Source organism: Bacteroidetes Order II. bacterium (assembly GCA_016788705.1).
In the GTDB taxonomy this organism is placed as follows: domain Bacteria; phylum Bacteroidota; class Rhodothermia; order Rhodothermales; family UBA2364; genus UBA2364.
Genome location: JAEUSQ010000015.1, coordinates 1 through 57671, shown reverse-complemented (window position 1 = coordinate 57671; position 57671 = coordinate 1). Strand labels below are relative to the sequence as shown.

The following is a 57671-nucleotide window of genomic DNA, read 5'->3' as shown; positions in this document are numbered from 1 at the left end:
CATCCGATCCTGTCTGACAGGCTGCGACGAAAAAAAACATCCCCAACACCAAGAAGGGGAGCAGTACCCAAGAAATGTGAGTGGTAAAACGATTCATAGTGCGCAATTGAATGATCCAATAATTTAGGATTTTCGGATGCGTCATACAAATTTTTATGACCGATGCCATAATTTCTAAAGCCCGATCTTGTTGCCGTGTTCAACTCGTTCACCAAATAGGGCTTGCTGATAATAAATCGCATCGTCATTAATAATCTTATCGTTATTTTAAGCTGTTATATAACGGTTCCGGTATTGCCGAAGGCAGGGCGATTCAGCACTACTGTTGATTTGAAAAACTAATGTTCGGTTTAGTACAATAGTTTCACAGAAGTACGTCATCCCCGCTTTTGGCAATACCTTGTTATGGGCAGTTTTTTGCCCGTTAACTTTGTTCTGTATAATTTTTGAAGTTATTTAAAATCGCTTGCCAACCTTGTTGTTGCATTTCAACTGGATTTTGCGTTTCGGGGTCAAAAGTTACATTAACTGTGGTCTGCCCGTTTTGCTCTTTGAACACGACTGAAGCTTGTCGCCCACCAAATTCATAGGCAAAACTTTCACCATTGTGTATTTCTGTATAAACGGCTTCAAAGTCAAAGCCAAAACTTCCGTCTTTGGCTTCCATTCTTGCTTTGTAAACACCTCCAACTTTCATATCATTCGTAGCAGTCGGACAATGCCAGCTTGGGTCGGCAAAATTCCAATTTACAATGTGTTTCGGGTTTGTGTAACAGTCCCAAACTTTCTTTGCGTATGCATTTATGGTTGTCGTTACCGTTATTTTATTGTCCATAATTAAGTTATTTAAGTTCCGATAGAATCAGTTTTTTCATTTTAAAAGTGTTCGTCAATGCTTTTTCTTTTACTGCAGGGTCTTCACTATTAATAAGTTCAACATATTCAACAGGAACTACTTGCCACGATAAACCATACTTGTCTTTGCACCAACCACAAACACCTTCTTCGCCTCCATTAGTTGTCAAAGCCTTCCAAAAATAATCGGTTTCGGCTTGGTCTTCGGTATTGATTACGAAAGAAACAGCTTCATTAAATGTAAATAATGGTCCTGCTGCAAGAATGGAAAATTCTACTCCTGCAATTTCCATTATTGCGGTGTCAAATTCTTGTCCTCCAAATTCAGGCGGATTTTTAAATTTCTGATAGTCTTTCAATTTACCGTCTTTGAAAATAGATAGGTAATAATCTGCTACTGCTTTTGCGTCTTTTTCAACCCAAAGGCAAGGTGTAATTTTTTGTTGAACTTTCATATCAATTATTTTTTACTGTTTGTTTTGTTTGTGTAGTGTCTCGGTAAAATTGCCACTAACTCATGAATACAAAAAGTACGACAAATTTATTATTCTTTTTGAAGATTCAGCCTATCAAATGGACCACTCCCGCCTACAGCTTTGGGGAATGGCCTAAATTAAATAAAAATAAGTAAATAAAAAAAGATTGCGGTTGTATCTAAAGGAGTTTTAGGTTGAATCAACAACTACCAAGATGCAGCAATCCTTCTCCGACAAAATACGTCAATTCGTTTTTGGCATCAAGTTCCCGCTTCGCTTTCCGGCATTAAAGACCTTTTCCGATATGTTGAGCGCCAAGACGCCTTAGCCAAATTCCGGTTGTAGTTGATGCATGGTCTTTCTCCGAAAAAGGCGAATATGTGGATAGATCAAATGCCGGTAGGCAAGACAAAAGTGCTTCCGAAAGTCCGGTTTAGGAAACGTTGGGGGATTGAAGCGTTTTTCCAAAGCATCAAAAAGCGTGATATGGACGTAGCATCGTCTCGACTTAGCTTGGATTGGTTTTGTACCCTGCTCGACGTTGTTTTTGTTGCGGCAGCGCTACTGATGCACGTTGGGCACTGGCTACACCCCCATCATAAGGCCATTCGTTTGAAACCCCATAAAGACCGGAACGACAAAATCATCAATACCTCCAAACGAAAAAGTTTTCTCCGGCATGGTTTCGATATGCTCCAGTCCGCTGTCCAAAGACCAAAAGCAAACAAACTCCCACAATAATGGATGATGGAAACCTTCTTCAAGAACGATCCAAAATGGCTTATACACTTGTTTTTTATTCGCTTATAAAAGTGTAGGGGGAGTGGCCTTAGATATACTCATGTAAGTAATCTGACACTTGAAAAAATAAAAAGCCTATTTGATAGGCTGAATCTTAAAAAAGTACGACGAAACTTTCATATATTGACCAGTCATGCCTCATCCTAAAAGACGACACGACCGACAATAAACAAACAGAAAAGCGAACGAAAAATGCCAACACTTCGAAAAATTAAAAGAGCTGTTTCCCTTTCCACCAGCCGACACAAAACAGCACATTTAATTTTGGCCCCAACGCACCCAAGCCCACTCACCACCCGAGACAAATAGTTGACTGCACAGAATGGTTTCTAAATTATTGTTCGTACATTTGCGAACAATAAAACGATAAAAGATGCCAAAAATTATTAAAAACGAGTATTTTACCAAATAGCAAGAACAGACCGCAAGATTTGCAAAAGCACTAGGACACCCTGTTCGCATTGCAATTTTGGAATTACTCAATTCTCAGGCATGTTGTTTTCACGGAGATATGGCTGAAGAACTTCCAATCGCCAAATCCACACTTTCTCAACATTTAAAGGAATTAAAAGACGGAGTATTGATTTAGGGTGATATTACACCACCTACAACGAAATACTGCATCAATAGAGAAAATTTAAAACTTGCTAAATCGTTGCCGAACAAGGTTTTTGAATAATTTTTTCAAAATAGTGTTCGTAATATTGCGAACTACGAATTAATATTCGTAAGTTTGCGAACTGAATAAATAAAAAACCAAAAATATGACACAGATAAAAGTATTAGGACCAGGTTGCCCAAAGTGCAAAACCACCTACAGCAATGTGCTTGAAGCACTCAAACATACCAGCATTTAAGCCAATGTAGAAAAGGTAGAAGACATAGAAGAAATGATGAAGTACAATGTGCTCACCACGCCAGTATTGATGATTGATGACCAAATCAAAATCAAAGGCAGGGTTGCACAAGTGAACGAAATTATTGAACTCTTGAAGAAATAAACCAATGGAAAATCAAAATTTAGTAAAAGAAATTTGCCCAACGACTACTCAAGAATGGGTGAAAAGCGGAGCGTTATTGGTTGATGTCCGTGAAAAAGATGAAGTAAGAGAATTGGCTTATGATGTGCCTAATATTATTAATATTCCGCTAAGTGAATTTGAAGAACGCTTTAATGAAATCCCCAAGGATAAAGATGTGGTAATGGTTTGCAAAGGTGGTGGCAGAAGTTTAAGAGCGGCAGGTTTTTTAGTAAATCACGGTTATGATAAAGTTGTGAATATGCAACACGGTATTGCTCGTTGGGTGCAAAAGGACTTTCCGATTAAAGGGAATACATCTATAGTTTCAGGCAGTGATTCTTGTTGTTCAACTTCGGGTTGTTGCTAAAAGTTAATTATGTTTGATTGGATACAACATTTCGCTGACTGGCTCATTTACTCCGTTTTTGGTTTAGGTACAGAAACCCGTTTGGGAACGTCACTTAATTTCTTTGTGTACGACTCATTGAAAATTCTCATTCTGTTGTTTTTGATTGTGTTTTTAATGGGCATTGTGAATGCTTATTTACCCATTGAAAAACTCAAGAATTTTCTAAATAGAAAAAAATTGTATGGCTTAGAATATTTGTTTGCTTCCATATTTGGAGCCATAACACCTTTTTGCTCTTGTTCTTCCGTACCCTTATTCATCGGTTTTGTACAAAGTGGTATCCCTTTAGGAGTAACTTTTGCTTTTCTGATTACTTCGCCTTTGGTGAATGAAGTAGCCATTGCAATGTTTATTGGAATGTTTGGGATAAAAGCAACCATCATTTACGCAGCATCAGGTATTTTATTGGGTACGTTTGGCGGTTGGTTTTTGGGCAAACTCGACCTTGTACCTTTGCTTTCTGATTGGGTTAAGAAAATTTTGGAAAACAAAATGCAACAAGGCGAATATGAAGAAGAAAAATTGACTTTTCGCCAACGATTACCTGAAATTACTCGTGGTGCTTGGGATATCGTAAAAGGTGTTGTTTTGTATGTGATAATCGGTATTGGTATTGGAGCGGCAATGCACGGTTATGTTCCCGAAAACTTTTTTGGGCAATATTTAGGTGGTGGACAATGGTGGACAGTTCCGCTTGCCGTAATTGTTGCAGTGCCTATGTATGCCAATGCCGCAGGAATTGTCCCTGTGATTCAAGTTTTTGTTACTAAAGGTGTCCCACTTGGAACTGGAATTGCTTTTATGATGGCAACCGTTGGATTGTCAATACCAGAAGCCACACTACTTAAAAAAGTAATGACAATGAAATTGATAGCAATCTACTTTGGGGTGGTTACATTATTCATCATCCTTTCAGGATTCTTATTTAACATCTTATTATGAAAAACAAAACGGAAATATTGCTTGAACTTTGGATAGAATCCCGAACATGATTTACCAATCAGTTAGATAATTTATCCGAAATAGATTTACAAAAGAAACTTGGCACTTCGCCCAATTTGGTTGGTTTTTTAACTCGCCACATTGGTGATGTAGTGTTGCTTTTTGCCAAAAATGTATTTGGCGACAGTTCAATAAAAGTAACGGCAAAAACAGTCATCTAAAAACGAGATACAGGCGAATGGACAGATTTGGAAGGCTTAAAAAACTATGTAGCTGAATCTTTTGAAAAACTGAAATCAATAGTGGAGAAGCAATCAGACGAAGATTGGGAAAGCTCCATCACTACAAAACAATTTGGAACAAAAACCAAAGCAGAAGCCTTTGGCAGAATTGTTTCACATACGGCTTACCACGCAGGTCAATTGGCAATTATTAATAAATACGAAACCATTTAAAATTTAAATACAATGAAATCAAATAAGTTTATTCTATCATTTGCAACACTAGTGATGTTGCTTTTTACCACTTGTAACAGCGAAGCACAAAACACCAAGTAATCTTCTATTGCGAAATCTGACGCTAAAATTGAAGTCATTCAATTTCACTCTGAACATCGTTGTATGACTTGCAACAAGATAATTTTTTTTGTGAATAAGAAAAAGAGAGGGTGCACTCAAATTTACAATACACATGCAACCTATAGGTTTCCAAATTAATATTGAAAGTATGGATGGCTGCTTGTGGAAACTTATGATATACACCTATTTTTTTAACGACTAAAATGAAATTAGTTGAAGAGCTTCAATTATTCTTTTGAATTCTTCACAGACTTCGGAAGGAGCCCTAATAGTTGTTATAGTAACTGTTCCATAAGGCAATTGTTCCTTAATTGTAATCTTACAAGGAGCCAAGGCGGAACACGTAATACTGCTCAAAGTAACCACCTTTGAATTAAGGGATATATTCATGGGTGCATTTTCTATGCCATAGGAAATAGCATAATTATATTTAGCAGTATTTGGAAGTGGTTTGGCATTAATACTTGAATAAGTTGTTAACATTAATACTGCATTTTCTTAAGTTTCGCGCTTTTTCTTAATCAACCCATCCAATTATGACTTGCTAAAGTAAACACTCTAACAAACATTCAATTAGACAAAACAATAGATAAAACAATAGATAAAAGTCTGCTTCTATGCAGTTTATTTGGATTGCAACCTAAGTTGGACCGGCCCAACCCCATACTTGCGTTTGATCGCCTTTCCAAAGGCATCTTGGTTTTGGAAGCCAAGTGCTAAGGCAATCTCACCAATGCTACAAGACGTTTCGCACAGCAAGAATGCCCCAACAGCCATTGTATGTTCTGAACAGAATTCTTTTGGTTTCATCCCAACCCATTTTGCGAATAAGCGGGAAAAGTTTTGGTCTTGGAAACCACATTCGGCCTTGGCTTCACTGATTCGGTATCCATTAAAAAGATTTCGTAATAATAGGAGGTAGAATTCTTTAATCTTGGCTGGGCATTCAATCGGGAGAATTTGTTGTAAAAGAAGAGCAAGATATCCTTCAATAACAGCATGTAAAAGTTCTTCTTCTTCAAGAATGCTAAGCTTAGATTTGTTTAAGCCTTCTTTTATTGTCAAGTTGAGGCTTGAGGCTTGAGGCTTGAGGCTTGAGGCTTGAGGCTTGAGGCTTGTCATTCTTCATTGATCTATGTCTTTGTAAATATATGTTTTACGGGCAAGGGCAAGTACTATTCTACAATATATGTAGTATGCACTATCTTAAAGAGAGGATAGTGTTTTTACCGTTCACTTTTTTATATCAAACACTTATCTTGTTTTATTCACTTTCTGTTATATAATACATTTAATACCTATATTTACCCATATTAAATAAAGACAATTATTAAATATTCATAAATTAGAGTTTGGTTTTATACTTATCTATAGAGTACCCGCTTTAGGTAAAATAAAACTGAACGGGTAAATCCAGGGTTGTTTTATTGCTTATCAGAGCCTTGTAACACTTCCGATTCATGGAAAAAAGTGCCTGTTTGCTTATGTTGGGCTAAATTTTTTAGGGCTTGTGCCACTTTTTTAGCCTCAATTGCGCGATACCGTCGTAGCGGTCCCACCATGATCCAACTTGTCCAGTAGGCGAAGTGTGTTGCAAAGGCTTCTCCGGGACGGTGCTCTGCACGGTTTCCGAGTAGCAAAGAAGGGCGTAATATGTGCAGTATAGGATAGCCTATTTTTGATAATTTTTGCTCTACTTCTCCTTTCATGCGATTGTAAAAGATACGCGATTTTGGATCTGCCCCCGTTGAAGTAACAATCAGGAATTGCCGTGCGCCGTGTGCCAAGGCTTGTTGTGCCAATTGGACGGGGTAGTCCACTTCCACGCGGTATTGCGCCGCTTGCGTGCCTGCCGCCTTGATGGTGGTTCCAATACAACAAAACACCTCGTCTGTGGGCGTTTGAAAGTCCAATTGCTCAAAGTTTATGATTTGCTCCTTTAATTTGGGGTGGATTTGGCCGGAAGGTTTCCGCACCAATAAAATCACACGACTATACTGATCGTCAGCCAGCAACAAATCCACCAAGTGGCGGCCAACTAAGCCCGTTCCGCCCATGACAACAGCTGTTTTCATATAAAAATGATTTTTAGTTTTTCTTTAAGGCTACAAAACTCCATAAAGAATATTTTTCGACATCAATATTTTTACAATGACGTATAAGTATTATCGTATTATTTTTTCTTTTTATAAGATGTCTTTGATGTAAAGTGAGCGGCATCTTTTGTGTTTTTTTTGATTAGAGTTTCCATCAAAAACCTTAAGTATTTATGTCTGGATGTGTATATACTTCGCAAGATGTCATGCACATAATTAATAAAATATGCACGCCTGATAGTTCCATAAAATTACACCTTAATTGGCATTTGCAATTAACTCAAACACAGGTACATTTACCCAAAATTGCTCTCCATTTTCCCGTTCCATCCGATATGCCCCCTCCATTTTACCTTTAAGGGTTTCGAGGATGCAGAAACTATTGTAGGCATGGGTTTCTCCGGGTTCGATAACGGGTTGTTGTCCTACCACGCCTTCGCCCTCCACGAAATCTATCCGGTTATTGCCGTGATCTATCCGCCATTTCCGGCTGAGCAGTTGAACGGTGGCCGTGCTATGATTCGTCACCTCGATAAAGTAAGCAAATACAAATCGGCGGCTAAAGAAGTCGGATCGGCCATCCAGATAGAGGGGACGTACCGTGACCGTTATGGCTTGGGTTGTTTCGGCGTACTTGATCATGGGTTCAAAATATTGGATCTATGAGACATTTTAAGGACAAATACTTGGTGACACAGCAAAAGCCGCCGCCGAAGTGGGTTAAAGAACCGCTCTTCTTGGAATTATCCCCAAAGATTTTATTAGAATATATAACGGACCTTGAAAAAAAATAACAGTTCCGTACTTTAATCTTTTACAAAACCATTATGGAGGATGTTGTACGTCCCACAGGGTCCTCCGAATCCATCATCGTAGTTGTCTTGTATGGAAGTAGCAATACAGAAACCCGTAACATCGCTCGACGAAGTAACCATTCTTTTTGCCGGAGATTCTGGCGACGGGATGCAACTCACGGGCACGCAATTTACCCTCGCCACAGCGCTTGCGCTCAATGATTTGGCCACTCTTCCGGATTTTCCCGCCGAAATTCGCGCACCACAAGGGACTACCTACGGGGTCTCGGCCTTCCAGATCCATTTTGGCTCTAAAGACATCCATACCCCTGGAGACGAGGTAAATCTTTTGGTAGCCATGAACCCCGCTGCATTAAAAGTAAACCTGCATCGGGTTCGTAAGGGCGGCACGTTGCTGGTAAACAGCAATGCTTTTGGTAAACGGGATTTAGACTTGGCGAAATATACTGAAAATCCACTTGAAAACAGTTCATTGGATGGATTTCAGGTGATTAAAGTTCCTTTCACCACCTTGACGTATGAAGCCCTTAAGCCCTATGGACTGGACAAGAAGACGATGGATCGAACCAAAAACATGTTTGCTTTAGGGTTATGTTTATGGATGTATTCACGTCCGATCGAACCGATTCAAAAACTGATTGCCCAGAAGTTTTCGAAAAAGCCTCAGATTGTTGAAATTAACACAACCGTTTTACAAAAAGGTTGGAATTATGGCGAGACCACCGAGGCCATTGCCGTTCGATATATCGTCAAGCCTTCCACGCAACTTCCCAAAGGGACTTATCGCTCCATTCACGGCAATGAAGCCATTGCCCTTGGTCTTGCGGCTGTTGCAGACTGTGGCGATCTTGACGTGCTCTATGCCTCATACCCAATCACGCCGGCCTCCGACATTCTGCACCAAGTTTCTGGTTTGAAGCATTTTGGCATCAAGACCATACAGGCGGAAGATGAAATTGCGGCGGTGGGGGCTGCAATCGGTGCCAGTTTTGGTGGGGTACTGGGTGTAACAGGTACTTCGGGTCCAGGGTTGGCCCTCAAAATGGAGGCCATTGGGTTGGCCGTTATGACCGAGTTACCACTTGTGGTGATCAATGTTCAGCGGGGCGGCCCCTCTACGGGTTTGCCCACGAAAACGGAACAGGCAGATTTATTGCAGGCGATGTATGGCCGGAATGGAGAAGCCCCCGTTTGTGTTTTGGCTGCTTCTACGCCCGGCGACTGTTTTTATATGACTTACGAAGCCTGTCGGATTGCCTCTAAATACATGACGCCCGTGATTTTGCTCACCGATGGCTATCTGGCGAATGGGGCAGAACCGTGGTTAATTCCCCAAGTAGAAACCCTTCGTCCGTTTGCGTCTCCTTTTGCCACTACGCCCAACGCCACGGTGAACGACCAATCGGTCTTTCATCCTTACGTCCGAGACCCTGAAACCCTTGCCCGTCCTTGGGCCAAGCCCGGAACGCCCGGATTAGAGCACCGCATTGGCGGTATCGAAAAGGCAGACGGTGTGGGGAACGTAAGTTATGATCCCGACAACCACCACTTTATGGTAAAAAGGCGGGCCGAAAAGGTGCAGCGCATCCAACAGGAAATTCCGACTACCGAAATTTTTGGAGACGCCACCGGCGAACTCTTGGTTGTGGGTTGGGGCGGAACCCGTGGTGCCATCGAAGCAGCGGTGAGCAACTTGCGCGAAAAAGGGCTTCGTGTTTCGGCGATTCACTTGCGGCACTTAAACCCTTTACCCCCCGACCTATCCGACATTTTTAAGGGTTTCCGCCAGTATTTGGTGCCGGAGTTGAACAACGGGCAGTTGGTACGGATTTTACGGGATCAGTATCTCCTGAATTTTATACCATACGACAAAATTCAAGGCCAGCCCTTTAAATCCTCCGAAATTGAAGGAAAAATTTTAGAAATGGTGTCCTCATGAGTCCTTCTATTCGCAATATTGCCCACCAAGCCGGCATTGCATTGCTCATCATAGGCGTGCTTGCAGTCATTATGTGGCCGCAGCACTATGGCATGGGCTTGGTAATTTGGGGCATGGGCGTAGTGGCCATGTTATTGGGCCATAAAACCTGGGGCAGCAAGACAACACTGATCGCCCTTTCCATAGCGGTTTATTTTGCGTATCAGGTTATCTTTTTTGTTAACAACAAAACAGAGCCAGAAACGTTTCTCCTGCCGCAAGACTTTAAGGGCGAAGTGCGTGTGTTGTATAGCCAATTTCGGGGTAAGCCAGAACAAAAAGAAGAAAAACGCATTATTCATCGGATAGATAGCACGGGTGTTTTGTTTTCTCAATTTAAATTCGTTCCGGGATTTGTGGATTGGCAGTTTTATTATGAAGGCAAAGACGGAAACAGAACCCCCATCTATTATAAGGCGTCCAAAGACGAACGCCTGCCGGAAGGCGCGGTTGGCATCCATGACTTAGATGCCGAGGTGTTCCATAAAGAACCCTCGATGCACTTTTTTGTTGGAACCGAAGCCGATTTCAAAAACCGCTCGCCCAAATTGCGTGCCCGCTTAGATTCTTTGGTTCTTTTACAGTTAAACGCAATAACCCGACGATAAAGTCTTTATAAACAAGTACCTATGCAAAAAAATGGTAACATGCCCACCCTTTCGGAAAAACCCGCTGTGGGTCGAATGTTCGGTGGCGATGGGGCAAATGCGGAGGCCAAACTAACCGCCAGCAGTTTTAAGACGGATCAGGATATTCGGTGGTGCCCAGGCTGTGGTGACTACTCTATCTTGGCACAAACCCAGCGCATCATGCCAGACCTTGGCATACCGCGTGAAAAAACAGTCTTTTTGTCGGGAATTGGTTGCTCCAGTCGGTTTCCGTATTACATGAACACCTATGGCTTCCATTCCATACACGGACGTGCGCCCGCCTTTGCAACAGGCCTTAAAACAGCACGGCCAGAGTTGGATGTCTGGCTGATTACCGGCGATGGCGACGCCCTCTCTATCGGTGGCAACCACCTTATTCACCTTTTGCGCCGCAACCTTAATATTCAGGTTTTGCTTTTTAATAACCAGATTTATGGACTCACCAAAGGCCAATACAGCCCGACCTCCGAACAAGGAAAGGTAACCAAATCCACGCCATATGGCTCCTTAGACCATCCGTTTAACCCTTCGGCGGTAGCGCTTGGCGCCGACGGCACCTTTGTGGCCCGTTCGCTAGACCGAGACCCTAAGCACATGCAGGCGATGTTGAAGCGCGCCCATGCCCATACGGGTACTTCATTGGTTGAGGTTTATCAAAATTGTAATATTTTTAATGACGGAGCTTTTTTCGAGTTTACCGAATCTGCCTCTAAGCCTTTCCGGTCGCTCTTTGTGGAACACGGCAAACCCCTGCTGTTCGATAATGGCAAAAAGGGGATCCGTTTAGAAGGCTTAAAACCCAAGGTGGTCTCTTTGGAAGAAGGGGGGGTTTCTGCAGACGACTGTATTGTTTATGATGAAACCAGCCGTGAACTGGCCACGATGATCACACGGATGTTCGACGCAACCATGCCCCGGCCTTTTGGGGTATTTTATGTGGAGAACCGTCCTACCTATGACCAGCAGGTGGCGGAACAAATGGAAGAAGTCCTTCAAAAGCGTGGAAAAGGCCGTTTGGCTTCCTTGCTCAACAGCGGGGATACGTGGGAAGTCCAATAAGCCGCGCCTTGATGCAACACTTAAAGAGGCGGCCTTCATCGGGACCGCCTCTTTTGATCTTATCAAGAACAAAACGCTTCTATAACGTGGTGTTTTTATGTTCGTAACATCTTGTTAATCCAATACGTACCTGTGGCATCCTATTTTGCCCAATCTTCTATAAATGCCAACCCCAAACCGATGAATTCCCCCTCGCTTCCCTTATCTGGTACCACCCGAAACGACGCAGGTTTCTCGTATCAAGTCGCCAATATCGTATCGTACACCTTGAATCCACTCACGTTATCGCCGATAGGCGCGGCGTTATGGTCCCTACATTTCGGCGGACCCAAGAGCCAGGTTTGGGCGGTAACCGGAATTACGACGTTCTTTTTTTGTGTGATTCCCCTGCTATATCTGATCTGGATGGTTAAAACCGGGCGAACATCCTCGGTTGAAGTTCGGGAGCGCGAAGCGCGAAATACGCCGATGATCTTCGGCATGTTCGGTGCTGTCTTAGGCGGTTGGGCCTTGATCCAATTCACTAATTTACATCCGGCATTTGCTGTTGCATTGGTAGCGATGCAAGTGGCCAATACCCTCTTGATGCTCACCATCACCCAATGGTGGAAAATTTCCCTCCACATGACCGGAATGTCGGGTTTTGTGGCTTCACAGTTCTACATTACCCAACAAATTTGGGGACTTCCCACACTCGATATTGTCACGCCCCTATGGGTTTGGCCGCTTTTCCTGACGATCCCCCTTCTTATGTGGTCGCGCGTACGAGTGGGTGCGCATACCCCAATGCAGGTAGTGGCTGGTGCCGGATTATCCTTTCCGACCACTTATGCGGTTCTTCATCTCGTATTTGGCTGGATGTATAACCTTGTTTTTTAAAGATTAGGACATTGGATATTGCCCCTATAAACCCCACTGCTAACCGTCTTGCTACCATTGATGTGGGAACCAATACCGTTTTGTTACTGGTAGCCGATGTCTGGCCCGATGGTCGGGTAACAACGGTTTATGAAGAACAGCGTTTTGCCCGTTTGGGCGAAGGCGTAGATGCAAGTCGCACCCTATTGCCAGTAGCCATGAAGCGCGTTCGTGACGCATTACTGGCCTATAAATCCATTGGAGATGTACTTGGGGTGCAGGCTATTCGCGTAGGCGGCACTTCTGCCTGTCGCGACGCCGTTAATCAGGCGGTACTTCGGGACTATCTTCTTAAAGAAACGGGCCTATACATAGAAGTACTAACGGGAGATGAGGAGGCCATACTGGCCTTTCAAGGCGCTACCTCGTTTACCGATCAAGTGGCAGGGGCAGTATTGGTAATGGATATTGGCGGGGGCTCTACCGAATTGGTTTTGGGAGATGCCACTTCCGGCGAACTTCACTTTCGCCATAGCTTCGATGTAGGTTCGGTACGGATGCGAGAACGTTGTTTCCACCAGATTCCGCCCTCGAGCAAAGAACTCGAAACCGCAGACCAGTGGCTTTCGGCCTGCTGGCACACGCTCCCTTTCTCGGTTAATGCTGAACAGCCCACGTTTATACTGGCCAGTGGTGCAGGCATGGCCCTCGGCTTGATGGAAGCGGGGGCATTGGCTTTTGATCGGAAATACATGACCCGCAAGATTTTAGGCCACCAAGTGGTTTCTGCGTGGTTTGAACGCCTCTTACACACCGCGCCCGAATCGCTCCTTGCCCTTAACCCCGCCGTGATGCATGGACGATCGGATGTCTTTGTGGCCAGTATTCAAATTTTACACCACTTTATGCAGTATTTCGGCCTACCTGAAGTGTATATTTCCGGTGGAGAGTGGCGGCACGGCTGGCTACGCAAGTGGGGACAATCGCTATTCTCGGAACCGGAGCGCCCAAGTACCGTTTAAAAAACTCCAGTTGACTTGCTGCCTCATCAGGTGCATGTAAGCAACGGGATGATGATGATCCAACGGAAAAGGGGGCAAGCGGTCGGGCTTTTCCCTTTTTTCGCTTCTATTTATCACCTAAGCGCTATCATGAATCATCACCACTACCATTGGGTACAAGCCCCCCAACCCGCAACAGCACATACCTTGGTCCTCTTACATGGAACAGGTGGTGACGAAACCCAATTACTCCCATACGGCGCCACTTTTGGCGCTACGGTAAATTTGTTGGGGGTTAGGGGGAACGTCCTTGAGGCTGGAATGCCGCGATATTTTGAACGCATCGCCACAGGCATTCTTAACGAACAGGATTTGACCGATCGGGCAATCGCCCTCCAAACTTTTTTGTATGTTTTAGCGGAAGAAAAAGGTTTTGATCCCCAAAAAATGGTTGCCATGGGATACTCTAACGGTGCCAATATTGCGGGCGGTATGCTCCAACTCTTTCCCGACTTTTGGGCAGGTGTTATTCAATTGCGTCCCATGATCCCATTGGTCAATCAATTGGATTTCCACACCTCGCGACAAACGCCTATATTGGTTTTATCCGGCAAACTGGACCCATTAGAACCACCAGGCGAAACCGAGACTTGGACCCATCGCTTGCACAAAAATGGCTTTAAGGCCGAGCACCACACCCTTCATGCCGGTCATAATATCACGGCATACGACTTAGACTTGGCACTTGATTGGTTTAAACGATATTTTGATACGGTATGAAACCCTTTTTTACTCCCCTGTCCTATTTCTGGCGGCCTGCTCCTAACCCCCAACAGCACAAGACCCTATTGCTTTTGCACCGTACTGGCGGTGACGAGACCGAATTGATCGAGGCCGCTACTGCATTTGAGGCCGAATTTAATTTATTAGGACTGCGTGGACATGTTTCGGAAAATGGGCGACTGCGCTACTTTGCCCGACTCCGCGTGGGCGTTTTCGACGAAGAAGACCTTGCCTTCCGTACCGATGAACTCCGACAAACCGTTCTGGATTTATCCGCCACGCTGGGCTTTGACCTCTCCCAACTGATTGCCGTTGGACGTTCTAATGGTGCCAATGTAGCTGGCGCTTTGCTTCAACGTCATCCCGGATTTCTGGCTGGCGCCATCATGCTAAGACCCTCCGTACCATTTCCGGCCATCACCACATTCCCCCCGCCACGCCCCACACCTGTTTTGGTTTCCTCTGGCTTTTCGGATGCACAAGAACCACCCGGCGAGGCACACCGCTGGGCCAATTTGCTCAGGGATAATGGATTTGCCATAACCCATGCCCGACTCGATGCCGGACATGCTGTCACTCCGTTGGATTGGGACGTGGCTTATGCGTGGTGGAAGAGGACCTTTTTGTGACCTTTCGAGGCCGAAGTGGAGACCGTTGTTTTACCTTATGGGTTTATTGCTTCTCGTTATCCGATCATAAAAAAAGCCGCTTCTTATGCGCGGCTTTGTGAAAAGAATCTTAGACAGGTTTGCAATGCGTGTGCTTAAAATCCATAGATAAAAAAGCCACTTTCGTCAAAACGGGTGTTTACGATATTGTTTGTAAGTGATCCGAAGGTATAGCGAATCTGCATAAAGGTTTGGTACGCAAAGTTGGTGGCGAGTAGTTTGTTCCGAAGCAGAATTTCGTCTTCTCCTACCTCCGGAACAAGGTTTATTTGGTCTCTGATTCGCGAGGCATACCCACCCATCACCAAATTAAGGCCCTTTACCACCCGCCATTCTACATTGCCACCCACACTAAAACGGTTTTTCTTAGGGTCATTTAGTAAATTAGAAGCCGTTACGCTGCCATTGATACTCCCCCAAGGCTGTTGCCATTGCATGATGAGTTTAGAGACCTGCCCCCATGTATTCTCCTGCAACTTGCCAAAAACCGTTTTTTGAAGATACCGAGTGGCGGCAAAGTCTGGTCCAACCTGAAACTTTAACGAGCGCTTGGTGGATTCCGTGTACGGGAAAATGCTATACTCAATACTCGGCGAGACGGAGAATTGCGCGTCGTAGTTATCATAGGTGGAGCGGGTAAATCCGCTGTATAACTTCAGCGACCACAACGGTGCAAGGCTATAAACGGCTCGTCCATACACATTTTGGCTTTCTTGGGTATAGGTTCGGGGTGTATTATTGATCGTCACCTTGTTCACCTGTTTACGGAAATACACGCCAGCCCCTGTTTTCCACCGATCAGTGGTACGGTCTCCATTGGCCGAGACCATCATGGTACGGTCGCTATAAATGGATTGTGCATTTAGGCTCCCACCTCCGGTTAGGCTAAACGTCCACTTATTCCATTTGTCGGACTTTTCGGTTGGCTTTTCGGCGGTATTCTGCTTTGCCGCGTAACCGATCGTCACTTGGTCGAATGTATGGGTTTCCAAGACATAGGGCAATAAACCAACTTTCAGATACCGGACTTGCGTTTGGCGCACCTCGTCTTTCGTGGCCGTACTTTCAGTATTGAACCGAAGCCCGTTTTTTCGACCATCCAGCCGCTTCTGACCAATAAAATCAATCGCCCAAGATTGTCCCCCACTCCCCGTCTGAGCAACGGTAAACAGCACATGCAGGTCGGCGGCGGAGCGATCTATGACATACTGAACGAATGGGATTTCGGTACGAAAATAATCTGAATCGCATGTATTACAATCTAAAAAGACGGTAATGGGTTCGTTTTGAATGGTATTTTGGGCATGGCTCTGCCCATGCAGGCAACACCAGATTGCCAGCCAGAAAAACAATTTTTGCATCTTAATTTAGAAGATTAGGGTGTATGAAGGGTTTTTATAATTACAGGATCATGTGCCGTATAAGGGCCAACATAGAGGTTGTTTTCCCATCTTTGGTCACGGGTAATGAGCCTATATCGGGTATTTTTATGCGGGCGATTTTGGCTTAATTGCGTCGTTGTTGCCTCCATTGCCTCCTTTGTGGCAAATATTTTGTAGTGATATTCGTGTTTAATCAAAGGATCATAAACCGCTTCAATAACCGATAAACGGCTATCTTGTTTGTGCACCATAGAAAAGAGAGAATTAATTTTGGCCTCAAAACCAATTTTATTATTTCCTGCTAAGGGTTTTCCCGTTTCCAATGTTTTCTTTAATGCCGAAAAAAGGTTTTCCAACTCCTGATTTTCAGGCTCTAAACCATAGAGTTGCGCCCGCAAATGGTTTAGTCTAAGACGAGCTTTGTTAGGATAGATGGCTGGATTTACAAATGCCCGGATTTTGGTTTTGAGCAATTCGTAATTTTCGAGGTAGGTATCCTTTTCCGTTTCCAATTTCTCCAGCCGAAGAGACAACTCCGTTTCTCCCTGAAAAGGCGTTTTCACTTCCCTCTGCGGCATTTCCACGGCGACTTCAGGCCCCACGATGCGTTCTTCAAACGGAGCATTTGCATCTATTTCGTCTCCATTGCTCACCAAGCCGCCATGCAATGCGCGATAGCCGCCACTCCATTCCAAGAGGGTCATTTGATAGTAGGTGACTCCATTTAATCGAAGGGGAAACTCGGCATAAACCAAGGTAAGCAAACCCATCATCGCCAAGACCCCGCCCCATTGCAACCGCACCAATCGCTCTTCGGACTCGTGCAAAATGGCATTTACACGGGTTTTAAGCTCTGAAACATGCGCCATACCCAATCCAGCATGTGCTACCTTACCACCCAACATATTACGCGCCAAAGCCACCAATTTTCCGGCATAGTCCGACGGACGGACACCGTTTTGCAAAACCACATCATCACAGGCCCGTTCACGCTCCGTCAACATCTGCCTACGCGCCAGCCAGATCAAGGGGGTTGGCCAATGCAGTGCAGAAAGTACTTGTGCCAATTGGTGGATCGGATAGTCCCACCGACGCACATGCGAAAGCTCGTGAAGGAGCATCATCTCGTGCGAGTCGTCGCCTTCGTCCAACCAAGCGGTGGGGATCATTACCACCGGACGAAAGGCTCCCCATGTCATGGGCGAAAGCACAATGGGGTGATGTAAAAACATAACCGAACGACGAATTTTAAGCTGAACCTTTAGTAAATGCGCTAATTCTAATAGTTCCGGTGACGTGACTAAATGCGCTTCTCGCTTCAGTCGCCTAAGCAAAACCGCTTGACGAAGCATTCCAAACAATAACCCAACTGCGCCCGTAAACCAGATAAAGAGGAGTCCATACTCCATCTTTCCCAAGACTGGGCTGGGTATAAAAGCATTAACGGTCATCGTCTTTTCATCATCGTTTTCACCTCCTTTGTCGTTTAACAGCCGTTCTTCCTGTAACTCTTTTAACGAAGGTGCAGAGATGCCGTAACGGTTTTGGGTGTCAAAGAGGTGAGGCGCTTGCTCCGGCAACGGTGCTTCCAGCATAAAGGTGTACTTGATTTTTGGGGAGGGTATTGGTTTTATCGCAACATAAAATGTAACAACAGCCAAGCCCAATAAGACCACCGACCAAACAAGGTGTCGCCATTTTGCCGAAGCCTTGCGCAACAGACCCGTTAAGACAAAACCGCCAGCCAGTAGGAAAGCACCTTTCAGGAGTATATCAGCCACAAAAGGCAGAAATGGAGTGATTATTTCCATGACAATGACTAAAAAAAGATGGAAATTAACGCCCTTCTTCACGGGCTTTGTTGATCATCGTTTGCAGTTCGTCTAATTCTTGTTCCGATATTTCTTTACGCGAGAGCATCGTGGCTACGGCTTGGGTGGCAGAACCACCAAAAAACGTATTTAAAACCCGCTTCAAGGCCGATTTTCCCGCTTCATTGGTGGGCGTAGCAGGTGAATAGAGGTACTTATTCCCTACTGTTCGGTACTGGATGTGTTGTTTCTCGGCTAAAATGCGCAATAACGTGCGTACCGAGGCATTGCTGGGGGCGTCTTCCATGGCTTCGCGGATTTCCTCGGCAGAGGCTTCTTTCATCCGAAAAAGAATATCCATGATTTGCCGTTCACGACGGCTTAGGGCTTCATTGGTCATAACTTTAGATGTGTTAATTTTTTAACACATCTAAAGTACAATATAGATGGCCAGCTTGTCAAGAGATGGTGTTAATTTTTTAACATAAGCGCCGGAATAGCAAAGGTAGGGTTGTTTACCCGCATATACGCCAATGTACGAACATAGCAATTGGGGTCATCGAGCAAAGCAGCGAGCCAATCGGGAGGAATTTCGGGATGCCGCGCCAATACATAGCGTTCGATCCATGAAAGGGCGTTGCGTTTGTGCGCGAAACGTTCGGGCGCCAAGATGGGGCATTGTACCAAATAGAATACAGAAAAATATGGCTCTTTAGAACGTCCCAGCATGTTCATCACAATCTGGCGCATCACCGGATTGTGATCGGCGAGATCGCGTTCTATGTGGCGCAGGTCGGATAATATTTCTTCCAACACTTCGGGTGGTGTATGGGGATTACGGGCCACCGCACGCTGAATCCGCATTTCCTGGCTTCGGGCCAGTTGAACCAACGCCTCGACGGGTGTATGGGGATGTAGGGCCACCGCTTCCCGAATTGCCACATCGGGGCTTTGGGTAAGTTTTAACAATTCTTCGGGGCTTTCTGAATGAACTAACCCTAACGCTTCTGGAGGTACTCCAGTCTGCCGTTCCCCAAATACGGTTGGTGTATGCTGGTGCTTCACCCGTGAATCTTTTCGGGCAATCAAGCGCACGGTTTCCGACCGATCTGAACGGAGTTTTTCTTTCCACTTCGACGGCAGAAACGGATTTTCGGCAATGGTTGCCCGAACGTATTCTTGTCCATGCTCTGCCATGATGGCAAAAACAAAATCGGGTAGTGGTGAATGACGCAAACAAAGCCGAAACAATTCGCCCTCCCACGTACTTGGTGTAAGTCCTTTCAAAAAAGCCACCACATGGGCATCCGCACGGTCCATCCAATCGGTTTCTGGCTCCGTCAGTTGAAGGATATGCAAAGAAGCAGCCAGTCTTATGTGTGGGTTCCGGTCACGCATCAATTTGTCCAGCACCATCTTGGGTGGGCTTGGGAGTTGGGTGAGTGCGAGTCGGATAAAGGGTCTTCCTTGCGTTGCGAGTAACAATAATTCGTCCCACGCCTTTGGGTGCGTCACTAATTTTAGCGCGGTTTCCGGTTGCATCTCCGCAAATATGCGCGGATTTTCCATCAAGAGCAATGGCAGAACTGGGTTTTCGAGCAAGGCTTCGGGCGCACGATGTCCTAAGCGCCACAGTATTTCCGTAGGCGTATTGGGATTAGACAAAAGGGCAAGGACAAGGTCTTGCGGAGGATTTTGTCCCAATTCCTTCAAAAGGATGGACGGTGTTTCGGGATCGTTTGCAAGGAGGAAAGACATAAGCAAGGTAACGGGACTGAAAAATTGGAGTTAATAAACGGCTTTTTTCAACGATAAGCGGGTTTCTTAAAGGAAATCCACAGAACCCTTTTCATAAACCCAAAAAGCCGGAACCCAAAGAGTCCCGGCTTCAAAGACGTACGATATTGAACAATCCTATTGCCCCAAATTGCTACAGTCCACGGGCTTGGACTCCACCCGACGATTAAAACGACAACCCTTTCCAGGATCGGATTTATTGCAGTTTGGCTGTGCCTCTCCCATTGCGGCCATGCGGAGTCGAGACGGGTCTATCCCTTTAGACACGTAATAGTCATACACTTTTCGTGCGCGGCTTTCGGAAATCCGCAGGGCGTTTGCTGGCGAGGTTGCTTCGTCGGTATAGCCCAAGATTCGTACACAACATGTAGCTGAGCGGTTAAGTTCTGCGATGTTTTCATCAAGCAAAGACCTTGCAGCAGCGTCCAATTCATCTTTGTTATAATTAAAATTGACACTATTTAAAACCGACAGGGTACAGCCCTGAGGGGCTGGAGGTTGCGGTACTTCGGCGGCAGGCGGGTCGTAAACGGGAATTTCACGGGGCTGTGGAATTTCGGGTGGCGTTTGATCGGTAGCCACGCCCAGTCCTCGACTGGGTAATCCGAAGCGAAGTCCACCTGCTATAAAGGAAGTACTGAACGGATGACTGGGGCTTTTCACCAAGAAATTCCAGTGATAGCGGTAGGTTCCTTCCACAAAAACCGACATTTTTTTGGATAGGGCGAAATCCACCCCGAGGCCTGCTACTGGAAAAGAAAAAGCGGAGCGATCTGGCTTATTATTGCCAGCCCCAGGGACTTCGGTGTTTTTCCGGAATCCCTCGAAAGGATCGGCGACAAAGGCCCCAAAGCCCCCAAAAAGATAAGGCAACACCATTCCCCCATTGCGGAGAATCGGGAAAACGGCCTGAGATTCTAACCAAACAACGGGTTTAGCACCAAATGCGTTTTGGGCGTATGAAAATTGGGTATCGCCCGAAAAATTGGATGCACCCACGACGCCCCGAAAATACACGGCATTGGGCCGGATCGGAAAAGAGGCATGGATAGCTGCTCCGGGGTACCACTTGGAGGCGGTTGCCGTATTGACCGCGTTTTCGAGATCAATGCGTCCTTGATACCCATAAACTCCGCCAGAGAGGCCCAAATATGCCTGACTGCCACGGTATGGATTGCTTTGAGCCAAAACCGATGTAGGGAAGCCCATAAATAGCAAAAATGCCGAAATAATGTAAGTCTTAACACGCATGACGATGCTGTTTGAATGTAACGAGTATAGTGCCTGAAGATAGCTCTGGATGATTCTGTACAAAAGTCTTGCCAATCCACGCCAGGCTTGAAAAATAGTTTATTTTAAACTGGCATTGCGGCAAAATAGATACCAAACACGGCATGTGTTGCATCACACCTGCTTCGGTCTTAGCGGTAAGAGAAAAGAAAGTATAAAAGGGTTGCAAATAAGACACATGCAATAATAGCGAAGGCGACTTTCACCCAGCTATACGGTCGCTCGCCTTTCACCTCGCCAGAACGCCCATTGACAACAAACCGATAGACCCGGCCCGAATATCGGTAAGCACTGATCCATAATGGAAGCAAGATGTGTTTAAACGTAATGTTCTGATACTGTGTTTGCGTGCTCGTAACGTCTTGTACATCTCCACCGATGTCCCGACAAATGGTGGCTTCTATGATGGGGTGCATCCTGCGCTTGGCCTGTTCAAACCCTTTCTCCAAAGGAATATGATAGCTTTCTGCCCGAAACCCTTGTAAAAAGGCATCCTGATAAGGGATTAACGCGCTTAGGTCCCAAGGTTCGAGGTTTTCCGTATAATGAACGGGCAGTGCGTCCGAAGCACAGACCAAGACGTCGTCAAACACATTAAAAACCGTTCCTGAGGCCGGATACCAATGAATTTTTTGTACCTGTCTGGCTTCTTGTCGGGTATTGCCATTGCTATCACGCACAGTCACATATTGTGTCTCATAATAGTACTTACCTCGACGACCCGTATAGTGGGTTGTGGTTTGCGTGTCGTAAGTCCAAAAAGGCAAATACACACCATTCAAGTCTTCTTCGTGTCGTGCTGCTTTTTGCAGTTTATTGGGGGCAAACCACAAACTCCCCAGCCAATTACGAAAGGCGCCTAATGCCTCCTTACGGGCCACCTGAAAGGGTAGAACCGCCTCTGGTTTTATTTGTTTTTGCGACTGTGTGGTCTGAACCAATCCTGTGCCGCAAAACGGGCAACTTGAAGAGGATATATTGGGATCGAAGGTGGTTTCTGCTGCACAGGAAGGGCATTTCACTGTCAGCACCTCGACGAGTTGTTCGCCTGCTTGCGCCTGTTCCAAAAAGTCTCGGTAATCGTGTTCTCGAATACCACTGGACGCTATTTCTGGAACTGGATTGAGGTAACCACAATACGGACACTTCAGCGCGGTGGTTCCGGGCTGGAATTTGAGATTGGCGCCACATTGTTCACACCCAAAACCAGACATGTGGATTTATTTGCATCTGTAAAGAAGAATTTGGACAGAACATACACACCTGTACCAGAAATGGCAAGGGTCTGTAAAGAATTCTTTCCATAGCCCGTACCTGCTTGATGATATATGCTAACAGACCAAGATGCCGTGTTTGCAGGGGCATCTACATCATTTAGACCGGTTTCCCCTTGAGGTGGTCTAATTTAGCCGGACACAGACCTAACTTAATATTGTGTCATGAAGAAACAAGAACAACAAGTAAGTCCTGCAAGTGCGAACCGGTTGCGGCGCAAGTATGACAGGACGTTCAAACAAGAAGCAGTGCGGATGCTGCAAAGCGGCAAGGTCGTAAAAGAAGTGGCCGAACTGCTCGGTGTGAGCGAACAGGTGTTGTACAACTGGAAGAGTACCGTTACATCGCCTGCTCCTACAACCCGAAAAGGAGGCATTCGGCACTGGGGTATCTTCGCCCCGACAAGTTTGAGGAACGCTACTTTTCTAACTTAACGCTGTGTCCGTGAAAAGGGGACGATGTCAGTTGCAAAAACCAAAACTTTGCTAACAAACCACTTTTGGTTGGTTGCCGAGGTAATAAACACCAAGAATGAAAAATTTTATAAAGGATGTTAATCTGTGAATGAGGTGTTTTTAGAAAGGTAATCTTGTACAATGCTTGTAGGATCAACAAGTGGGAGCATCAATTTCCCCTTAGGAGCGGTTGCCGATACTTGTATAGCCAGTGCCCGAATGATCCCATAGAGGATGCTAAAGACAGTATGCAGAAACATTTGGTCAAAAGAAGGAATCTGATTATAAGCATCTGGCTCCAATAAAACAAATGTACCCAATACCCTACACTCGAAGTTAGGCATTTCGGAAGCCTCGGATGTTATTTGTACCCCAAAGTGGACTTTTCCTCTGGCTTCTGCATCCGAAAAAGGCTGCAAGTATTCAAGATAGAAACCCACGTGCAAGTTTGTTTCTATTTGCTCATCAAGCGAATAGAGGGGTTGCTCTACAATATATTCTTCTAACTGAATGACACTAATTAGGCGAGGCGATCCATGGGGTAGTCTTTTGTGTATGAGATGAAAAGTGCGGCTTTTGGACACCCAATGTTGTTGGGGCATAAGACAACGTTTGGTGGTGCGCGTCCGACAAATCATGGACGTTTAGAATTGACCGCCAACGTTGCGGATAATCTTGTGCGATGGTTCTGGGCTGATTGGCTGGTGAGTAGGGAAACTCACTTTGGTAGAATGGCATCGTTTTGCTTTCATGTACATACTTAGGAACCACCAAAAGATTCTCGCCCAGTGCGTCCTCGATACGGGCAATGGTTTGCAAGGTCATATTGGTTTTTCCAGCCAAAATACGACTAATGAAAGAAGGGCGTTGCTCCGTATGTGCTGCCAATTCCTTTTGTGTCCAACCTTTCCGTTGTAGGATGTCTTGGATTTGGAGGGCGATGTCTATGCTTTTGCGCATCCAACGTTTGTTCCATGTTGGAATTGTGCTACGGATGGCCTGAACTTTTTTGAGGGTCTCAGTCGTCTTGATCCAAATTGAAGGGCCGATAAGTGATGCGTTGGTTGGTTTGTAGGTCTATAAATCCTGCAACACCAACCTTAATGCTACGCTTTTCGATTATTTCGAGGTCTATGCTTTCCTCAACTATTTTTATGTCTTCGTAGCAAGTGTTTAATTGTGGGTCTTGTTGGATGGTCGGGGTGTTTTTAATGTCCTCGTTACCTGCCACAAAAATCTCGCTTCCGTACAAACAACCATATAACCGTAGCTGCCCTGAATAGAAAAACGCACAAGTAGGCGGGGCATATTTTTCTTTTTTGAAGAACTGGGAAGAAAAAGAACGCTGTTCGCACAGATAAAACAGTGGCTCAATAAGTGCTTCAAACTCTGGCTCCTGCTGGTTCTCATCGTGGTCTAAAAATTTGCCGAACTCAGACAAAGATTCGTTTTCGAAACGGATGGTATAAAAGAGCGTTTCCGCGTCCTTCTGCTATCAGGATCGCTTCGAGGCTGAATTTTTTAGACACATTAATTATTACTACTGGGTTGTATGGGTGTATTAAAAAGTTAACTTATAAGGAAATCACGAGCAAGAGGTCTTGGTATAATTCACCAATGCCTTAGAAGTTGAAAAGGCTATACGGGGCGCTTTTGGTGCGAAAGTTGACCATTCTCGTGGCCGATGAGCACATCGGTGGCCATATGCAGGAACAGGCCGTGATCTAAAATACCCGGCATTTGGAGTAGGGTTTGGTTGAGCATGTCTAATTCAGGCAGCCCCTCCGGAAATATCGCGTCCACCACCCAAAACCCTTGGTCGCTCACCACCGGGCCATCTTTTCGTAGTCCCATGCGCAATTCGGGGAGCGCGCCCATGTTTTCTAATGCCCTTGTTATGGGGCCAAGCGCCATGGGCAGTACCTCTATTGGAAGCGGCATCTTGAGACCCAATTTCTCGACCATTTTGGAGTCATCTACCAAGACCACAAAGCGTTTGGCTTGTGCGGCCACCACTTTTTCGCGGGTATGCGCCGCGCCGCGTCCTTTAATCAGGTTAAACGCCGGATCCACCTCGTCGGCTCCGTCGAAGGCCAAGTCTAAGGTGGCGATTTCGTCTAAACTGATAAGCGGAATGCCCGATTGCCGAGCGAGACGTTCAGCAAAAAAAGAGGTAGGTACACCGCGAATCCGTAAGCCTTCTTCACGAATGCGCTGCCCAAGGGCTTCAATTGCAAAAGCCGTCGTGGAGCCTGTTCCAAGCCCCACGTTCATTCCATCTACTATCAAAGCGGCAGCCGCTTCGCCAGCCCGTTGTTTGGGAGAAATCATGTTTTTTGGTAAATTCGATCAAATACGGCCATTTATTCGTAGCGTAAGGCATCTATGGGCCTCAGATTTGCAGCCTTCCAAGCAGGATAAACGCCAAATATCAAGGCGATGGCCGTGACACCTGCTACTGCGCCAAACGCCCAGCCCCAGGGTACAACAAGTGGCGTCTCCCACATGAGCGATAAAATATTGCCCGTTCCGATGCCCATTAAAATTCCCAATACGCCGCCAATTTGACACAAGAACACCGCTTCATACAAAAATTGACGTAAAATATCGCCTTTTTTGGCCCCAATGGATTTCCGAATGCCAATTTCCCGCGTGCGCTCCGTTACCGAGACCAACATGATATTCATAATGCCAATCCCTGCAGCCAAGAGCGCAATCAAACCAATACCCGCGCCGCCCAAGGTCAGATAAGCCGTAAAACCCGTAAACGTTTCCACCACCGAGTCGTTGGTAATCACTTCAAAGTCATTGTCTTCTTTGGCATCCAAACGGCGAACGGCCCGAAAAATACCAATACTTTCGTCAATGCTTTCAGCCAGAATTTCCACGTTTTTGGCCCGAACAAGAATGTCTATGTTCTGATCTGGATCGCCATATTGCACAAAAAGAGTGGTAATAGGGGCCACAACTAAGTTGTCTTGGCTTTGACCGAAACTCTGTCCTTTTTGCTTGAGTACGCCTATCACCGTCATCCGATGTCCGCCTACCAAAATGTCTTTACCGATCGGGGTTTCTGTTTCGAAGAGCTTGCTTACGACTTCTGTCCCCAAGACTACTACGGGGCGGCCGTATTGTACATCTCCATCGGTTAAAAAACGTCCAGAACCAAGTTCGTAGCTGTTGTTCACTGCCCAGTGTTCATCCGAGCCTTGCAATTGTACGTTAGGATTGGTTTTTCGGTCTTTGTAACGTAATTGAACGGTCGGGAAAAAACCCGCTGCACTTACCGAGGTGGCCAACGTACTCCGGCGGCGTAATTGCAGCATTTGGTCGTAGGTCAGGTTTTTTCGATTCCGAATACGCTCGTCACTCGGCCCAAACTGGACGCCGGGAAACTTCTGAAGGGTAAAGGTAGATGACCCCAAAAAATCTATCGTGGTATTAAAACTGGAGTCTATGGCCGAAACTGCCGTAACCGAGGCAATCACCGAAAAGACACCAATCACCATCCCTAATAACGTGAGGGCAGATCGCAATTTGTTCGCGATGATCGCCCCCCAGGCCATTTTGATAAATTCAAGATTCATAGCTGTGTGGAAAAAATTATTCGTAGCGTAATGCTTCGATCGGGTTGGCGTTAGCAGCAGACCATGCTGGAATAAAACCAAAGATAATGCCTACCAAAACACAAATGCTAAAAGCCAAGACAACCGTCCCCACCGACATTACCGCGGTAAACAGGGTATTAATAAAAGCCGTTACACCGAAGGAGAGGACGATTCCAATAAGCCCACCAAACACACAAATCACCACTGCTTCAAACAAAAATTGGCCCAGAATAGCCCGGTTTGGCGCGCCAATGGCCTTTCGGATGCCAATTTCTTTGGTACGTTCTTTTACGGAGACAAACATGATGTTCATCACACCAATTCCACCAACAAGCAAGGACAAAGCTGTAAGAAAAATCCCAACGGAATAAATGACGGCCTTAATGCCATCAAATTGTTGTCGAAAGGCTTCTTGGCGGTTAATGGCAAAATTATCGGCATCCCCCGGTTTAACTTTGCGGGATGCACGAATAATGCCCGTTAATTCGTCTTGGGCGGCGTCCATCTCGGCCAAATCCACCCGCACTTGTACCTGAAGTCCTTGTTTATTGATGCCAAACACTTTCTTCATCGTGTTATACGGCATCTGAATTTGGGTATCGAACGAAAAAAGCCCTAAGAATTTCCCTTGCTTCGCAAGCACGCCAATTACTTCGCAATGCTGTTGGCTTTCTTTCATTTGTATGCCCATGCCACCCGGCCCCGTTTGCTGGAAAGACTGCGAAATTAATTTGATTTTCTTGCCCAAAGGCTGCTCGTTGGGGAAAAGTGCTTCCAAGACATCAACCCCTAATACACACACATTTCGTGCGGTTCGGTTGTCTTCCTCGGTATAGAAGCGCCCACTGTCTAACTTAATTTGGTTAATCTCGCTATATGCTGGGGTGGAAGCCTGCATAAAAACCCCTTTGATCTGGTTGCTTTTATATTTTACATTAGAAACATAAAAGGCTACCGGGGCAACGGCTTTTGCATAGGAAGAGCGGTTGTGAATGGTCTCGGCAAGTTCCGGCTCTATGTTGGGGCGGTTGATGTATTTCCACCAATCGCCAGGCTGGGCGCCCCATGGAAACCGTTGAACCCGCAATACATCGTTTCCAAGCATAGAAACACTGTTGTCGAACGATCGTTCTATGCCATTGATCACCGTAAACATAGAAGTGACCATCACAATCCCGATAATAATGCCCAAGGTGGTGAGGCCAGAACGCAATTTATTGTTCCGAATGGCCAAGAAAGCAATCCGAAGACCTTCCCACACTTCATTGATGAAACGCATATGATTCAGATTGGGTGATATGGAGGCATAATTTTAAAAAGTACGCCTGCTGATTGGCGAAGTTACGCCACAAAACACATTCAGGCTAAATAGCGGTCATAAATTTTCGTAACTTACCACTTTAAACAACCCTCTTATTTTTGTTTATGGCCAAAACAAGCATACTTCTCGCCTTTTGGGACTTTTTGAAAGTCCGGAAAAAATATTGGTTGGTTCCCATTGTTGTGGTCTTGGTTTTGCTGAGCCTGTTAATCGTTCTGGCGAATGGCTCGGCTTTGGCGCCTTTTATTTATTCGCTGTTTTAAGCAATTTGTGTTGACGACGAACCTTAACCTATTTGCATCATGCACCTCAATATTATTGACATCCTGACCGCAAAACGTGACGGAGCCACCCTGAACGATGAAGCCATCCAGTGGTTGGTGGCGGCATACACGAATGGAGATGTTACGGACTACCAGATGAGCGCTTTTCTGATGGCCGCTTTTATTCGGGGCATGAGCGATGCCGAAACCCAAACCCTCACGCGAGCGATGTTGTATTCCGGCGAAGTGCTTGATTTAAGTGATTTACCGGGCATCAAGGTGGATAAACATTCTACGGGTGGGGTAGGAGACAAAATCTCGTTGCCGCTTGCGCCCATTGTGGCGGCGTGCGGCGTGCCCGTTCCCATGATTTCTGGCCGTGGTTTGGGGCATTCGGGTGGAACCTTAGATAAATTAGAATCCATTCCCGGCTTTAAGGTAAACCTAAGTATCTCGGAATATCGCGAACAATTACAACAAAATGGCTTGGTTTTGATCGGGCAAACGCCAGAAATTGCACCCGCAGACCGCAAACTCTATGCCCTTCGGGATGTAACGGCCACCGTACCGTTTATCCCATTTATTGCCTCTTCTATTATGTCCAAAAAACTGGCAGAGGGGATTGACGCCTTGGTATTGGATGTAAAATGTGGACGGGGTGCTTTTATGCAAACCGAGCCAGAGGCCCAAAAGCTGGCCCAAACATTGGTGGAAATTGGTGAAGCTTTTGGCAAACCAACCGTTGGGTGGATCACCAATATGAATGCACCACTGGGGCAAGCAGTAGGAAACTGGCTGGAAGTGGAAGAGTCCGTTCGGTGTCTGAAAGGGGAAAATGTGCCAGAAGTCATGGAACTGACGTATGCTTTGGCAGGCGAGATGTTGTGTTTGGGTGGCGTAGCCGAAACCCCAGAAGTGGGGCGCGAAATGGCGCAAGAAGTAGTAATAAATGGCAAGGCATTTGATAAATTATTGAAAATTGTTGACGCACAAGGCGGTGATCCGCGTGTATTAGAGGATACCAATACGTATCCTAATCTCGCACCAGCCTATGACATATATGCGTCGGATACCGTTGTGGGCTATGTCCAAGAGGTGGATGCCTTAACCATTGGGAAAACGGCTGTGTTGACAGGCGCAGGGAGGATGAAAAAAGAGGATCCGGTAGATCCAGGTGCTGGTATTTATCTACATTGTAAGCCTGGCAGCGCAGTACATCCCGGAACGCGGTTGGCAACCTTATACACCCACAAAGCAGACGATGTATCGTCGCTACAACATGCCGTAGTCTCGGCCTATCGTTTTGGCGAAGAAATGCCTGCATCGGCCCCTTTGCTCATGCAACGGGTAACAGGAAAACAGGCTGGTTGAAGCGGCTTGGGTAAACACCGTATAAATTTGGCATTTAGGGTAGAATAATCCTTGGGGAATGGTGGCCTGAATGTTTATCTTGCACTTTATTTGAAACTTCATAAGCGTTTTGCGTATCCAAGCCCTAATAAGTGCGTAGGATTGCCTTACGATCAAAACCTCTAAACCGAAATGTATTATGTCCATCTGGAAACGATTTGTCCGTGCAGTTAAATCCCTCTTTGGCGGATTGGTCTCTACCATCGAAGATCCAAAACTAATCCTTGAAGAGAATATTCGGGAACTGAATGATCAGGTTCCGAAGATGAATGAAAATATTGCCACGGTAAAGGCCAATGTGATGTTGCTCCAAAAAGAAGTGGCCAAGTATGAAGCCGAACTGGCCGATTTGACCTCTAAGATAAAGGCGGGCATTCAGGCTAACCGCGAAGATATTGCACAGCAATACGCCATCCGGTACGAACAGGTAAAGGCGTCGCTTGGATCTGCGAAAGAGCAATTACAGTTCGCCGCCGCTGCCTACGACAAAGCGCTTCAGGTGAAAAAAGCCTTTATGCGGGAAAAAGACCGCAAAATTCAGGAGGCCAAAGAAGCACTGCGCGCCCACGAACGGGCCCAATGGCAAGCAAAAGTGGCCGATACCCTCGAACAATTTGAAGTCGGTGGTATTTCTGCCACACACGATGAGATGATCCAAAAGATCAATGAGCAAACCGCAAAGTCGGAAGCTCGTATGGAGATTGCTTTAGACTCCATTGATACGCAAGCCATGAAGATCGAAGAAGATGCCCAAAGCATCCGTGCCTCCGAGATTGTGAACCAATTTAAATTGGAAATGGGTGTTGGTGGCGGTGCTCCTGCCGGGCAACGCAAGAGCTTGTTGGATATTCCAGACGAAACAGGTTCTTCAGGCGGTTCGTCCGCAAGTCGTACACGCGAGGGCGTATAAAGGCCATACTTTTTTTGACGCTTAGACCCTGAATCAGGATGGATCCCAAAGAATATGAACGCATCAAGGCCGAGGAAAAACAGCATTTGTTACAACTCCGGGCACTGAAGCAAAAATTAGCCGAGGCCGAGCGCAAAAAAACCATACTGGGTGCCGTGCAAGGGACTGCTTTGCCAGACAGTGTGGCGGCAACCCACGAAGAAATGGTGGAGCGGCTGAACCGAGAATCCATACGGACTGAAGTGAAGATGGAAATGGCGTTGGAAAGTGCTGGTTTGGACCTTTCAACACCCGTTCCTCAGGTGAGCGAGGAGGACGCACAGAAAGCACGTGCGGCCGATTTGATCCGGCAGATGAAACTTGAAATGGGAGGAATGCCCTTAGACGCCCCGCCCCGCAGTGCTTCGGATACCCCTGCAGAGGGGGATAAGTCCATAGGACGACCCAGATCAGCCGAAAAGGAGTCGGAAGTGGGTGAGCATCCGGAAGAAGCACGGAGTGTTGGTCGGAAACGCGGGATTTAGTGCCGATTCACTATTATAACACGAGGCAGATAACCTTTGTCTCACGAACCACATGTACCGAGGTACAATGAGCAACGATTCGCATATTAACTTTCAGAAAGAAGCATTTTTGATGCCTTGGAACCTCACTTTCCTCATCTCTGCGATGGCGATGGTGCTAGGAACGATGATCATCGCACCGGGGGAAGCAGGAGAATTCTTGCGTAACATGATCTTGCTGTCCACTTTTGGTGCCGAACTGATGTATTTGGGGATAATGCCTAAGGATAAGCGGTTCCAGCGTGCGGTTCGCTCGCGGGTAAATGCCGAAATGTCTAAACAAGCCAATACGCCGACGGAACGACTGAAGCAACTGAGCAGAAACAGTTTGGAGCGGTATGTCCGGCTTAAAAAATATCGGGACGATATTGCCAGTAACTATAAAAAACTAAGTACGGCGTCTCAATCGCTTTTGGATAGTCATTTGCGAAAAATTGAAGGTCTGATGGATTCATACCTGACAATGCTTCACACGAAAGAGCGGTACAACATGCTTCAATCGGATAACCGTGAATTGGAGATTGCCCGTGCCATCGAGGATTTGCGTCGGGATATGGAGGATGATCCGCCCAAAGTTCGTTCTGTGAAACAGCGACGCCTTACTATTCTGGAAAAAAGTTTAGAGGAACGTAAACGACTGAAGGAAAACAAAGAAATTCTGGATGCACAGATGGCCACCATCGAAGATGTAATCCGGTTTATTCACGAGCAGTCGCTTTCTATGAAAGATCCGGAAGGCATCACGTTTCAACTGGATACGCTTTTGAACGAGGTAGAGGAGACCCAAGCTTCGGTTTCGGAGTTGGAAGATGTGTTTAATAGTTCGGGAAACATTCTGGACGGCATAGAGGCATATTCGCCTTCCGAGACCACCTCCACCGGAACACGTGTCAAAAATTAACGATCGAATAGGGCCGTAAAGAGGAGAGGTTACGCACCAACCCCCTTTACGGTTTGTTTTTTCCGGGCGATCCGGTCCAAATTAATCCCTAAAATAATGTCTTCAACCACCGAAACGATTTTTGAGACCCTGCATTATGTGATTGACCGGGAAGCAACAGACAGCAAAGGTTATACGGTTACTGGAGATGCGCTTGCGTTGGTCACCATCAACCGACCCGATAAGCATAATGCCCTCAATGAATTGGTCTTGCGCGAACTAAGCGCAGCCCTTTCGATGGCACGTTATGATGAAGACGTAAAAGGAGTCATTATAACGGGCACAGGGCAACGTAGCTTTGTAGCCGGGGCAGATATTGCTGAATTTAGGAACCTAACCCCACTACAGGCCCAATTGTTGGCCACAAAAGGCCAAGGGGTTTTTAATCAGGTGGCGCAAATGCCCAAACCCGTATTGGCTGCAGTAAATGGATTTGCCTTGGGCGGTGGGTGTGAATTGGCTCTGGCATGTCACCTGAGAATTGCTTCAGAGCAAGCTGTTTTTGGCCAGCCAGAGCTAAACTTGGGTTTGATCCCCGGATATGGCGGCACCCAACGGTTGCCTCGAATGGTAGGTCTTGGAATTGCGACCGAGATGATTTTAACGGGAAAGCCTATTGATGCGCAACGGGCCTATGGCTTGGGGATGGTGAGTCAGGTGGTTCCGCAAAAAGAGTTGTTATCTGCCGCCAAGAAAATGCTGCGTATCGTTACCGCACGTGCTCCTCTTGGCATCCGAATGGCATTGGAAGCATTACAAGCGTCTGAATTACCACTTGCTCATGGGCTTCAATTAGAAGCGACGTTGTTTGGCCAGATCGTGTCGAGCAAGGACTTTTCGGAAGGGGTGGGGGCCTTTCTTGAAAAGCGTGCACCCCATTTTACTGGTGAATAAAAGCCATGCTGTTCCTAATTACGGTCATATTGTTGCTGCTTCTGGCGTTTTTTGCAGCAGCGGAGTCTGCATTTGTAACGGCCAACCGTTATAAAGCCGAAATTGAGTGTGCTTCCCGTGGCGAAAATGGCAAGGCTGTCGAGGTTTTTCTTCACAATCCCATTCGTCTGTTTACGACCACGTTGGTGGGGACCGTCTTAGGGTTGGTTTTATATGCCACCGCCCTTGCTTTTCTCTTGTCCGAAGTGTTGCAACCCTTTCAGGGGTCACCTGCCCTTCTATTGACCATACAAATTTTGGTTGGATTTCTGACGGTTTTGTTCCTTGGGGAGATATTGCCCAAGCATTTGGTGCAAAAACAGCCTAATGAATGGATTTTTCGTCTTGCCCGCCCCCTCATGTGGTCCTATTGGCTTCTTTTTCCAATCATTCAACCCGCCGGATGGCTCTCACAAGGCATTGCCCACCTATTGCGCATTCAGAACCGTATTGTCAGCCCCTACTTAATACCAGATTTGGAGAGTTTATTAAGTGAACGATTTAATGAAACCCCAGAGCCGGACCCCAAGATTGACGAAGATGAACGCGAACTCGTTTCCAATGTGCTGGAACTACGTGAAACCCGCGTCCGAGAAGTGATGGTTAGCCGTACCCAGATTACCGCTCTTCGCATAGATACATCCCTTTCCGATGTGCGGCGGGTTTTTACGGAAACGGGTTACTCGAAAATTCCTGTTTATGCACAACACCTGGACAATATGGTGGGATATGTATTGGTACACGACCTCTTCCATCATCCCGCTTCGTTGGAAAGTATTGTACGTCCCATTAAGTTTGTACCAGAAGCGCAGCCTACCAATAAGTTACTTCAGTCTCTCTTGAAAGAAAAAACCTCTATTGCATTGGTGGTGGACGAGCATGGCGGGGTGTCTGGATTGGTTACAATGGAGGATTTGCTTGAAGAACTGATTGGGGAGATAGAAGATGAGTTTGACCCAGATCATACGCCCGTTCGGGTTATAGGGCCCAATACGTGGTCGGTTCGTGGAGATGCCGAAATACATGTATTGCGGGAACAATACGGGTTCACGATTCCTGTAGGAAACTATGATACGATGGGGGGGTATATCTTACATCAAACAGGCAAGGTACCCGAAGTGCATAGCCACTATATTTTCGATCAGTATGCTGTGACCATTCTCAAGGCAACACCTAAGCGTGTTGATCTGGTAAAACTGAACCGCATCTCATGAGTAACGCCCATCTACGTTCATTCAAGCCTTCAAGTTTGTTTTTTTACCCGCTGAATTTGACGTTTCATTAAAAAAGGCATCCATAAAAAAATATCCGGAACGATTCGGTCGGGAATGCCGTCTTGATGATTAACTTAGACCGACCTGAATTCCTGAGTTATTTTGTCTCCTCTTTACATGACTCTAAATATAACTTACCCAAACGGCAACTTGATGCCCCGTATTTCTCATGGAATACGCTTGGGAGTAATGGTTTTATTTTTGGGTCCTGTCTGGCTATATGCGCAGTGTGGTAAAATTGAAATTCCATATATGCACGGCCTTGTTGAGGTGGACGGAAAGTCGGATGAATGGGCAGACGTGCCTTACAAAACGTTTTCCACCCCTTCTAAAGGCAAAAACAGGCGTAACGTAACGCAAATCGCACTTGCATGGGATGGATATGCTTTATACGCTTATTTTACGGTACGAGACCGACATCTGATTGCACTACCCAAGGATAAATTGCCCATTGAAGGCTTGGTCAAACCCGTTCCGATTGATACAACAGGGCGTACCATTCCGGTGGATACATTGGCTTACCTTTACCTAAACGACTCTGTAGAGTTGTATGTACATACAAAAGGGGAACCAACATCTACCTTTTCGTCATCGGATTACCAATTGGTGACGGATTTATTGGGAAGAACGGTTGTACTGCGTGGAAACCCCGTTCCGGCCTTAGATGCGCAATTACCCAAAATCGTAGATCAGGATGTGGTGTATTATGTAAAAAGTGTTGCGTCGGGCAGTGCGAACATGAATGACGACGAAGACGATGGTTATGTGGTGGAGATGATGGTTCCGTGGGCTTCTTTGGGGCTTTTGGAAGCAAAGTCTTGGATGCACATCCGCTTGTTGGCAGGAAACAACGATAATGACGGCGAGGGCTTAGACATCATTAAGTCTGCTTGGTGTGGAGTGGAGAATCAAGATGCTGCTGCAAATTGGACCGATGTGAAGTTGGTCGGCCAAGCCACTTGGTGGGATAGAATCCAGAAAGCAATGGCCTTCTCGCCTTGGTTGTTGGTGGGGGGCGTTTTCGGAGGAATACTGGCCGCCTGGTTGCTTTGGCAATTCTTAATCCGTCTTGTACGCAGGCTGAAGCGCACCAAAGCGCCTTTACGGCCTGATACCGAGTCGGTGGTTGAGCACCAAAAGACCCCATTGCCAGTCACGGAACCTAAACCAGTACCACCAATCAAAGCGGTGCTTCCTGAAGAAATTGCTCCCACGGTAATTCCACGCCCCATAGAAGTGGTATCTGCGGATGTGCAGTTTCTCAAGCAGATGCAAAATCTAATTGAAAGGCGCATAGACGATCCTCGGCTGAATGTAGCAGAGTTGGCACAGGCGCTTAACATTAGTCCGCGTCAATTACAGCGGAAGATACAATCACTCACGGGGTTGTCTCCTGTCTTGTTTCTCCGCAACTATCGTTTGGAGCGTGCCAAACATTTATTGGAACAAGGTGCAGGTAGCATCTCGGAAGTGGCGTATGCGGTTGGGTTCAATACCCCGGATTATTTTGCAAAGGTTTTTAAAGAGCAATTTGGCGTGCAGCCTTCACAATATATTAAAACAGTTCAACAGGAGTTGCCCGGTACAAATCAGACATAAGAGCCAATATATCGGACATTGTCGCCAGAATTAGGGTTTTCGTCTTATAAATAGGCGCTTTACAGGGGTGAATTTCGGATTTTGCGTTCGGCTTTCGGTGCTGCTCCGTTGGATTCGATACTGTTATTTAAATGTAAGCCCGAATCGCCTTTAATGCTTCTCCTAGTGCGGGCACCGTTGTTCCTGGTAAGTTCAACGATATGTGTTTGGTACTTTATCTGGCTGGTTTTGGTAGTGCCATACCGTGCTTACAGAAGTAAAAGGAAATACAACGGAGCAGTACCTGATTGTTTGATAACGCGAGCCTTTATAAGGTGCGCTTTTTTTATGTCTTGCCTTTTCCAATGTTGTCTCATACCCTCGTCCGCCTTAGCGTTTGCGTAAGGTGGTTTGTATGAAGTCATAAGACAAAATGCCGGTCCCAAACATCAAGGCAATATATCCGCCCATAAGTAGCAGTTCGAAATACCAATGTTGGAGTGCGGGGAATAACTGCCATAGGGCAAAAATACCCAATGCACCGACCAATAAAATCCCTATTTGCATCCAGTTATGGTGGATTGGATAAATTTTCTGGGCCGAAAAATAGACTCCCAGCGACATGACAAAATAAGCCCCCAAGGCCCCCCATGCCGCAGCAAGCAAGCCATAATGGGGGACGAATAAGAAGTTGAGCAAAAAAGTGACTAATGCGCCGAGCAAGGTGATAGGAATGAGCCGTGAAGTTTGCTTTTGGATGTAAATCCCCGCAGAGAAAATACTTTCCCAACCCTGGAGAAAATAAGCACCCAGTACAATCGGGACAATCGGGAGAGCAAACCAATACTGAGAGGGTAGTAGGGTACGGCCTCCCGGCAAAGGGAATGCCACAATTTCGCGGGAAAAAAAGGTGATACATAACCAAGCCGTAAGTCCAATTGCAGTAAAAAGCAAAAAAACCCTTGCAAAAAGGGGCTTTGCATCTGGATCTTCGGCGTGGTTAAAATAAAATGGTTGCCAAGCAAAACGAAACATCTGGGTAAACAACATCATGAAGACGCCAATCTTATAGATATTGTTAAAAATACCTGTTACATAATCACCATAGTCTTCAGGGGTAAGCAATTTAGCTTGTTCGGCAGCAGGAATCACATGGCCATATAGCCTTAAAATCTGCTCCTTTCCCATCATGTTGAGGAAAAACCGGCTTAGCGTTTCGGTTGCAGCAAAAGCAAGGCCATTTGGTAGGAGCGGAAGACCATACTTTAGCAAAGATTTTGCGGTTTGGCCATCGTACATGAACCGGAAACGCTCGAAATAAACGGGCAGAAGAACCAATACCTGAAATCCAGAAGCCAAAACATTTGCCAAAAAGACCCCTGCAATTCCCCATTGGAAGAAGGCAATAAAAATTACATTTAATACCAGATTGAGTGTGATGTTAGACAGTTTTACGGCAGCAAAGCGGTAAGGACGGTTGGAAAGCCGCAATTCTGCTAAAGGTATTGCGGCCATGGTATCCAGCAGGACGATGGCCGCCATGTAAAAGACCAGTTGCTGCCATTCCGGATTAAGGGTGATGAGGTTGCTGGTAACGGCAGGGAAGGCAGACATGGTGAGTGAAAAAGTGATACTACTTATCAGAAGCATCAATGTGGCCGTGCTAAAGATTTTATTTGCTTTGGTACGGCCTTCTTTTCCTGATGTAAACTTAAAGTAGGCAGATTCTAATCCGTAGGTGTAAAGAATATTAAGAAACACAAAGGCGGCAAAAACCACCCCAATTACCCCGTTATCATTCACGGGGAGGTAATGGGCATAAAACGGGACAATAAGTACGTTTAATGCACGTCCAAGAATGGAAGAAATGCCATAGACAGCAGTGTCTTTTAGGAGTTTTTGAATGCGGCTCATGGAGGGCAATGGTGAAGGATTACTTTCGGAGAAATGGTCTAAAAAAGAAGTAAAGGGCTGCTCGTGCAGAAAGCCCCATCACTTCCCAGATTAAACTTCCCAAACGTTTGCCGGCTTTCCGGGGATCGTGCGACACGTCTTCGGTGAATTGTTGGCGCACGTTGAGAGGTCCGTGATCTAGGCTTTTTTTAGACCGTTTTTTGTTTCGGGAGAACAAAAGTCCATCCATCCACAAATGACTGGCATATCCGGTTACGGCTGCGCCATAAAATAACCAACCGACCATAGGACGATAAAGCAAGTGGAAATTGGTGATGTATGGTAGAACCAAAAACGGTAGCGGTACAAGAAACATGGCCCAATGGGTATGTGTCCAGCCTCGATGCTTTCCCAAAGCGGGGAGAATCGCAAAAAGACCCAGATACGCCGCTGCTTCAAAGTTTCGAAGAACAATCAATACCAAATCTATCCCTAAAAATAGGCGGTAGAAGATTTTTTGTGCATGAGAATTGATGTCCACATCGGGCCAAAGGCCAAACAACATCCCAATTCCGGAAGTTACCAGTGCATACCCCAACCAATCCGGTGCAGACAACGAATCCGCGACCCCAGAAACTGATACACCATAGGTTACGATGCCAGTATAAGCGATCGCACCAAGGGCTGCACCATTGATATGCCCTCTGTAATCTGCCATAAAGGCTCCGAGTCAGGAGGTTGGTTATTTATAAAAAGCGGAATTGCTCGGTCAGGTCCTCGCCGGAATCGCTATCCACGAAGCGGAAGTGGACTGGATCAATGATTTCATTGGCCACCAAATGCACCCGTACTTTCATCCCAAAACGCCACCGCATGGTACGTGGGACAAGCCCATCGCGCAAATGCTTAAGATACGACATGAGAAAGGGATGTACCTGAAGCGTGACAGATGTTTTGCCTGTTTGGGTTTTATAAATTTCTAACCATGCTTCTATGCGTTTCAGAATGGTTTCCACACTTGGATTGATCAGGACGCGGTTGGGTGATGGCTGTCGAGCAATGGAAGTGGTATAGCTGGGACGTAGCCGTTGGCGGGTGATTTCTACTAAGCCAAAATCACTCATCGGAAGGACTTTTGTAACTGCACGGTCTTTTCTAAATTCCCGTCTTAGTGCCTGTAAAACCTTTCGGCGATGACTATCCAGCCGTAGATCAATAAAATCTACAGCAATAATGCCTCCCAAATCACGCAACCGGAGGTGTTTGGCAATGTATCGGACGGCTTCAAGGTTTACATTCAGCGAGTTCTCTTCTTGTGTAAGGCCATGGCCGGCACGTCCGGAGTTTACGTCCACCACATGCATGGCCTCGGTATGCTCAATAAACAAATAGCCGCCGGATGGCATATCCACCCGGCTGGAATAGGCCTCTTCTATTTGTTTTTCAATTTTGGTTGACTTAAAAATGGGAGGCGTATCCGTATAAAGTTGGACGGCAGAGGCCATTTGGGGCGCTATTGCCTGAACATAGCTTTTGATGTTTTTGTGCGCACGCGCATCGTCAATCAAAATTCGGTCGAAGTCTTCCGTAAATAAATCCCGTATCACAGACGAAGCCATGCTTACGTCCTGATAGACGACTGCCGGAGGGTTGCCTTTCTTCTGAATGTTTTCTTCGATGCGTTTCCACTTGTCTATTAATAACTTGAGATCTGTATAAAGCGATTTTGCATCACGGTCTTGGGCAACGGTTCGGACAATGAGGCCAAAACCTTGTGGCAATAGGCTTGAAGCCAGCACTCGGAGGCGTTTGCGTTCTTTTTGGGACGCAATTTTTTTTGAAACCGCTACATAATTGGCCATTGGAACCAAGACCAAGAACCTTCCGGCAAGCGATACATCGGTCGTGACCCTACTGCCTTTGCTGGAAATGGGTTCTTTGCTGATCTTCACCAATATCCGTTGGCCTTCTCTTAAATACTTGGCAGGGTGTACTGAAATAGCAGGTTTTAGCGTCTGAATTGGGGCACTTTCTGCGACAGCGGCCAGCGCAACGGGTCGGTCTGGTCCTATGTCGGTAGATTCGCCCGCAACGGAAGGCATGTCTAATGCGTCGTCGGAGGAAGGGCGCCGCCGTTGTCCGCCTCGTCTGCGCGAGCGGGGTTTGCTGATTTCCGGATTTTCCGAGGCGTCTGCCGAATTTTCCTCGCCCTCGGTTCCTGGCCCTTCATTGGATTTTTCGGAGACAGTTAATGGGTTACTATGCTTGCGGGCAGTGGGGGGGTGTTGTTCAGAGCGGTGCTGCTGGTGGCCGCCCTGCCGCCGATTCCGATGCTCCTTAGCGGGTATTTCGACAGGGTTCGCTGGATCGTTTGTGGTGTCGGGTGTTGTCTGAAGAGGGGTGGCTTCGGCTGAGGGGGGGGCAGAACGCTCATTTTGGGGGCGAGGATGTGGGTTTTTCTGAGAGCGCTCGCGGCCTCGGTTACGACTGGGGTGTGGTTCCGTTTCGGGGCTTGGGGAAACGGTTTTAGGGGCTTCTTTTGTTGCCCCACCGGTATCGGGTTTGGCTGGGCCACTGGTCTCGGAGGTATTGCCATTTGTGCGCTCTCGTTGGTTATGCTCGGAGGCGGGCCGTTTCTTTCTCCGATTTTTGCGCTGGGCTTCGTCTGGACGGTCGCTCCTAAGTACCGGTTCATATTCCAATTCCTCTTCTTCGGACGGGGACTCGTCCTCATCCCCCAAATCATACCGATCGCTGATGGATCTTGCCAAAGATTCTTCCTTTACTTCAATGGCAGAAGACGGCATTTCAACTGTTTCGCCCAGATAGCGCAACAGTTCCGGCGTGGTGTCCGAAATATCCGAAAAATGCAGGAAAGCATCTTGTTTTTGTCCAATATCTACAAAACATGCCTGAATATTGGGCATTATTTTGCGGATCCGGCCAAGATAAATATTACCCAACGTGCGGGCATTGTCGGAAGTTTCGATGTAGAGTTCTACTAATTCCCCATCTTCCAGAAGGGCGATTTGCGTCTGCTCCTTCTGAGAATTGATTACTATTTCTTTTGACATAAAAACTGTATGACGCACCGAACCTTGAAGGCAGACACAAGTGGAGGCGCGATGGGTGGTCAATCGCAGTTTAATCCATGTCCAAGAAGCCCTGCAGAGGGATGGGAAGGGGCTGTTGGAACGGTGTGTCTCGGCACTACTGGGCTGCACACAAGTGCAAATGGTTCGGTTGCGGCGTGATTAAAACGTAAAAATCGTGGGCTCTCGTCGAGCAAAACGACGCATCCGCAATTCATCTGTACAGGACAGGAGCTGGAGCGTCCACCATAAAACAAAAAGGCATCGCGATTATAAGCGTGATGCACCGTAAAAAAGGCTCTCTTAAGGTACTATTTTGCAGATGAACAGTAAAACAAACTCCCAAATCAGGTGGAGGTGGTTTTACTTGCTGTGATGGATTTACCTTAGCGGCGATGCAAAACAGAACCGTTTCATTTACGGTGTATCTCTGAACCAGAAAGCTTTTAAATAAAAAAAGCGCTTTCCAACAGCGATTACATTTTGACTTTACTATCTAAGAAGTTACGAAAACAAATCGGGTGCTTTCAAGAATAAGGGTCTAAGTTTATTTAGTAAGGCTCTTAGGTGCTTTACGGACAGTGAAAAAGTGGCCTTTGTCTTTTTGAAGGACGTTGGAATGTTAAAATTCATGATCAGTACAAGTAAAACGCACGCTTCTTTCGCCAAAAGGTCGCGATACTTCCCTTTTGTCTTCATAAATTAAATGAACCCCTTCACCAGACTTGTCGAATGGTACGGTTGTTCTGAAAACCAAAAAACGGATACTCTTTCATTCGATTTTGGTATATCCCGTCAGAGAGTCCCGTAAATTTCGGCATCCGCGCCAAGTGCCCCTGCCCTATACCGTGCACTACTAAACCAAAAAAAGAAACATTTATGCCAGACACAGCAACCGAAAAGCCGGTCGTAGCAAGAGGTCTTGCCGGTGTATATGCACTCGAATCTGCCCTCTCGTTTATTGACGGAGAAGCGGGAATTCTCGTTTATCGGGGGTATAATATTCATGAGTTGGCAGGAAAGGCCAGTTTTGAAGAGGTGGCCCACCTGCTTTGGAAAGGTCATTTACCCAATCAAGCTGAATTGGACGCCTTAAATGCTGAACTGCGGGCTAATCGTGAAGTGGATGACGCCATTGTGGACACATTGGCCAAATTGCCTAAAAACATCGAACCGATGGCGGCCCTACGAACGGCGGTTTCTCTCTTAGGAAATTTTGATCCCGAAGCAGAAGACATGTCTCCGGAGGCAAATTACCGCAAGTCTATTCGTTTGACGGCGCAAATGCCCACCGTGCTGGCCGCATTTGATCGGGTACGCAAAGGACTTCCGGTAATCAAGCCGCGAAAAGAAGGCTCAATTGCTGCCGAGTTTCTTTATATGATCAATGGCGAAGTACCGGGCGCGGCTACCGAACATACTTTAGATACTTGCTTGGTGCTTCAAGCCGATCACGGCTCGAATGCCTCGACGTTTACTGGACGTGCTGCCGCTTCGACGCTTTCTGACATGCATTCCTCGGTTGTTTCTGCTATTGGGGCTTTAAAAGGTCCGTTGCATGGTGGGGCCAATATTGCCGTGATGCGCATGTTAAAAGACATTGAGGCACGCGGTCTTACGGTAGAAGAATTTGTGGCCGAGAAATTTGCCAAAAAGGAAAAAATTATGGGTTTTGGCCATCGGGTGTATAAAACGTTAGACCCCCGGGCGGTCTCCCTGCGCGAGATGCTGATTAAGGTTTCTGAAGAAAAAGGCGAAATGAAATGGTACGAAATGGAAACCAAAATGCAGCAATTGGTCAAAGATGCGAAGGGCTTAAATGCCAATGTGGACTTCTATTCTGCGCCGCTTTATTACCTGATGGGCATCGAAATTGATTTGTTTACGCCCATTTTTGCCATGTCGCGGATTACTGGGTGGACCGCCAGCATCATGGAGCAATATGCGGATAATGCGCTTATGCGTCCGAAGTCGGTTTATACCGGTGTCACAGACCTGAAATTTACCCCTATCTCCGATCGGGGCTGAGATTCTTGGCTTTTATGATCTTGTACCCCGTTAATCTTGTGGTTGATGGGGTTTTTTTGTTGTAAGTGCAGATAGCCTATCCCATAACACCAAGCGGTTATTTGCATATATTGTGCTACGCCAAAGGTAGGAAGTTGTATGATGCAGGTGATGTGGTTAAGAAAAGCGGGAATAAGCAGGTGCCAAAGGGTAAAGATGGATGCCCTCTATAACCATTACAATAAATTTGCCCTCCCTGCGATCCGTTTTGTATGGTAAAAACAGTTCTTGAGTGAACAGTACAAAAATGTCTATTCGCACAAGGCAAGCCTTTTTTTAACGGTTTGATTTTGGCTATGTAATGAGTATTAGGCCGGTTACTTCAATAAGACCAAGTGCTTATGGGCAATAAAATACTCGCCTTGTATGCGTGCCACGTATTTACCCGATGCCAAGCCTTCGGCATGGAAGGAAAACGTGTGGGTGGTTTGCCCGTCTAAACGACCTTGATGAAGCAATGCTACCTGACGGCCCAGCAAGTCGAAGACACGGATTTGTACGTTTTGTGTTTGCCCAACGGCCAAGGTGAAGTTGGTACTGGGGTTAAAAGGATTGGGGTACACTTCCGAGAGGGCTAAAGCATCGGTAAGTTCCACAAAAACTGAAAAGGGGTTGGTATAGCTCACTAAGCCGTTGCGGTTTTGTTGGGCAATACGGAAAAGGTGTTGTCCATAAGCCAAATTAGGTATAGTAAACGCGTAGTCGTGTTGCTCGGTGATGTTGTCTTGTCCTTTGATTTCGCCTACTTGCTTCGAGTCTTGTGTCGTTTGTCGTTCAATAACAAAGCGGTCGCTATTGATTTCTTGGGCGGTTGTCCAATACAAGGTAGCCGTTTGGGTTTTAATGGTAGCCGTCGCAGAAATGAGTAAGATGGGGAGTGCAGTAGCACTGGCGGCTGTCCAAGTGGAAAAGGTAGGGATGCCTGTTTGTTGTATCCAATTGGCGGTAATGTCCTGTGTATTGCCGGATTGAGGTGTCCACGTTGCGCCGTTGTCGTTACTCCGCCACAGCACCATCAAATGTTCATCGTTGCCATTGAGTTCAGCATCAAAATAATAGAAACGCAAGATAGCATCTAAACTGCTGTTATTCGTAGGCGTGATGAAGTATTTACGTGCTATACTACTACCTGTTACAGTAGTGATGTCGTGCGAGCGGCGTATTTCGGTGCTGCCAAGATTGTGGGTAGAAGTAATCATTGCGCCCAGATTGCCCGCATTCACACTTATTAGGAGCGTTCAGCGTTGCTACGCGGCGCAGATAGCCGCCCGTACCTGATATGCGATTGGTCTCAGTCTCGGATTGTAGGCTGCCCGTAGTGCCAAAGTCCACATTCCCTGCCGCAAGGTCTAATCCGCCCGTAATGAGTGTGAGGTTGCCACTAACGCTAATGTTCTGACTAAGTTGTACGCCATTAGCGGTTTTATCAATCGTCAGATTTCGGAAGGCAGTTGTACCGGTGCCGTTGATACCGTTTTGTGCATTCGTGCCATTACCTTTGAATACCACCGTACCGTCATTTGCCGTAAGGCTGCCGTTATTGAATTGAGACCTCTACGATGGTAGATTTTCCGGTGCGATAGTTGCCAGAAGTCCATTGCCATGATTCTTTTAGACAAAAGCGGCCATCGGGCAATATATCTGGAACCGAGTGGCAAATGCCTGTTTTGAGTGTGCCATCGGTGGAAAGATGATGGTATCGTATGTCTAAATACCCCTCTTCGGTACAGGTGGCAATCAGTTGGCCCCAGATCACAGATTGTCGCTATTTTCGAGCGATCGCAAGTAGCGGCCGTTATAGGATTGAGGAAGGTTGGCCATAATTAAGGTGTGGGGTGATACGACGTGGTTTCACGTAATAAAGAGGCGTTTTACGGGTCTCGGAGGTTTCGTTTTAAGGACATATCAAGGAGTGATTTGCCAGTCTATTGCTGTTTTTCCGATAGACTGTAAATAATGGTTGGCCTTAGAAAAGTGGGCACATCCGCTAAAGGCATTGCCAGCAAGTGGGGAGGGGTGTGCGGCTTCCAAAATCAGGTGTTTGGTTGGATCAACGAGACTTTTTTTCTGTTTGGCAAAATTCCCCCAAAGCATAAAAACCAATCCGTTTCGGCGGTTGGAAAGGGTATGTATTACGGCATCGGTAAAGTCCTGCCATCCAATTTTTGCATGAGAACCTGCAGCGCCTTTTTCTACCGAGAGCATGGCATTGAGTAAAAAAACACCTTGAACGGCCCATTCCGAAAGATCGCCGTGTGGCGGAACCGTAAAACAGGGCAGGTCTCGGAGCAGTTCTTTGTAGATATTGACCAAGGAAGGTGGTGTGCGGATGCCTTTTGGAACAGAGAAAGAGAGACCCATTGCCTGACCGGGCTGGTGATAGGGATCTTGCCCCAAAATCACCACTTTCACCTCTTCGAATGGAACTTTGTTGAAGGCATTGAACATCAGCGAGCCGGGTGGATACAGGGTTTTTCCGGCGGCTTTCGCTTCATAGAGGGTCTTGCGGATTTGTTGGAAATAGGGCTTTTCAAATTCCGGTGTCAGAACCGCTTTCCAACTGGGTTCTATTTTTACGTCTGCCATTTTGTTTTTGGGCAAGGTACGGTTTTGGAGATAAACTGCGTGTTAAAGCCATGAAAATCAGGTTTTATGTGGTTTTTTCTTGGCAGCAGGGAATAGCACATTGTTCAAGATAAGCCGATAGCCCGGAGAACTTTTGTGTAGTGCTAAATCGGTGGGCGGGTCTCCTACGTAGTGCCGATAGTCTTCGGGATCATGGCCGCCGTAGAACGCAAAGAATCCTTTTCCGACTGGGCCATACAAATAACGAACCGTTTCACGGCCCGGTGATTCTCCCAGAATTGTGACGGTTGGCTTGATTTTTTCTTTACGGTATTGGGTGGCCTGGCCCATAAATCCGCGTAGTGTGGCCACATGGTTTTGGGTCAACATCGTAGGTACGGGGTCCCACTTGGCACTAAACTCAAAAAGCGTGAAGAAGTCGGTAGAGGGGTCTTGAAGATGTGGAGGAGGCATTACGTCTATGTCGGAATGTTCATACTCCATCGGGTTCATGCTTACCTGAAAGCTCTGAAAGGCCATTGTCGCGTCAAAATCCAATTCATTTTGGGCATTGGGAGAAATGGCATCTCCGTCAAACACCGAGGCGGCGATGTCGGTTTTATGCGCGGCCAAGGCAATGTCGAAGGTGTCGGAGCCGGAACACATGGCAAACATAAAACCGCCGTTCACCACATATTGTCGGATGGTTTGTGCAACGGCGAGTTTTAATTGGCTGACTTTCCGAAATCCTAAGTTTCGTGCTTCTGTTTCGGCTGTGCGTTGTTGTTCGATGTACCAAGGGGCATTGCGGTATTGGGCGTAAAACTTGCCATATTGTCCGGTAAAGTCCTCGTGGTGCAGGTGTAGCCAATCGTAATTTTGTAGCTCACCGGAGATGATTTCCTTGTCATAAATTTGGGTGTAGGGCACTTCGGCATAAGTCAAGGCCATCAAAACGGCGTCGTCCCACGGTAAAACCTGTTTGGGTGCATACACCGCAATTCGGGGCTGTTTTTCGAGTTTTACGACATCCATGTTGTTGGATGGACTTTGCACCTCATTAAGAATGGATTGCGCAGTTCCATCACTCACTCGTTCAAACAGAATGCCACGGATGAGTAGCTCCTTTTCCACCGCCGTATTATAGGCCGCTAAAAACGAGCCACCCCGATAATTCAGGAGCCAGTCCACATCCATGCCTTGCGCCAATGTCCAATAAATCAGGCCATAGGCTTTTAGGTGGTCGGTTTGCACCTCGTCCATCGGAATGAGGATACTTTGCGTGCGGCTTGGTATAGCGGAGCCAAGCAAAAGCACCAAAAGAATGGATAAGCGCCGTTTTTTCATGGTTGGTCGAGGTCTTGGGTGGAAAATGCCGCGATACATTCAGACACAAATTGGATCTTCCGTTGTAGCGGTAGCGAGAATATTTTAGGATTTATCTTTTGGGCTGCCTGATACATGATGCCCGCCGTTCGATAGCACATTAGCGAAATTTCAAACTCTGTTCCGGTGTCGGCCACTTCGGCGCGGGCCACATACACATCGCCCAAGGTTTCGAATCGGTCGGCATCAAAAAATTGGTCTTCAGCAAGCCATCGGACTAATTTTTCGGAGGGGGTTGTCCATAAAACCGACGCGGGAAGCCCCGTAAGGTCGTGTAGGGCTTCATTGAGGACTTGTTCGGCTTCGGTGCGTTTGTTTTCCCGTGCCAAGCCCAATGCCTGCGCAACGATGCGGGCATATTGTTCTATAAGGCGGAGGACGGTATCGCGGGTGTACATGTTATGAGGATATTTTATCGCCCCGCAACTTTCGGATGCGTGAACGAACTTCAGGGGCAAGGAGGGAGCCGGGGTATTTTATGAGTACTTCGGCGTATTGGTCTATGGCTTTGCGTTTATCGGGATCGTTTTGTGCCAAAATTTCTGCAATGTCAAAGAGTGCACGGTCTGCCAAATAACTTTTTGGGTAGTCTTTCTGTACGGCTTTATAAGCCTCGATGGCTTCGGGGAATCGCCCTAAAGCACGTAGCACGCCTGCGCGAGAAAAACGGGCTTCGTCTATAAGGGTGTGGTCTTTAAAATGGGTAATCAACGAATCTAACTTGTCCAAAGCATCCCCAAATTTGCGTTGTCGCTCGAACAAGCGGGCTTTGGCAAACAAATTCATTGGAACCAAAACGGTATCTTGCTCGGTATTTTCGCGGATAATGACCTTGAGTTCTATCGCGTCGTTGGTGACATCGGTAGTGGTGTTTTGGTTGATGACCTCGGTGATGGATTTAGCCATCTCGAAGTGACCTTGATAAAACGCCATGAGTGCTTTTTGAAACTGAGCCTTTTCTGCCAATTCGCCTGTACGGAGCGAGACATGCACTTTATTGTAATAGGTATTGGCTTGTTCTAAGTTGTTTTGGAGTACCGCCAACTGCCCAAGTTCATACTGGGACTTCCAGTAATATTCTGTCCCAAAGAATTGTTTTTCTATCCGGCGGTGGGTGGCCTCTGCATTGGTCAGGTCAAAAAATACATTTTGGTATAGCTCGGCCAGTTCATAGAGCATTTGCGGCGTAAGTGGATGAGTAGGATAGGCATCCGCAAATTGTTGATAGGCTTGTTTGGCGGCCTCATAGTTGGGTGCCGAGGTGGGCAATCCCGCCGGAGAAAGGGTTTTTTCCAATAAGGTCTCGGCACGTTTACGCAGCATAGTGGCCAAGGACAATTGCGCATTTGGTGCCATAGGCGAGGCCGCATATTGGCTTATAATCAACTTATAGGCCTCTTCGGCCACGTCGAAATATCCGGCATCGGCGGCAGTTTGGGCAAAACTATAGATATTAGCCCCATTCATGTTCTCTAAGCGGTCTAAGGCTACATTTGCTTGAAGGGCTTTTTGGTAATCGCTGGCTTCGAGATATAACCAAGCGGCAAGTTCCCGATAGGTTTTGTTGAGGGGGGTCTGCCGAACTGCTCGATCTACGGCGGTGGTAAAAGCTGCTAAAGCGCCTTGTTGTTCGTTCATTTGGGCCAATTGGGCCTTGACAAAAGAAATCATGGCTGGGTTTTCCAAGACCAGAATCAAATATTCCGAAATAGCTTTATCAAATTTTCCGGCAAATCCATAACCATACGCCATCTCCATATTAAAGAGTTTGGCATCATTAAACTTTGTGCGTGCTTTTTCCAAAAAAGCCGTTGCTTGGTCGAATAACCGCTCCCTGTATAGCGAGTAGAAAACCATTCGGTACGTGTTTTGGTCGTTAGGCGCGCGTTCAATGGCTTGTTCCCATGTATCCATGGCCAATAATTCTTTGCCTTGTTTAAACAGAACTGCGGCTTTATCGGCCATAATGTTTGGGCTGGGATCCCACCCCAACCGCTGATCAATAATTCGGAGGGCATCCTCGTAGCGTTTTGTGGTGGCATAAGCTTCGCGTAGGCGGTCGTAGAAAGCATACTCCCTTGGGTTTGCTGCCAACACATCTTCCAGTAAAGGAATGGCCTTGTCGGTCTGGTTGGAACGTAAATAACTGTCTGCCAACTGGTATTTTTCGATATTCCCCTGAGCAACCGTCATTTGTACGGGTGTCATGATCCAGAAAAACCAAAAGAGGGTCTTTATTTGAAGACGGGTTAACATTTTATCTGGGGGATTTCGTTTTGGGAATGCGGAAAAGTTCATTAGTTTCCAACCTGACTGTCGAAAACGTTAAAAAGTTTCCAATTAAACGATTTGGCAGTTGCTTTTCGTTTAAGCAACCAAACCATTTTGGTTTTGATACCACTCATCTAAGCCTTCATTCGCAAACATCAAACCAAATCCACCATGCGTTTTATCTTTTTATGCTGTTTTTTGTGGTTAGGTCTTGTACCTTCCGCCTTTTCTCAAGACGAAGACCCCGAAGAGTTTAGGGGAATGCTCCAAACCGGAGATAAAAAACTCAAGTCTGGGGAATTTTATGACGAACATGTTATAGAAGCAGCGAGAGGTCAGATCCTCGTTTTTGACCTCTTTTCGCGGGAATTTGACCCCTACCTGATCGTGCTTCCAGAAGGCGGACAACAACAGGACAATGATGACCACGATGGGAGCAACTCAAAATCCCAGATTATCTTCTCGGCGCAGAAGTCCGGCAAGATTACGGTTCGTATTACGTCTTCTCGGCCCAATCAAAAAGGGCGATACCTCTTAACGGTTACGAACCGGAGTGCCGCACTGGCGGGCGCCACGAACCGCTCGCTCACGGGGGCGCTCGCTACCACAGATACGAAACTGACCACCGGAGAATTTTTTGACACCTACGAGGTGGAAGGCATTCCGGGGCAGAGCCTGAAAGTAACATTGGTTTCTACAGATTTTGACCCCTACCTAATTATCAAGACGCCAAGCGGAAAACAACATGAAAACGACGATGCGGGCGAAGACAAAGACCGTGCAGCATTAGACCTAAATCTAACGGAAAATGGCACCTATAAAATCTACGTTACGGCTTATGGCAAAGGAGAAACGGGGGCCTATTCTGTTAAGATTGGGACCACGAACGAAGGAACGGGGGCTGCACAACAAGAGCAACGCGATGTGATTGTCATGGCCATTGGGCAAAGTAAACAAGGAAAATTGGAGCATGGTGATGCGACCTCGGAAGATGGCGCCTTTTGTGATTATTATGCTTTTGAAGGACGAAAAGGCGAAAACGTAGTGATAGAACTGGCCACTACTGCGTTTGACCCCTTTCTCGAACTGATCTTGCCAGATGGAAGTGACATCACCAATGACGACTGGGAAGGTAGTAACCGCAAAAGTCGCATTGAACTAACATTGCCCGGAACAGGTCGTTACCGGATTACGGCTACAGCCTATTCTAAAAAGGATGTAGGGACGTATAGCATGAAGTTGCTTCGTGGGGCAACTCCACCGGTTGGCCGCGAAGAACCGAGGCGTCCTAATCCACAGCCGCGTCTTAATCCTCAACCTGGCCGCCCTACTTCTGGGCCTTCTATATATGGTCTTTTTGTGGGGATTAGTGATTATAATGGCCGCCAATCTCCTCTCCGTTATACCGCCCAAGATGCCAGAACCGCCAAGGATGCCTTGGTGCGTGGCGCCAATATGCCGCAAACGAACGGTGTGGTGCTGACCGATGCACAAGCAACCGTTGCTAACTTCAAGGCCGAATTGCGGCGACTTGCTTCAAAAGTGGGCCCGCAAGACATGTTTGTGCTCTTCTATTCGGGTCATGGTGGACGTTATGCACGCCAAAACTGGCAATCCAGTGATCCCGACCAACGGGATGAGTCTATCGAACTTTATGATGCCGAAATTCTCGACGATGAAATGAATCTTTTATTAGACCAAGTGAAAGCAAAAACAACCTTGCTCATTCTAGACTCCTGTTTTAGTGGCGGTTTTTCCAAAGATGTAATCTCTAAACCAGGAAGAATGGGGCTTTTTTCGTCGGAAGAAGATGTGACCTCTGGGGTTGCCTTTAAATTTCAAGCAGGGGGATATTTGGCGAAGTTCTTTGCAGATGCCCTGCTACAAACCAATGCAGACGAAGACGGCGATGGCAATGTCTCTTCGTTTGAATTAAGCCAATACCTCTACGAGCGCTATCGGGGAGATGTGAAAAGCAGTGGTCCAGACGATGACGACATTGTCCTGAGTAGCCGAAGTATGGGATATCAAAAGTTGGTGGTGGATCGTGGAAGCATCCGACCCAATGATGTTTTGTTCAAAAAACGTTAATCCTTAATCAAATAAAAATAATTATTTATGAAGCGTTCCTTGTACGTTCTTTTATTGTTGTGCATATTGACTCCGACTGCTGCTTGGGCACAAAAAACCATCGGAAGCACCGCGCATAAAACGAAACTGATTGGTAACCGAAAAATGTCTTTGCAATGGGTAAGCCACGACTACTTTGGAACGGCAAAAGTAACCAACGAAGCAGGTACCCTGATGATTCGTGGTGAACACCGCAGCCGTACAACCGATGATTATGTCACCATCAATGGTGCCGTCCTTCAGATGGTTAATGCGCGGGAGTTTAAGTTTAAAGGCCAGATTGTCACCAAAACGAGTTATATAAACGGGGGAACACCTTGTGTGAAAGATGGGGTTTTTACGTTTAAAGCTACAGGAACCCGGAAATATTGGCGGCTCCAGGAAATGGAAAATTGTGAAGGCAATAATGTGGTGGACTACGTGGATATCTACTTTTGATCCGTTCTTCCGTCGTCACAATCAAGGCTGTTTCTTCTAAAGAGGCAGCCTTCTGTGTTATATCATTGCGAGATAGTGGGCCGAGAAATTTATCTGCCATTCGAGCTACAAGATATTTGCATAAAATGGTCTTATATTATTGGGTTCCATTTATAAATACCCAACCTAATGGCTTTATTTGTAGATCAAAAATTTCAGACGCACCGCACCCATATAGAAGAAATTGTCAAAGACCTCCATAATTTGGCCTCTGATATTGGCTATCATGACTTACGACAGACCGTCAGTGACCTCCGAAACCGGATTCATGAGCCATTTATGTTTGTGATTGTGGGCGAGGTGAAAGCCGGTAAAAGTAGTTTTATCAATGCCCTTCTGGAAGCTAAACGCGATGTCTGCAAGGTGGCGCCCTCTCCTTGTACCGACACCGTTCAACAGATTTTGTACGGTGAACAGGAGGAAGTTGTAGTGGTTAATGAGCACCTTAAAAAAATCTTTACGCCAGAGCCTATTCTGCAAGAAATTGCCATTGTGGATACGCCGGGGACCAATACCATTGTGGCGCATCACCAAGAAATTACGGAGCGATTCATTCCTGCTTCAGACCTGATTGTCTTTGTATTTGAATCAAAAAATCCGTACCGCCAATCGGCGTGGGATTTTTTTGATTTCATTCATTCCGATTGGAGAAAGAAAATCATTTTTGTGTTGCAGCAAAAAGACTTGATGAATCCGGCCGACTTGGCGATTAATAAGCAAGGCGTGGTGGATTATGCCATCAAGAAAGGGATTGCACAGCCCGTAGTTTTTGCGGCCTCGGCCAAGCAGGAGCAAGAAGGACTTGTGGAAGAAAGTGGGTTTGGTGAAATCCGTGCTTATATCCGCGAAAACATAACGGGTGGAAAAGCCCCGTATCTAAAACTGCGAAACAACATTAGCACATCACAAAACATTAACGATAAAATTGCAGCGGCACTGGCCATTCGGGTAAAACAATACGAAGCCGATGTGGTCTTTCGTGCAGATATAAAAGAAACGCTGGAGAGCCAATCGCGGAAATCCGTTAAGCAGGTTGCTGTGCTTTCGGAAAACCTACTGGCCGGATACGACCACATTACCCGGCGGGTAGAACATACATTGGAAGATGGACTTTCCTTCTTTACCCTCCTGAAACGTTCGGTCTCTTCAATTTTTGACGCGGGCGCATCGCCCCAGGCATGGATCAAGCAGTTGAGCTACCACTTTGAACAAGACCTTCAATCTGAAATGCGCCGGAAATTAGAAGAAGGGGTGGGAGACATTGCCGACCAGATTCAGACAATGGCACGCTTGGTGGATATGAAAATCAAAAATAGCCAAACTATTCTTAAAAATAACCACGAAATTTTTAGTGACATCGCCGAACGGCGGAGTACGGTACTGGCGGACCTCCAGAGTACGTTTACCACGTTTTTAAGCCGTTCCGAGAACTTCCGTGCCGATGGTCTTAGCGACCAAAACACGTCCTTCTCCCCCAATATCGCTACTGGAAGTGGATTGGCTATTATTGGGGTGATCTTGGCAACCGTAACACAAGGAGCCATTCTGGACATTACAGGCGGCTTGCTTACCACAATGGGTCTTCTTTTTGCCGGGGTAACGGTAGGGCTTAAGCGGAGGCGTATCATGGACGAGTTCCGGGAAGAAGTCACCAAGGGCCGCACCCAATTAGAAAAAGAGGTACATCAACGCCTCAATTCATACATCAATACACTTAAAGACCGTATTGATGCAAATTTTGATGATTTTGATGCACTCCTTGAGCTGGAGGGGCGTTCTCTTGCACTCTACACAACCAGACAACAAGACATCAGGAAGCGTTTGGACGACTTGGATAAGGCTTTCTGAACGTGTATCCCGCATGAACAAACAGATTAATTAATCCAGAGTTCTTTGGTTAGGATATAACCTGCCATGATCACCAAAAACCAACCAAATCCTTTTTTTAGAGACGCAGGCGCCACGTATTTAGACAAATAGCTTCCCGTAAAAATACCGATGGTGGCGAATAAGGTGAAGTTGAGCAGGAGCTGCCAGTCAATGGTAGGCATGTTCATGACATCTCCTAAAAAACCAAATAGCGATTTTACCGCTATAATGAGCAAAGACGTCCCTACTGCCTTTTTGATGGGTAAATTGGCCAATAATACCAGAGCGGGAATAATCAGAAAACCGCCACCAGCGCCCACCAAGCCCGTAACCGCACCTACGATCAGGCCTTCTAACATGATCATCGGGTAATTAAAGGAAAGGGTTCCCGTCTGTTCTACCGAAGTACGGCTGTAAATCATGGAGGCGGCGGCGCCCAGCATAATCAATGCAAAAAGAACCATTAGCCCAGTTTCACGGGTTAGTACAAATCCCTGAATACTAAACAAAACATCAGGAATGGCTGGTACCACAAACTTCCGAACCAGAAAAACCGCCAAAAAAGAAGGGAGGGCAAAAACCGCTGCTGTTCTAAAGTCAATTAAGTCTTTTTTGGCATAATCCGCTGCACCAACCAATGATGTACTACCCACAATAAACAGCGAATAAGCCGTCGAAATGACCGGATTGATACCCATGACATACACCAAAACGGGAACAGTCAGAATTGATCCACCCCCGCCAATTAGTCCTAAAGATAGGCCGATCAGTAAAGCCAATACGTCGCCGGTAAGATATTGGACCATTGTTTAACCCCAGCTTGTAAAATAAAAAAGTAAAATCATGTAATTACTTGTGATAACAAGATACATACATGTGGCCATTCATTGCAAGTGAAAATGATGTAGATGCCAAGATGAACAACGCCTCGTTTGGCCTTTAATCTTCCACCAAAAAGCCTCCCATCCTAAATAGGACAGGAGGCCATGTGGGTTGAATGCGGCACAAATCAAATGTCAAAAACGGGTCCCAAGCCGAGCCCTAAAACAGCTTTATTGATAAGAACCTGATTGCGGTGGAGTAATTCCCGATCGCGCTGTGCTGTAAACCGTGCCACCCATTGCCGGGCTTTGGGTTTCCAGAGGGTGCTTTCGACATATAGGGGGGCGTAGCGCTTCAAGGTTTTGTGCAGGTCTTTTTTCTGAGATTCGGATACTTTTGAAAGCAAGTATGCAGCGTATGCCACGCCCGAATTGTGGTGGATACTGTCGTCCCGAATTAGGCGTGTGGCCATATCCCCCAAAATAGTTTGCTGTGCGGCAGCAGATATTTCTTTGAAGGCGTAAATGGCGGCTCCTTCAAAGCAAACCTGAAAGGCCAATACACGGTTTTCAAGTCCTTTTTCTTCTCGGAAAATATCGCCCATTTCAGCCAAGTAAGGGTTGTGTGCCTCTACAGGATCCAGCATATGGGATAGTTTGGTCCATGCCTCGCAATGCCGTGCTTCGTCGCTTACCATCGTGGAATAATACATGCGGGCTTCAAACTCGGTCACATCCACAAGTAAGTTTGAGGCCGCTTCAACAGCAATGATGTCTGCCTGAAGTTGTTGCGCTACCACACTTGCCCAGACGATGCGCCAGCGTTCGCTTTCAACACGGGGGACTGGATCCGCATTTTCCCAAGGCAAGTCTTTAATACTCCATTCGCCTTTTTTTGCGGCATGATAGAATTGTTCTAACCTTCCGAGGGGGTCGGAGCGACGCTGTTGTTCAGTTTTGCGGCGCGTAAGAATTTCCGGCATTGCAGTTCCGTTCATAATAGGCATTCTATTTTAGGGAGGATAAAGGTTGTGTGAACAGGGAGAGGAGACAACCTCTGGTGGGCAATATAAGAAAAAGTAGAAAGGAATGAATCAAGAATGCGACCAACTGAAATGAAATTTGAAGTCCTGAAGGTAGGGTGTTGAAGTCCTGAAGGTAGGGTGTTGGTGCGGAAAAATAGAAGGTCGTACAAGTTTGGTGTTACCCCGATCACCCATATGTATCTTTAATACCATATTAACCGGGCAATGATCTTGGCCAATTGAAAGGTGATCAGATGGTTTTTTCGGTCTTTAGACGGGGCTGTCTGGATTATGTCTGGTGAAATCCGGGCAGTTATGCAGGCGGATCATGTGGTGTTCCCTGCGTGAATGCTTTACTTTATTAAAACTCAAGAAAAGCGCTATTTGCAAAATCCATACCCATCCCAATAAGGCTTTATGGTGAAAACCAACGAATGATCTTCGTTTAAGTACCCCTTAAGTCGGTCTCTGGAAAGAGAAAAAGAAAGCTGATAAAAAATAACATTCTTGTGTTTAGATTTATGACAAAAATAATATATAAATAATAATCTAAATAACATATAAAATAATAATCTAAAAATGTCAATAAGGATTAACGATTTACAACAATATGTGGCACAAGATGCTGTAGAGTTTGCACAATATACAGATGTGTCCAGCGATGATCTCCGCGACCAGTTTATTGAAATATTAAGACAAAAGGTTCATGGTTTCTGCTTTAGTCTTTATGAGGAAGGTCAGAAACCAGGAGATGTGGTAACTGAAGCCCAAATTAGACGGCGACTAAATGTACTTAAACCCCATTGTAGCTGGATTCGGACATTTTCTTGTACCGAAGGCAATGAATTGATTCCTAAATTAGCAAAAGAATTAGGTTTTAAAACGCTTGTTGGGGCATGGATAGGGAAAGACGCAGAGAAGAATCAGGCAGAAGTGGAGGCCCTAATCGTATTAGCGGAAGAAGGATTGGTGGATATTGCGGCTGTTGGAAATGAGGTTTTATACCGAAACGAATTAAGTGCCGAGGCATTATGTGTTCAAATAGAGCAGGTCAAACGTGCGATACCATATATTCCAGTTGGTTATGTTGATGCCTATTACCAATTTGTACAACATCGCAATATTGCAGATAGTTGTGACCTGATTTTGTGTAATTGTTATCCTTATTGGGAAGGGACGTCCATAGAAGATTCGCTTTCTCATATTCATCAAATGTATCAGCAAGCCCTTTCTGTTTCCAGTGGCAAGAAAGTCATTATTACCGAGACTGGTTGGCCCAGCCAAGGGCTTAATTTTAAGGCGGCTTATCCTTCTATCGAAAATACAAAACGGTACTTTGTCCAATTCCAGCAATGGGCCAAAGCCCTAAATATAGATAGTTTCTACTTTTCTTCTTTTGATGAATCTTGGAAAATAGGAGACGAAGGCGATGTTGGCGCATACTGGGGGCTTTGGGATTGTGCCGAACAGCTAAAGGTGTGATGTATAAATCAAGTTTCTTTTATCCACAAACAAAACCATAACAAAATGAAACGTCTGTTATACTTATTGTTTGCGCTTGCCCTAGCTCCACTAGGCTTTGCGCAAAAAAATCCAATAAACTTTGAATCGGGTGGATTCGGCGCATCTTGGACTTGGAATGTCTTTGAAAACGCCACCAATCCCGCTCTCGAATTTGTGGACAACCCTAATCCGAGTGGGATCAATACGTCTTCAAAGGTTGCCAAATTTACGGCCTTGGGTGCAGGTCAGCCTTGGGCTGGTACCGAAACAGCACATGGTGCGGCAAACTTAGGCGGCTTTGTGCTTGATGCCAACAATGCCACCATCAAGATTATGGTATATAAATCGGTCATCAGTGATGTGGGCATTAAATTGACTGCTACCAGTGGTTGGGCCGAAGCCGAGATTAAAAAGCCTAATACCAAAATTAATGAGTGGGAGGAGTTAACCTTCGATTTCTCGGGTAGGGTAAACCCACCAGCAACGGAAGGCCAATTTGATCAAATTGTTGTATTTCCAGATTTTAACCTTGGAGGAAGAGGGCAAGATAACATTATCTATTTTGACAACATTACCTTTAGTGCGAGCGCAACGCCGCCACCAACTGGCCCAACAGCCGCCGCTCCAACACCAACCCGTGCCGCTGGCGATGTGATCTCGCTCTTTAGCGATGCCTACACCAATGTCCCTGTGGATACTTGGAAGACGGGCTGGTCTAATGCAACGTTGGAAGAAGTTACGATTGCGGGCAATGCGGCCAAAAAATACAGT

59 protein-coding genes and 1 pseudogene (1 of these 60 running past the window's edge) are annotated in these 57671 nt (G+C 46.2%); 30 read left to right on the top strand and 30 right to left on the bottom strand.

All coding sequences use genetic code 11. The features are described from left to right. The 3 genes from JNN12_03045 to JNN12_03035 all read right to left on the bottom strand — a co-directional run. A protein-coding gene (locus JNN12_03045; GenBank protein ID MBL7977291.1) for a tetratricopeptide repeat protein crosses the window boundary here: on the bottom strand, positions 1-145 show its start. It extends 2063 nt beyond the left edge of the window; only the first 145 of its 2208 coding nucleotides appear in the window; it begins with the start codon at positions 143-145; the stop codon falls past the left edge of the window. 279 nt (positions 146-424) lie between these two features. Beyond that, positions 425-835 carry an SRPBCC family protein gene (locus tag JNN12_03040; GenBank protein ID MBL7977290.1) on the bottom strand — a complete coding sequence of 137 codons (411 nt, stop codon included), beginning with the start codon at positions 833-835 and terminating at the stop codon, positions 425-427. 7 nt (positions 836-842) lie between these two features. Further along, on the bottom strand, positions 843-1310 hold the full coding sequence (locus JNN12_03035; protein ID MBL7977289.1) for a VOC family protein: 468 nt from the start codon (positions 1308-1310) through the stop codon (positions 843-845). Positions 1311-1709: 399 nt separating this feature from the next. Between JNN12_03035 and JNN12_03030 the strand changes: the two genes are divergently transcribed. From JNN12_03030 to JNN12_03000, 7 genes and pseudogenes are all read left to right on the top strand, one after another. Then, entirely contained in the window at positions 1710-2072 is a 363-nt protein-coding gene (locus tag JNN12_03030) for a hypothetical protein (protein ID MBL7977288.1), read from the top strand. Between the two features lie 520 nt (positions 2073-2592). Further along, a pseudogene (locus JNN12_03025) lies at positions 2593-2811 on the top strand (winged helix-turn-helix transcriptional regulator). A gap of 85 nt (positions 2812-2896) precedes the next feature. Then, on the top strand, positions 2897-2989 hold the full coding sequence (locus tag JNN12_03020; GenBank protein ID MBL7977287.1) for a thioredoxin family protein: 93 nt from the start codon (positions 2897-2899) through the stop codon (positions 2987-2989). 33 nt (positions 2990-3022) lie between these two features. Continuing rightward, positions 3023-3133, top strand: a complete 111-nt coding sequence (locus JNN12_03015; GenBank protein MBL7977286.1) for a thioredoxin family protein — start codon at positions 3023-3025, stop codon at positions 3131-3133. Positions 3134-3137: 4 nt separating this feature from the next. Continuing rightward, a complete protein-coding gene (locus tag JNN12_03010) occupies positions 3138-3521 on the top strand; it encodes a rhodanese-like domain-containing protein (protein MBL7977285.1) in 384 nt (127 codons plus the stop codon). Positions 3522-3530: 9 nt separating this feature from the next. Then, on the top strand, positions 3531-4505 hold the full coding sequence (locus JNN12_03005) for a permease (GenBank protein ID MBL7977284.1): 975 nt from the start codon (positions 3531-3533) through the stop codon (positions 4503-4505). A gap of 248 nt (positions 4506-4753) precedes the next feature. Continuing rightward, the gene (locus JNN12_03000) at positions 4754-4960 is read left to right on the top strand and encodes a DinB family protein (GenBank protein ID MBL7977283.1); all 207 of its coding nucleotides are present in this window, start codon (positions 4754-4756) and stop codon (positions 4958-4960) included. A 747-nt stretch (positions 4961-5707) separates the two neighbouring features. Here JNN12_03000 and JNN12_02995 read toward each other — a convergent pair. The 3 genes from JNN12_02995 to apaG all read right to left on the bottom strand — a co-directional run bounded on the left by JNN12_02995 (position 5708) and on the right by apaG (position 7821). Continuing rightward, positions 5708-6205, bottom strand: coding sequence for a helix-turn-helix transcriptional regulator (locus tag JNN12_02995; GenBank protein ID MBL7977282.1), 498 nt, complete (start codon positions 6203-6205; stop codon positions 5708-5710). A 302-nt stretch (positions 6206-6507) separates the two neighbouring features. Continuing rightward, positions 6508-7158: an oxidoreductase gene (locus JNN12_02990; protein MBL7977281.1), complete on the bottom strand. Its 651-nt coding sequence runs from the start codon at positions 7156-7158 to the stop codon at positions 6508-6510. A gap of 279 nt (positions 7159-7437) precedes the next feature. Next, positions 7438-7821 (bottom strand): Co2+/Mg2+ efflux protein ApaG, encoded by a 384-nt coding sequence (apaG, locus tag JNN12_02985; protein ID MBL7977280.1) that lies wholly within the window; start codon positions 7819-7821, stop codon positions 7438-7440. A gap of 243 nt (positions 7822-8064) precedes the next feature. Between apaG and JNN12_02980 the strand changes: the two genes are divergently transcribed. The 7 genes from JNN12_02980 to JNN12_02950 all read left to right on the top strand — a co-directional run bounded on the left by JNN12_02980 (position 8065) and on the right by JNN12_02950 (position 14952). Continuing rightward, the gene (locus tag JNN12_02980) at positions 8065-9933 is read left to right on the top strand and encodes a 2-oxoacid:acceptor oxidoreductase subunit alpha (protein ID MBL7977279.1); all 1869 of its coding nucleotides are present in this window, start codon (positions 8065-8067) and stop codon (positions 9931-9933) included. Then, positions 9930-10580: a hypothetical protein gene (locus tag JNN12_02975; protein ID MBL7977278.1), complete on the top strand. Its 651-nt coding sequence runs from the start codon at positions 9930-9932 to the stop codon at positions 10578-10580. Before JNN12_02980 ends, JNN12_02975 begins: the two co-directional genes overlap by 4 nt. A gap of 21 nt (positions 10581-10601) precedes the next feature. Further along, complete coding sequence (locus JNN12_02970; protein MBL7977277.1) at positions 10602-11681, top strand: 2-oxoacid:ferredoxin oxidoreductase subunit beta; 1080 nt, start codon at positions 10602-10604, stop codon at positions 11679-11681. Between the two features lie 180 nt (positions 11682-11861). Next, on the top strand, positions 11862-12560 hold the full coding sequence (locus JNN12_02965) for a hypothetical protein (protein MBL7977276.1): 699 nt from the start codon (positions 11862-11864) through the stop codon (positions 12558-12560). An 11-nt stretch (positions 12561-12571) separates the two neighbouring features. Beyond that, positions 12572-13561 carry a hypothetical protein gene (locus JNN12_02960; GenBank protein ID MBL7977275.1) on the top strand — a complete coding sequence of 330 codons (990 nt, stop codon included), beginning with the start codon at positions 12572-12574 and terminating at the stop codon, positions 13559-13561. Positions 13562-13576: 15 nt separating this feature from the next. Beyond that, a complete protein-coding gene (locus JNN12_02955) occupies positions 13577-14320 on the top strand; it encodes a hypothetical protein (protein ID MBL7977274.1) in 744 nt (247 codons plus the stop codon). After that, positions 14317-14952: a hypothetical protein gene (locus JNN12_02950; protein ID MBL7977273.1), complete on the top strand. Its 636-nt coding sequence runs from the start codon at positions 14317-14319 to the stop codon at positions 14950-14952. The genes JNN12_02955 and JNN12_02950 overlap by 4 nt, the downstream gene beginning before the upstream one ends. Positions 14953-15086: 134 nt before the next feature. On the opposite strand, the gene JNN12_02945 is transcribed toward JNN12_02950, so the two are convergent. The 6 genes from JNN12_02945 to JNN12_02920 form a co-directional block, all read right to left on the bottom strand. Beyond that, a complete protein-coding gene (locus tag JNN12_02945; GenBank protein MBL7977272.1) occupies positions 15087-16352 on the bottom strand; it encodes a hypothetical protein in 1266 nt (421 codons plus the stop codon). A gap of 14 nt (positions 16353-16366) precedes the next feature. Next, entirely contained in the window at positions 16367-18184 is a 1818-nt protein-coding gene (locus JNN12_02940) for a M56 family metallopeptidase (GenBank protein MBL7977271.1), read from the bottom strand. A 25-nt stretch (positions 18185-18209) separates the two neighbouring features. Continuing rightward, positions 18210-18584: a BlaI/MecI/CopY family transcriptional regulator gene (locus JNN12_02935; protein MBL7977270.1), complete on the bottom strand. Its 375-nt coding sequence runs from the start codon at positions 18582-18584 to the stop codon at positions 18210-18212. 71 nt (positions 18585-18655) lie between these two features. Beyond that, on the bottom strand, positions 18656-19942 hold the full coding sequence (locus JNN12_02930; GenBank protein ID MBL7977269.1) for a hypothetical protein: 1287 nt from the start codon (positions 19940-19942) through the stop codon (positions 18656-18658). Positions 19943-20098: 156 nt separating this feature from the next. Then, the gene (locus tag JNN12_02925; GenBank protein MBL7977268.1) at positions 20099-21232 is read right to left on the bottom strand and encodes an OmpA family protein; all 1134 of its coding nucleotides are present in this window, start codon (positions 21230-21232) and stop codon (positions 20099-20101) included. A 170-nt stretch (positions 21233-21402) separates the two neighbouring features. Continuing rightward, entirely contained in the window at positions 21403-22485 is a 1083-nt protein-coding gene (locus JNN12_02920) for a hypothetical protein (GenBank protein MBL7977267.1), read from the bottom strand. A gap of 225 nt (positions 22486-22710) precedes the next feature. On the opposite strand from JNN12_02920, the gene JNN12_02915 reads away from it, so the two are divergent. Next, on the top strand, positions 22711-22980 hold the full coding sequence (locus JNN12_02915; protein MBL7977266.1) for a transposase: 270 nt from the start codon (positions 22711-22713) through the stop codon (positions 22978-22980). A gap of 119 nt (positions 22981-23099) precedes the next feature. Here JNN12_02915 and JNN12_02910 read toward each other — a convergent pair whose 3' ends face one another. The 6 genes from JNN12_02910 to JNN12_02885 all read right to left on the bottom strand — a co-directional run bounded on the left by JNN12_02910 (position 23100) and on the right by JNN12_02885 (position 27888). Further along, positions 23100-23441, bottom strand: a complete 342-nt coding sequence (locus tag JNN12_02910) for a hypothetical protein (protein ID MBL7977265.1) — start codon at positions 23439-23441, stop codon at positions 23100-23102. A gap of 76 nt (positions 23442-23517) precedes the next feature. Further along, positions 23518-23961, bottom strand: a complete 444-nt coding sequence (locus tag JNN12_02905) for a helix-turn-helix transcriptional regulator (protein ID MBL7977264.1) — start codon at positions 23959-23961, stop codon at positions 23518-23520. 58 nt (positions 23962-24019) lie between these two features. After that, a complete protein-coding gene (locus tag JNN12_02900; GenBank protein ID MBL7977263.1) occupies positions 24020-24442 on the bottom strand; it encodes a hypothetical protein in 423 nt (140 codons plus the stop codon). A gap of 197 nt (positions 24443-24639) precedes the next feature. Continuing rightward, the gene (gene rpiA, locus JNN12_02895) at positions 24640-25332 is read right to left on the bottom strand and encodes a ribose 5-phosphate isomerase A (protein ID MBL7977262.1); all 693 of its coding nucleotides are present in this window, start codon (positions 25330-25332) and stop codon (positions 24640-24642) included. Positions 25333-25364: 32 nt separating this feature from the next. Next, positions 25365-26588 (bottom strand): ABC transporter permease, encoded by a 1224-nt coding sequence (locus JNN12_02890; protein MBL7977261.1) that lies wholly within the window; start codon positions 26586-26588, stop codon positions 25365-25367. 16 nt (positions 26589-26604) lie between these two features. Then, the gene (locus JNN12_02885; GenBank protein ID MBL7977260.1) at positions 26605-27888 is read right to left on the bottom strand and encodes an ABC transporter permease; all 1284 of its coding nucleotides are present in this window, start codon (positions 27886-27888) and stop codon (positions 26605-26607) included. A gap of 146 nt (positions 27889-28034) precedes the next feature. On the opposite strand from JNN12_02885, the gene JNN12_02880 reads away from it, so the two are divergent. The 8 genes from JNN12_02880 (at position 28035) to JNN12_02845 (ending at position 35822) form a co-directional block, all read left to right on the top strand. Beyond that, positions 28035-28193, top strand: coding sequence for a hypothetical protein (locus JNN12_02880; protein MBL7977259.1), 159 nt, complete (start codon positions 28035-28037; stop codon positions 28191-28193). Positions 28194-28232: 39 nt separating this feature from the next. Beyond that, complete coding sequence (locus JNN12_02875; protein ID MBL7977258.1) at positions 28233-29564, top strand: thymidine phosphorylase; 1332 nt, start codon at positions 28233-28235, stop codon at positions 29562-29564. Positions 29565-29742: 178 nt separating this feature from the next. Next, on the top strand, positions 29743-30513 hold the full coding sequence (locus JNN12_02870; GenBank protein ID MBL7977257.1) for a PspA/IM30 family protein: 771 nt from the start codon (positions 29743-29745) through the stop codon (positions 30511-30513). Positions 30514-30551: 38 nt separating this feature from the next. Continuing rightward, on the top strand, positions 30552-31037 hold the full coding sequence (locus JNN12_02865) for a hypothetical protein (GenBank protein MBL7977256.1): 486 nt from the start codon (positions 30552-30554) through the stop codon (positions 31035-31037). 52 nt (positions 31038-31089) lie between these two features. Next, positions 31090-31977 (top strand): hypothetical protein, encoded by an 888-nt coding sequence (locus JNN12_02860; GenBank protein ID MBL7977255.1) that lies wholly within the window; start codon positions 31090-31092, stop codon positions 31975-31977. A 96-nt stretch (positions 31978-32073) separates the two neighbouring features. After that, entirely contained in the window at positions 32074-32910 is an 837-nt protein-coding gene (locus JNN12_02855; GenBank protein ID MBL7977254.1) for an enoyl-CoA hydratase/isomerase family protein, read from the top strand. A 5-nt stretch (positions 32911-32915) separates the two neighbouring features. Continuing rightward, on the top strand, positions 32916-34163 hold the full coding sequence (locus JNN12_02850; protein MBL7977253.1) for an HlyC/CorC family transporter: 1248 nt from the start codon (positions 32916-32918) through the stop codon (positions 34161-34163). Positions 34164-34376: 213 nt separating this feature from the next. After that, on the top strand, positions 34377-35822 hold the full coding sequence (locus tag JNN12_02845; protein MBL7977252.1) for a helix-turn-helix domain-containing protein: 1446 nt from the start codon (positions 34377-34379) through the stop codon (positions 35820-35822). 369 nt (positions 35823-36191) lie between these two features. Here JNN12_02845 and JNN12_02840 read toward each other — a convergent pair whose 3' ends face one another. Genes JNN12_02840 through JNN12_02830 form a run of 3 tightly spaced genes read right to left on the bottom strand, consistent with a single transcriptional unit; the run spans position 36192 to position 39796 of the window. Next, a complete protein-coding gene (locus JNN12_02840) occupies positions 36192-37715 on the bottom strand; it encodes a polysaccharide biosynthesis C-terminal domain-containing protein (protein MBL7977251.1) in 1524 nt (507 codons plus the stop codon). Between the two features lie 19 nt (positions 37716-37734). Beyond that, a complete protein-coding gene (locus tag JNN12_02835) occupies positions 37735-38412 on the bottom strand; it encodes a metal-dependent hydrolase (GenBank protein ID MBL7977250.1) in 678 nt (225 codons plus the stop codon). A 28-nt stretch (positions 38413-38440) separates the two neighbouring features. Further along, positions 38441-39796 carry an Rne/Rng family ribonuclease gene (locus tag JNN12_02830; GenBank protein MBL7977249.1) on the bottom strand — a complete coding sequence of 452 codons (1356 nt, stop codon included), beginning with the start codon at positions 39794-39796 and terminating at the stop codon, positions 38441-38443. A 981-nt stretch (positions 39797-40777) separates the two neighbouring features. On the opposite strand from JNN12_02830, the gene JNN12_02825 reads away from it, so the two are divergent. Together JNN12_02825 and JNN12_02820 are read left to right on the top strand one after the other, a co-directional pair. Further along, on the top strand, positions 40778-40948 hold the full coding sequence (locus JNN12_02825) for a hypothetical protein (GenBank protein ID MBL7977248.1): 171 nt from the start codon (positions 40778-40780) through the stop codon (positions 40946-40948). 717 nt (positions 40949-41665) lie between these two features. Beyond that, positions 41666-42814, top strand: coding sequence for a citrate synthase (locus JNN12_02820; protein MBL7977247.1), 1149 nt, complete (start codon positions 41666-41668; stop codon positions 42812-42814). Positions 42815-43170: 356 nt separating this feature from the next. Here JNN12_02820 and JNN12_02815 read toward each other — a convergent pair whose 3' ends face one another. The 7 genes from JNN12_02815 to JNN12_02785 form a co-directional block, all read right to left on the bottom strand. Beyond that, a complete protein-coding gene (locus JNN12_02815; protein MBL7977246.1) occupies positions 43171-44052 on the bottom strand; it encodes a T9SS type A sorting domain-containing protein in 882 nt (293 codons plus the stop codon). Beyond that, entirely contained in the window at positions 43979-44362 is a 384-nt protein-coding gene (locus JNN12_02810; GenBank protein MBL7977245.1) for a hypothetical protein, read from the bottom strand. Before JNN12_02810 ends, JNN12_02815 begins: the two co-directional genes overlap by 74 nt. Positions 44363-44390: 28 nt before the next feature. After that, complete coding sequence (locus tag JNN12_02805; protein MBL7977244.1) at positions 44391-44609, bottom strand: hypothetical protein; 219 nt, start codon at positions 44607-44609, stop codon at positions 44391-44393. A 149-nt stretch (positions 44610-44758) separates the two neighbouring features. After that, complete coding sequence (gene ung, locus JNN12_02800; GenBank protein MBL7977243.1) at positions 44759-45439, bottom strand: uracil-DNA glycosylase; 681 nt, start codon at positions 45437-45439, stop codon at positions 44759-44761. Positions 45440-45496: 57 nt separating this feature from the next. Further along, entirely contained in the window at positions 45497-46765 is a 1269-nt protein-coding gene (locus JNN12_02795) for an asparagine synthetase B (protein MBL7977242.1), read from the bottom strand. Further along, on the bottom strand, positions 46762-47202 hold the full coding sequence (locus JNN12_02790) for a hypothetical protein (GenBank protein ID MBL7977241.1): 441 nt from the start codon (positions 47200-47202) through the stop codon (positions 46762-46764). Before JNN12_02790 ends, JNN12_02795 begins: the two co-directional genes overlap by 4 nt. Position 47203: 1 nt before the next feature. Beyond that, positions 47204-49060, bottom strand: coding sequence for a tetratricopeptide repeat protein (locus tag JNN12_02785; GenBank protein MBL7977240.1), 1857 nt, complete (start codon positions 49058-49060; stop codon positions 47204-47206). Positions 49061-49246: 186 nt separating this feature from the next. Here JNN12_02785 and JNN12_02780 point away from each other — a divergent pair, with 186 nt between their 5' ends. From JNN12_02780 to JNN12_02770, 3 genes are all read left to right on the top strand, one after another. Further along, entirely contained in the window at positions 49247-51166 is a 1920-nt protein-coding gene (locus JNN12_02780; GenBank protein ID MBL7977239.1) for a caspase family protein, read from the top strand. Between the two features lie 27 nt (positions 51167-51193). Continuing rightward, positions 51194-51643: a hypothetical protein gene (locus JNN12_02775; protein ID MBL7977238.1), complete on the top strand. Its 450-nt coding sequence runs from the start codon at positions 51194-51196 to the stop codon at positions 51641-51643. A gap of 168 nt (positions 51644-51811) precedes the next feature. Continuing rightward, a complete protein-coding gene (locus JNN12_02770; protein ID MBL7977237.1) occupies positions 51812-53530 on the top strand; it encodes a dynamin family protein in 1719 nt (572 codons plus the stop codon). A gap of 26 nt (positions 53531-53556) precedes the next feature. On the opposite strand, the gene JNN12_02765 is transcribed toward JNN12_02770, so the two are convergent. Together JNN12_02765 and JNN12_02760 are read right to left on the bottom strand one after the other, a co-directional pair. Further along, the gene (locus JNN12_02765) at positions 53557-54357 is read right to left on the bottom strand and encodes a sulfite exporter TauE/SafE family protein (GenBank protein MBL7977236.1); all 801 of its coding nucleotides are present in this window, start codon (positions 54355-54357) and stop codon (positions 53557-53559) included. 203 nt (positions 54358-54560) lie between these two features. Then, positions 54561-55370, bottom strand: a complete 810-nt coding sequence (locus tag JNN12_02760) for a hypothetical protein (protein ID MBL7977235.1) — start codon at positions 55368-55370, stop codon at positions 54561-54563. A 606-nt stretch (positions 55371-55976) separates the two neighbouring features. Here JNN12_02760 and JNN12_02755 point away from each other — a divergent pair. Both JNN12_02755 and JNN12_02750 read left to right on the top strand, forming a co-directional pair. Continuing rightward, entirely contained in the window at positions 55977-56879 is a 903-nt protein-coding gene (locus JNN12_02755) for a hypothetical protein (GenBank protein ID MBL7977234.1), read from the top strand. 45 nt (positions 56880-56924) lie between these two features. Further along, positions 56925-57671 (top strand): hypothetical protein (locus JNN12_02750; GenBank protein MBL7977233.1); only part of this gene is annotated, 747 nt, incomplete at its 3' end.

What these genes read in the sequence shown, in the direction of transcription:
- JNN12_02925 (MBL7977268.1), bottom strand. Translation starts at nt 21,232, where the DNA reads ATGCGTGTTAAGACTTACATTATTTCGGCATTTTTGCTATTTATGGGC.
- JNN12_02995 (MBL7977282.1), bottom strand. Translation starts at nt 6,205, where the DNA reads ATGACAAGCCTCAAGCCTCAAGCCTCAAGCCTCAAGCCTCAAGCCTCA.
- JNN12_03020 (MBL7977287.1), top strand. Translation starts at nt 2,897, where the DNA reads ATGACACAGATAAAAGTATTAGGACCAGGTTGCCCAAAGTGCAAAACC.
- apaG (MBL7977280.1), bottom strand. Translation starts at nt 7,821, where the DNA reads ATGATCAAGTACGCCGAAACAACCCAAGCCATAACGGTCACGGTACGT.
- ung (MBL7977243.1), bottom strand. Translation starts at nt 45,439, where the DNA reads ATGGCAGACGTAAAAATAGAACCCAGTTGGAAAGCGGTTCTGACACCG.
- JNN12_02975 (MBL7977278.1), top strand. Translation starts at nt 9,930, where the DNA reads ATGAGTCCTTCTATTCGCAATATTGCCCACCAAGCCGGCATTGCATTG.
- JNN12_02835 (MBL7977250.1), bottom strand. Translation starts at nt 38,412, where the DNA reads ATGGCAGATTACAGAGGGCATATCAATGGTGCAGCCCTTGGTGCGATC.
- JNN12_02885 (MBL7977260.1), bottom strand. Translation starts at nt 27,888, where the DNA reads ATGCGTTTCATCAATGAAGTGTGGGAAGGTCTTCGGATTGCTTTCTTG.
- JNN12_03030 (MBL7977288.1), top strand. Translation starts at nt 1,710, where the DNA reads ATGTGGATAGATCAAATGCCGGTAGGCAAGACAAAAGTGCTTCCGAAA.
- JNN12_02980 (MBL7977279.1), top strand. Translation starts at nt 8,065, where the DNA reads ATGGAAGTAGCAATACAGAAACCCGTAACATCGCTCGACGAAGTAACC.
- JNN12_02935 (MBL7977270.1), bottom strand. Translation starts at nt 18,584, where the DNA reads ATGACCAATGAAGCCCTAAGCCGTCGTGAACGGCAAATCATGGATATT.
- JNN12_02970 (MBL7977277.1), top strand. Translation starts at nt 10,602, where the DNA reads ATGCAAAAAAATGGTAACATGCCCACCCTTTCGGAAAAACCCGCTGTG.
- JNN12_02930 (MBL7977269.1), bottom strand. Translation starts at nt 19,942, where the DNA reads ATGTCTTTCCTCCTTGCAAACGATCCCGAAACACCGTCCATCCTTTTG.
- JNN12_02830 (MBL7977249.1), bottom strand. Translation starts at nt 39,796, where the DNA reads ATGCCTTCCGTTGCGGGCGAATCTACCGACATAGGACCAGACCGACCC.
- JNN12_02765 (MBL7977236.1), bottom strand. Translation starts at nt 54,357, where the DNA reads ATGGTCCAATATCTTACCGGCGACGTATTGGCTTTACTGATCGGCCTA.
- JNN12_02965 (MBL7977276.1), top strand. Translation starts at nt 11,862, where the DNA reads ATGAATTCCCCCTCGCTTCCCTTATCTGGTACCACCCGAAACGACGCA.
- JNN12_02825 (MBL7977248.1), top strand. Translation starts at nt 40,778, where the DNA reads ATGACGCACCGAACCTTGAAGGCAGACACAAGTGGAGGCGCGATGGGT.
- JNN12_03040 (MBL7977290.1), bottom strand. Translation starts at nt 835, where the DNA reads ATGGACAATAAAATAACGGTAACGACAACCATAAATGCATACGCAAAG.
- JNN12_02840 (MBL7977251.1), bottom strand. Translation starts at nt 37,715, where the DNA reads ATGAGCCGCATTCAAAAACTCCTAAAAGACACTGCTGTCTATGGCATT.
- rpiA (MBL7977262.1), bottom strand. Translation starts at nt 25,332, where the DNA reads ATGATTTCTCCCAAACAACGGGCTGGCGAAGCGGCTGCCGCTTTGATA.
- JNN12_02870 (MBL7977257.1), top strand. Translation starts at nt 29,743, where the DNA reads ATGTCCATCTGGAAACGATTTGTCCGTGCAGTTAAATCCCTCTTTGGC.
- JNN12_03035 (MBL7977289.1), bottom strand. Translation starts at nt 1,310, where the DNA reads ATGAAAGTTCAACAAAAAATTACACCTTGCCTTTGGGTTGAAAAAGAC.
- JNN12_02815 (MBL7977246.1), bottom strand. Translation starts at nt 44,052, where the DNA reads ATGATTACTTCTACCCACAATCTTGGCAGCACCGAAATACGCCGCTCG.
- JNN12_02780 (MBL7977239.1), top strand. Translation starts at nt 49,247, where the DNA reads ATGCGTTTTATCTTTTTATGCTGTTTTTTGTGGTTAGGTCTTGTACCT.
- JNN12_02940 (MBL7977271.1), bottom strand. Translation starts at nt 18,184, where the DNA reads ATGGAAATAATCACTCCATTTCTGCCTTTTGTGGCTGATATACTCCTG.
- JNN12_02785 (MBL7977240.1), bottom strand. Translation starts at nt 49,060, where the DNA reads ATGTTAACCCGTCTTCAAATAAAGACCCTCTTTTGGTTTTTCTGGATC.
- JNN12_02790 (MBL7977241.1), bottom strand. Translation starts at nt 47,202, where the DNA reads ATGTACACCCGCGATACCGTCCTCCGCCTTATAGAACAATATGCCCGC.
- JNN12_02760 (MBL7977235.1), bottom strand. Translation starts at nt 55,370, where the DNA reads ATGAACGGAACTGCAATGCCGGAAATTCTTACGCGCCGCAAAACTGAA.
- JNN12_02850 (MBL7977253.1), top strand. Translation starts at nt 32,916, where the DNA reads ATGCTGTTCCTAATTACGGTCATATTGTTGCTGCTTCTGGCGTTTTTT.
- JNN12_02945 (MBL7977272.1), bottom strand. Translation starts at nt 16,352, where the DNA reads ATGCAAAAATTGTTTTTCTGGCTGGCAATCTGGTGTTGCCTGCATGGG.
- JNN12_03005 (MBL7977284.1), top strand. Translation starts at nt 3,531, where the DNA reads ATGTTTGATTGGATACAACATTTCGCTGACTGGCTCATTTACTCCGTT.
- JNN12_03015 (MBL7977286.1), top strand. Translation starts at nt 3,023, where the DNA reads ATGATGAAGTACAATGTGCTCACCACGCCAGTATTGATGATTGATGAC.
- JNN12_02795 (MBL7977242.1), bottom strand. Translation starts at nt 46,765, where the DNA reads ATGAAAAAACGGCGCTTATCCATTCTTTTGGTGCTTTTGCTTGGCTCC.
- JNN12_02990 (MBL7977281.1), bottom strand. Translation starts at nt 7,158, where the DNA reads ATGAAAACAGCTGTTGTCATGGGCGGAACGGGCTTAGTTGGCCGCCAC.
- JNN12_02950 (MBL7977273.1), top strand. Translation starts at nt 14,317, where the DNA reads ATGAAACCCTTTTTTACTCCCCTGTCCTATTTCTGGCGGCCTGCTCCT.
- JNN12_02915 (MBL7977266.1), top strand. Translation starts at nt 22,711, where the DNA reads ATGAAGAAACAAGAACAACAAGTAAGTCCTGCAAGTGCGAACCGGTTG.
- JNN12_02755 (MBL7977234.1), top strand. Translation starts at nt 55,977, where the DNA reads ATGTCAATAAGGATTAACGATTTACAACAATATGTGGCACAAGATGCT.
- JNN12_02775 (MBL7977238.1), top strand. Translation starts at nt 51,194, where the DNA reads ATGAAGCGTTCCTTGTACGTTCTTTTATTGTTGTGCATATTGACTCCG.
- JNN12_02845 (MBL7977252.1), top strand. Translation starts at nt 34,377, where the DNA reads ATGCCCCGTATTTCTCATGGAATACGCTTGGGAGTAATGGTTTTATTT.
- JNN12_02855 (MBL7977254.1), top strand. Translation starts at nt 32,074, where the DNA reads ATGTCTTCAACCACCGAAACGATTTTTGAGACCCTGCATTATGTGATT.
- JNN12_02880 (MBL7977259.1), top strand. Translation starts at nt 28,035, where the DNA reads ATGGCCAAAACAAGCATACTTCTCGCCTTTTGGGACTTTTTGAAAGTC.
- JNN12_03010 (MBL7977285.1), top strand. Translation starts at nt 3,138, where the DNA reads ATGGAAAATCAAAATTTAGTAAAAGAAATTTGCCCAACGACTACTCAA.
- JNN12_02860 (MBL7977255.1), top strand. Translation starts at nt 31,090, where the DNA reads ATGTACCGAGGTACAATGAGCAACGATTCGCATATTAACTTTCAGAAA.
- JNN12_02890 (MBL7977261.1), bottom strand. Translation starts at nt 26,588, where the DNA reads ATGAATCTTGAATTTATCAAAATGGCCTGGGGGGCGATCATCGCGAAC.
- JNN12_02770 (MBL7977237.1), top strand. Translation starts at nt 51,812, where the DNA reads ATGGCTTTATTTGTAGATCAAAAATTTCAGACGCACCGCACCCATATA.
- JNN12_02875 (MBL7977258.1), top strand. Translation starts at nt 28,233, where the DNA reads ATGCACCTCAATATTATTGACATCCTGACCGCAAAACGTGACGGAGCC.
- JNN12_02865 (MBL7977256.1), top strand. Translation starts at nt 30,552, where the DNA reads ATGGATCCCAAAGAATATGAACGCATCAAGGCCGAGGAAAAACAGCAT.
- JNN12_02905 (MBL7977264.1), bottom strand. Translation starts at nt 23,961, where the DNA reads ATGCGCAAAAGCATAGACATCGCCCTCCAAATCCAAGACATCCTACAA.
- JNN12_02820 (MBL7977247.1), top strand. Translation starts at nt 41,666, where the DNA reads ATGCCAGACACAGCAACCGAAAAGCCGGTCGTAGCAAGAGGTCTTGCC.
- JNN12_02920 (MBL7977267.1), bottom strand. Translation starts at nt 22,485, where the DNA reads ATGTCTGGTTTTGGGTGTGAACAATGTGGCGCCAATCTCAAATTCCAG.